Origin of the sequence: Herpetosiphon gulosus (assembly GCF_039545135.1) — a bacterium.
In the GTDB taxonomy this organism is placed as follows: Bacteria; Chloroflexota; Chloroflexia; order Chloroflexales; family Herpetosiphonaceae; genus Herpetosiphon; species Herpetosiphon gulosus.
The window spans coordinates 1-57671 of record NZ_BAABRU010000003.1 but is presented as its reverse complement, the minus strand read 5'-3'; the positions used below and the strand labels follow the sequence as shown (position 1 = coordinate 57671).

Here is a 57671-nt window from a genome sequence, read left to right as displayed (position 1 = left end):
CCTTTGAGCGAGCGCAAGCCACGACCTGTCATGTGATTCAAATTTTTACCAAAAGCCAACGCCAATGGAATGCTAAACCGCTGACTGCTGCCGATTGTGCCAATTTTCAAGCGGCCCATCGTGAGGCTGGCATGCCACCCTTGATTGCCCACGATTCCTATTTGATCAACTTGGGCAGCCCCGACGATGGCTTATGGGAAAAATCAATTGCAGCCTTTCGAGTTGAGCTAGAGCGTTGTCAGCAATTGGGGGTTGGCTCGTTGGTGACCCATCCTGGGGCGCATGTTGGCTCAGGCGAGGCTGCTGGCCTTGATCGAGTTGGGGCGGCCTTGCGGCGTTTGCTGGCCGAAGATATTGGCGGCGAAACCCAGATTTTGCTGGAAATTACGGCTGGACAAGGCACGGCCTTAGGTCATAGTTTTGAGCATTTGGCCCGCTTGATCGAGCTGTGCGATGGTCATCCACGGCTTGGAATTTGCTTTGATACCTGCCATGGTTTAGCCGCTGGCTATGATTTTCGTACTGCTGAAGGCTACCAAACCACCTTCGATCATTTTGATCGCTTAATTGGGATCGATCGGCTGCGTGCGTTTCATCTCAACGATTCGAAAAACGATCTTGGCAGTCGCGTTGATCGTCATACCCATATCGGAGAGGGATTTGTGGGCTTGGCAGGGTTTGAACTGATTATGAACGATCCTCGCTTTCAAACGATTCCGATGGCCTTAGAAACTCCCAAAGAACCCGATGAAAGCGCAGATATTCGCAATTTGGCAACGCTGCGCGGTTTGCGCCGTGCAAGTGTTAGTGCATCACCACAAAGCGAGGTATAAATGGGAAACCAACCAAAAAGCAAACGCAAGTTGTGGGTATCGTTATTGTTGGGCTTGGCCGCTGTGGTGGTGATTGTGCGGCGTAAGCTGCATCCGATCGATTCGGCTCCAATTTTGCCCCCGCCACCACCGCCGCCATCTGATCCGCCACGGATTGTGCTGCCAACCGATATTTTAACCACCGAAGTTGCCACCAGCGCTCCCGAGCTGGAAGCCGAGCCAGTCGCCGCCGAACCAGAAGCAGTGGTCGTTGAAGACGAAGCACCATTGTTGGAGCTTGAAGTTGGTGGGAGTGGCACGGCTGCGCCTGAAACCGAACAATCGGAATCGGAAGCAGAAGCTGTGGTTGAAGACGAAGTACCAGCCGACGATGATGATGACGATGATGAACTGCGCAGCTATTGCGTTTCATGTCGTGCCAAACAGCCGATGATCGATGCCCATGAAGAATTGACTGAAAATGGTCGGCGTGCGCTACGTGGAACCTGTGAAGTCTGTGGCGCTGGGATGTTTCGTTTTCTGCCCAATAAAGATTAATCGCTAAATCAACTATAAGTTCTCACAAATTGCGCTTTAGGGGGTGCAGGGGGATGAAAACCCCCTGCGTTTCCCTCCGGCGGAGGGACGGAAGGGTGGCGATCAATTAAAATCCACGAAATATTGTTGGAATCTAGAAACCTTATTAAATAACTACCAGTATTTTACCAATCACTGGCGGTTTTTGATTTTAGTGATTAATTTCAGGCTCAAATTCAATATAATCAACTAATGTTGTCGAAGGCGGAATTGGCTCGCCTTCCAAATGCATAACGATTGCTTCTTGCAAAAGCTGCTTAACTTCTTCAGGCGTTTCGCCTGTGGCAACACAGCCTAAAACATCAAGAATATAGCTTGAACAATTGTTTGGGCCTTGCTCGATTACAATTGCATAGCGCATCAATCGATCTCCTTATCTGAGATTTGATAAGTATTGATCCATTGATGCTTGGAATGATCGGCCTGAAGTTGGAATTGCTAAAACTACAAACGGCCCAGTTGGGCCGCTTGTAGGAGAGAAGAGTGTGTGTGAGGAGGAAGGATTTGTATGTAGTATCCTGCGCCAAGCTTACCTTCAACCTAACGATTCTTCGCACCCATAGTCCTATTTCAGGCTATACCACATGGGTTAGATCTTACGTACTTGATCCCCTTGGCGGATCGTACCTGGCTGAACTACCCGCGCGTTGATTCCACGCAAATGCAATTCTTTGCCGACGGCTGAATTGACGAACTTAATCGCAGCTTGGCCGTAGCGCTGGGCAAATTTTTTGCAGCCATTATGCGGCTGATCGGTTACTTCGATAATCGCCTCGCCGATGGTCAGGCGTGTGCCTGCTGGCAAGTTTGCATCGCTCAAATCAAGATCAATGAACAATTGATCGCCAGCCCATTGCCAACGCTCTTGATCAGGTGCAAGCAAGCCAATCGAGCGCACATTCATAATGTTTAGCTGCATATCGGGGTGCGAACTACCGTCGTCAGTGCGCGAACTGCCGCGAACTTTCCAATTATCGCCGACCAATCCCTCGACCAAATCAAGCTGACCTTCGCTTAGCACTTCGCGCTGCTCGGTGGCTGGACGACGCACGATTAGCTGCAAGACCCCTTGATCCTTGGGTGCTTGACGAATGTGATCCAACCCTGCCTCAAGGGTCTCCATGGGAACATACTCAAGATCGATCATGGCATCCTACCTCATCGTAAACAAAAAACGAGCCTCCAGGTTGGAGACTCGTTGCGCCAACTGTGGCGCTCTATTATGCCATGGCTTGGGTCACTACGCTAGCGAAATTTGAGTAGGTTGCCCAATTTTATTCCGTGCGCTTGCAGCCGTTTGGCCACATTGCCCAATGTCCAAGCAATTGGAGCGATTGCGGCCAAGGCTAAGCCAATCCACAGGCTAAACGACCATGTTTCAAGCAGTGCTGCTCGCCAAACCAACAAACCACCCAAGGCGGAGAGGCCTGTCCAAGCGCCGAGCAACCAAAGCATACTGGCGCGGCCTTGCAAAGCTCCGCGTAGGCTTGCCACGGCGACCCAACCAAAACCCAGCAAACCAAAAAATCCCAGCCACGCTAACAATGTCCAAATCATACATCCTCCAATGCCAACGAATCGCAATCCGAGGATACTACGCTGAGCGTGCCATGATGTTCCAATTTAATGGTTAAGCACCACAACTTTTCCAGTAATCAGATATTCGATTTGCTCAGCCAAGTTGGTGACCCGATCACCCAAGCGTTCGAGATTATGCGCCAATGTCAGCAGGTGAATCGTGGCAGCAGCCATATCGGGGCTTGTGGTCGAAACCTTGACCGTGGCCTCAAACATCTCACGATACAAATGATCGATTACATCATCGAGTTCGGTTACGCGGTCGGCAAAGCTACGATCGTTTTGGCGTAACGCCTCTAAACCAGCGTGCAAAATTTCGCTAGTGCGCTGGCCCAATTCGCTAATTAGGCGTGGAATTGGCTGGGGCATGGCTGAAACGCTGACAAAATTGGGCGTGGCAGCGATCCGTTCTTGTAGTTTGCAGATTGTCGCAGCATAATCGCCCATGCGCTCTAGCTCTGGCAGCAGGCTGAGCACCACACTCACCAAGCGTAAATCACGGGCCAACGGCTGTTGGGTGGCGATGATCAACAGGGCTTGATCATGCAGGCGTTGAACTTCATGATTGATGGTTTGATCGTTTTGCACGACCTTGCGCACTGCTGCTTGATCGTATAGTTTGATTGATTGAAGTGCCTCGCTTAATGCTGCTTCAACCATGGTTCCAACCCGAAAAACCCCATCGTGCAACTCGGTGAGTTGTTCATCAAATATGTGACGGTGAGACACGCCCATAAAAAACCTCCAACAGAGAATCTGCCAACCTACCAAAAATGCTCTTGATTATGCCCGTTGTTCATTCAGGTCGGCCATATGCCCTGTTGCCATAAAGACAACCCGTTCTCCAATATTGGTAGCGCGGTCGGCGATCCGTTCGAGATTATGCACAACGTAAAGGAGACGGGTGGCTTGTTCAACGGTGCTAGCATCAGCAATCATCACTTCGAGAATTTCGCGCTGCACCCGATCAGTCTGAGCATCGATTTCATCATCGGCTGCACTCAGGGTTTTTGCCAGATCAACATCGATGCGGGTGTAGCATTCCAAGGCGGTGCGCAGCATTAACTGAGCTTTGCTGGTCATCGATGGAACTTCGGCCTGCGGCTTGAGCGCGGGAGTTTGGCCTTGGCGAATCGCAATTTTGGCGATGCCCTCGGCATAGTCGCCAACCCGCTCAAGCTCGCTGGCAATCGTGATAATTGCGCTGACCAAGCGTAAATCACGTGCTACCAACGGCTGTTGCGTGGCAAACAACAAAAGCGCTTTTTCCTCTAAAGCATATTGTGCCCGATCAATTAAATCATCACTGCGAATAACTTCCTGCGCCATTGCCTTATCGTGGTTGGTTAAAGCCTGAATAGATTGGCCAATTGCGGTTTCGACCAACGCGCCCATGCGTAACAAGTCATCATTTAATGACCGAAGCTGCTGTTCGTAATGTTCCCGTGACATACCATCCTCCGATGCGCTAGGAAGGCTACGCCTGCTTGATGTGCTAGCTCGATGCGAGATTTAGCTATCCGTGAATAGCCTGCGATTATACCACGCTTTTGGCTTTTTTTTCGATTGAATTGAGCCAGCATTTAATCGGTATCTAGCAAGCTATAGGCCAGCCGAAAGCCCAATAAATGGGTTGAGCGCTCGGGATGCAAGCGAAAACGGCAGGTATTGCGAGCAAAATGGCTAGGATTACCCCAACAACCACCGCGCATAATTCGCCGTCGATCAGCCTCAGGGGCTGGTTGGCGAGCTTCGCGGCCATCATCAGGGCGATAGGGATACGATTTTTGTAGCGAACTTGTCCATTCCCAAATATTGCCTGCTAGATCGTAAACCCCAAATGGACTAGCCGCTTGAGGATAACTGCCAACCGGAGCTAAACCACCGCGCATGCTTTCTTTGATATTCATCATTGTTGGATCGGCCTGATCGCCCCAAGGATAGATTCTTGTATCGTCGCCACGCGCTGCACGTTCCCACTCGGCCTCGCTAGGCAAGCGCAAAGCCAAATTAACTTCGCTACTGAGCCAATCACAACATGCTACCGCTTCATCCCAGGTTACATCAACCACCGGATAGTTGGCTAATTCGGCAGGTGGTTGCGAACCATGCCAAACAATTGGCGCACGCTGACCAGAATGTTTGATCCACTCGGCATACAGCGCGTTAGTTACAGGAACTTGGGCCATGGCAAAGGCGGCGATTTCCACTGAATGTTGGGGTGCTTCTTCCGCATACGACTCGCGTGTACCGCCAAACTGTCGCGCTAAATCGCTTAATTGCTCGTTAGGTGTACCCATCAGCACAATACCACGCGGAATTGAGCAGAACTTGGGCAAGAGATCACGAATTTGCTTCAATTGAGCTTCCTTCATGCCAAAAAATGCTAGTTTGTGGCTCTAAAGATACCAGATTTTGCATGCTGATCGAAAGGAGCTTGTATGTTGCAACAGATTCGTTGGCAATGGCTGGTGGGTTTGGCAGTTGCTGCCATATTGGGCTGGAATCTTTGGCAATCGACGGCCAGTGCTGGTTCGGAAAGCGAGCAGGCCTTGAGCTTGTGGCCAACGACTAGCCCAACCGCTGAGCCAACACTTGAATCGATAACCCCAACTTTGGCGTTGACCCCAACCCTCGCTGTGGCTGAAGCGACCCCAACCTTGGCAATGCTGGCGGCTTATATCAGTGGGGCAGTTGCCAAGCCTGGGGTGTATGATTTGCCGCTTGGCGCACGAATTGATGATTTGGTGCAGGCGGCTGGGGGCTTGCATTCCGAGGCTGATCCGCAGGCCTTGAATTTGGCGGCCTATTTGCAAGATGCTCAGCATGTGCATGTGCCAGTGGTTGGCGAAACTCCCGCACCAACAATTCAGCTAACTGCTGAACCACAGGCGGTTGCGGTTGCTGTGCCAACTGCCATCGCCAGCCAACCTACGTTGATCAACATTAATACTGCGAGTGCTGCCGAACTGGAAAGCCTGCCCAAAATTGGCCAAGCGATCGCCCAGCGAATTGTGGCCTATCGCGATGAGAATGGCCCGTTTGCCAGCATTGAGGCGATTCAAGAGGTAAAAGGGATTGGAGCAAGCACCTTTGCTGAAATTGAGGCATTAATTACGATTGAATAATTGTTGCTTGCCCCAAGGTTATCGAGGCAAGCAACTGAATGGTGCATATTGGTGCGAGAGCCAATAATGATCTTAGATGATTTTGGGTTTTAGCTGATGGTTGCTGGCTTAAGCTCGATCGATTGGTAGAGTTGGCGCAAACGAATAATGACAATTAACAAACTTGCTGCAACCAAGGTTGGTAAACGTATGCCCAATTCACCATTCAACAGAATCGAATTGCCCACTAAACTGAGCCATGGCAAGGCTAAACAATATTTTGGCAGCCACGTTGGTTGTTGGCGTTGTTGATAGAGTTGGAACAGCAGTAGCACTGGTGTGATATAAAGCATGGCATCGTGACCATACATATGCAAGGAAAATAAGGCTCCCAAGGTTACAGCTAGGCTATAATTCCAGGCTTGTTGTAGCGGATGTTTGGCTGAACGCCAGATCAGCCCAGCAAAACCCAAGGCTGCCAAACCTAAGCCAATTTGTGAAGCTGTATTGATCAATGGTTTGTTTTCTGGGCCAAACCACAAGGCTAAGGTTCCACGCAAGGTATAGGTTTGGCTTGGTTTGATGCCATTTTGATCAAACAGATTGAGCATGGTGTTACCGCTGGCCAAATAATTTGGCCACATTGCCCAGCCCCAAATTAAACTGCTCAGGCCCACAAAGCCAAGGCTGATTAGAGCAAACCAGAATAAGGCTCGCCAATAGCGTTGAATGACCAGCCATAAACCGATAAACAACACAAATTGGAATTTAAAGGTTGCTAAAAAGAGCCAAAAAGCCGCTTTAAACCATTGCTCACGTTGGGTCGAGCGATAAATTTGATAGGTTGCCAACAGCATGAGAATCGAAAATGTGCCGAGATACAATACTGTGGCAATCGTGTGAAACCCAAAAATTGCGCTTACGATCAGCCATTTATTGGCCTTTTCGGTCGTACCAAGGTCATTCCACATTAGCCAAATTACATACGCCAGAATGCCAAGATTAATCGCATACCAAACGAAAAACGAGATCGTAAAGGGAATCCAAGTCAGTGGAACCATAAAAATAGCAGTATGTGGCGGATTGACATAAATTAATAAATCACCAATAACGCTTGGATTAAACTCACGATATGGCGCTTGATAGATTGCTTGGGTTGGCATATCGTACAGCAAATCGGCCTCATTGGCCTTAATAATTTCGCCTGCAATATAAAAACTCGGGTAATCCGAGGATGCTGGATCAAAGCCCAGTAAAAAGCCACTGAGTAATAAGAAAAAGCCGATAATAAAATTGGTCAGAGTAAGCATTGAACGATAATCACGCATGATCGATTCTCCAGGTCTCTAGGGATTGGTAGCTGCTGGCTTGGGGTTGGGTTATGCTGCGCATGAGTTGACAGGTTGCATATATCACAGGTATTACTGACCATTGACTGGCTTGTAACTGGCTTGATAATTGTGTAATTTGGAGTTTGGTTAAACGCTCTTTGATGTAGCCCAAAGTGATGTGCGGATGCCATGGGCGGGTTTCGGCAATGATGCCAATTTGGCTACTGCAAGCAACGACCGCTTGCTGAAGTTGCAGCAAATCGCTGGGCCATTGCTCAAAGCCAGCCCAAACGACTTGCGGCTGATTGGCATTGGGAAAATAGCCCCACGTATTACAACTGAGGATTGGCGCAGTTTGGGTAGCGAGGGCATGGGTTAGCTTGGTTTGCAAGTCGGGTAGCAGTTCAACTGCTACATTGCCCAAAAATTGCAAGGTTAAATGCAGATTTTCGGGCTTGCTCCAACGAATTGGCAAGCCCAATTGCTGTAATTCGGTTTGGATCGCCAAGAGTTGCGCCTGAATTGGCTTGGGCAAGTCGAGCGCTACAAAACACCGCCATTGCTCGCTCATGGGCTATCCTTGGGCTTAGAGGAATTGTACAAAGGTGAGACCGCGAACTGCTTCAATAATTGGGTCGAGCACCAACGGCGGGTACAAACCAATTACTAAGCAAACTCCCAGCAAAGCCACGGCCACAGCGGTTGCACCCAATGGTTCGGTGCGTTGTGGCGGTGGTGGAGGTAGCCCCAAGCCGCGAAAATCGGTTAAATCTTCTTCGGGCATGGCCGCTGGCGCACGACCCAAGAAATGATCACGCAATACCAAGGCAAAAGCATAGGCTCCCAACATCGTGGCAATCAACAAGGCAATTAGATAGCCGCGACCTTCCTCAGCAGCTCCTTGGTAGAGCAAGGTACGGCTGGCAAAGCCATTGAATGGTGGAATGCCAAGCAAGGCCAAAACGCCGCAAATAAACACGCCACTAGCCCATGGCCGCCGTCGCAACCAGCCATCGCCAGCCGCCGCGCGAGTAGGCTCAGGCCGCTCTAGCAGCGCTACAGCTGTCCACAGCACCACGCTCAAAACCAGTTGGTTGAAGGCTTGGAACAGCGCTCCGGTCAAACCAGTCGTCGAAGAAACCACGCCGAACAACATCATGCCACTGTCGGAAATCAACAACATGGCCAAAAAGCGCCGTAATGATGGACGTTCGTGGATGGCCAGCAAACTACCGCCAATCGCTGAGCCAAGAGCGAAAAAGCGTACCAAGCGCAATCGCCCAGGATCAAGCGTCAACAAGCCTGGTGCTAGCAAAAATTGAAAAGCTGAAACCAAGAAGAGCAATGCTGCCAAATTGATCATACCAATCAAAATGCCGACCAGTGGCGGCGAATCTTCAAGCAAATCGGGCAACCAGCTATGAAACGGAATAATTGCCAAACGCAGGCTGATACCGACGATCAACAAAGCCAATAATGGTCGCGCCAACGAGGTGGTGCTCAAACGATCGGGGGTATTTTCGAGGTCGGCCAGCACAAAACATAAAGCCAGCAAAACTCCCGCCAACAACATCAATACCAAGTAGCGCAAACCACTGCCAATCGCCCGACCACGCAGCAAGGTTGAGCTGCCAATTGGCAAATCGACTTGAGCCAAAATAATCGCCAAGCCCGTGGCCAGTAGTAACAGCGTGATCAAAAACGGTGATTGAACATCGATCGTTAGGGCTGCGTTGATCAAACTAAAAATGATCAGGCCAATCACCACGAAATTTTCGCCATGGGCAACCCGCGTTGCCACAATGAAGGTGATTGCAAAGCTGCCTGCGACCGCTAACAAAAACAAGCGGTTGATTTCGCGCACCGTCATGCTCACGCCAACAATGCTCAGTGGCTGGTCAACTGGCACTTGCCAAATCACCCAACCGAGCAAAATTGTTGTGCCAATTGCCAAAATTTGGACTAACCCTTGTTGTTGGCGCAAGGCAAAACAGACCGCCGCCATGACCAATGGCAAGCAAAACATCAGCAAAAAGGTCATTTCAGGCGCTCCGTTTCACTGAGATTCAAGGTTTTGAAGCGGCCATAGAGCAAGCCGCTGAGGTAGGCAATCGCCAAAGCCAAGAGCAGAGTAACCAAACTGAGTGTTCCCAGCGCCAAAATATTAATCCGGTTGGCCAAGGTGGTGTAGAGCAAATCGAGGCCGCTGAGGCAGAGCAACAAGCCTAGCCCAATTTTCAAAATATCGGTTGCGAGCACCAAGCTAATCAAGCCAATGAACACTTGCCAATACCACATAAAATCGATCGCCCGCGCCAAACCCACTTGGTCGGGATACATTTCAACCGCTAATGGCAACACGCGGGGCAAGAAGAAACTGGCCAAGCCAACCAACACGGTTGACCAGATTGGCACAATGTAATCGCCGAATTTACGATTTTCTTGGCTGCTGGCGCGTTGAGCTACCCGTGCCGCCCGCCGTAGTTCAGCCAAGGAAAATTCATCAAGATCTTCAAGCCCATATTCGCGCGAGAAGGTTAGCGCGGTAATGCCGAGAATAATCGCTACACCAATGCCAGTAATCAATTTGATAAACACTAGCGAGCTAAACTGCCGTCCAGCAATCACCAAATCTGGCACGACAAATTGCTGTTGGGCAATAAACAAGCCTTGGGCAATATAATTAACCAAGATCGCAATCAGGCTAAAGCGCCAATCACGCATAATCGCGATGACTGCGCCGCTGGCTACCAGCAATGTAATTAAAATCCAGATGGTGATTGTCATAGGCTGTTTATGCTTGTCACGGCGAGTGACCAAGCTTCCTCTATTGCATTAATAACAGGACAATTGTTAGGGCCGCGATCAGAATTCCAGTTAGATAGTAGCGTCCGCTGAAGAATTGCAAAACCCAGGCGATTCGGCTACTGAGGCTTTGCAAGATGCCATGGCTTTGACGCAAGGCTGGCCGTGGGTTACCCAAAACGGCGATCCCACTAAGCATGCGGCTGCTTGCTGCTGGCAAATGGGCTGTACCGTCATCGCGATCGGGCTGTTCGCCACCATTCCAAGGCATAATTGCCTGACGTTGTGAGCGAAAACATCCAAAGAGTAACAGGATAAAGCCAAGTGCCAAACTGCCGCGCAAGCCCCAACTCATGCTCCCAAGATCATCCATTGGACTAGGCACTGCTTGCAACGTGCGCAAGGTTGGTTGCAACAACCACACCAACATTTCGGGAGCCAAACTGAGGCCAATCAAAGGCAAGCTCAAACCGAGCAATAAACCATCATTGGCTCGACCAGCATCAACTGGGGTAACAGGTCGTTGCGGATCGACCCGCCAAAACAGCGCATTCGAGCCAATAAATGAGAGCAAGAGCAAACCACTGCTAACGAAAAAGACTCCCATGCTCCAACCGCCAGCGCCCGTATAATCCATCAGCCAGCGGCGTGCCCAAAAGCTTGGCAATGCAGGCAAGCCCACGGCGGCGGCGGTCGCAAGCGCATAGGCTAAACCAGCGGCGCGTAATGGTGCGCCTAAGGCTGGTTGTTTGGCGATCAAGTCGCTGCCACTGCGGCGTTCCAACGTGCCCAAGGCCATGGCTCCGAGCATGGTTGCTACCAAGGTTGTGACCGTGATTGTGAGAGTTGCCATCACTACGGCAGTGTTATGCTCGCCGCCGAGTGGCAGATTTGGCTCGTAGCGACCCAAGGCCATGGCCACATTGCCCCATTGCGCGACTGCTTGCCAACCAACCAAGGGGCCAAAGCGGGTTGCGCGTAAGGCATAGGCTGCGCCAACGATGCTGGCCAAAGCGCCAACATAGCTCAAGGCGGCAAACCATGCTTCCGGCCATGTGCCAAGATTCAGCCCGAAGAAACGCAAAAATGTGTAGACCGCCAAAACTGGCACGCCTGCACTGATGATCAAACCATGCAAAGCTGGTGTAGTATCTTCATCGTCGCTCAGCACGCGGCCAAATGGCGGGAAGCCGAGCGCAATGCCAACCCCAACAGCCAGCGGCAACCAGGTGCGCAAATATTGACCAACCCCAATATCGGCCATCACAAACGAGCCATCAAGCACGTCTTCGGGGCGCACCGATTGACTGAGCACCGCGACCAAAATTGCGAAGCCGCTTAATCCGCTCATGCCCAAGGCCGAAGGTGTACGCTGATCATCGCTGCCCACAACTTGGCGAGCCAGGGTGCTGCCCAATAAGGCTAAGCCCCAGCCAAAGGCCAACAACAGCAAATCGCCAGCTAAAATGCCCAGCAAACTGCCAAACACCATAATTGCAATGCCCGACCAGAGCCGACCATAACCAACCAAGCCGCGCCCCAAGGCCAAGGCCAAGTGGGCAAAGCCAATGCTGGCGAGCAATAAAGTGATTGCAGCAAACAGTAAGCTCAAGCCATCAAGGTGCAAGGTTAGCAGCGAGCGCATCAGCGGGTTGGGGCCAACCCCATAGCTGCTTAGCCAAGCGCGTTGCCCAACATCGAGTGGTAAATCGCCTTGGGCGAGCCACCAAACAATTGCCAGCGCCACTAGGGTCAAGCCACTAGCGATTAAGCCCAACAAGCGCGTGCGCAAACGCTGACCAGTTAACCAACTGACCAAAGCGATGATCATCAGCAGCCCAAAGGGCGCAAGGGTGAGGAGTGTTTGTCCGTTCATGCGTTATTCTTCGCTACAGGCAGTGCATGCACTTGCCGAGGCGATAATTAAGGGTGCGTCGTCGATGTTCATTCCGGCCAAGATTGTGCGGGCAATCAAGCGATCAAATTGGCGTGGTGCATCGATCCGCACGCTGGTTAATTTGACCCCGTTGCTTTGGACGGTATAGCGTAGCGTGCCTCGCGCCGATTCGATATTCGAGGTAACGCTGCCTTGGGGTACGCTGTCGGGTGCATTGCCAGCCCAATCGCCGCTGGGCAAATTGGCTAGCACACGAATTGCCAATTTAAGGCTTTCAAAGGCTTCTAGCGAGAAAATCACTAAACGGGCATACACGTCGCCACGCTCTTGGGTTACGCGACTAGGTGGAAACTGCGCATAAGCGCCATAGGCTCGATCAATTCGGGCATCAAAGCCGATGCCTGCGGCTCGTGCCATTGGCCCACGTACCCCAAATTGTTCAGCGGCCTCGCGACTGAGCACGCCAACACCCACGCAGCGCCGCAACACCCCACGATGATCGATAAAGCGATCAACGAAGCGATACATCAAGCGTTCGAGGCGGCGAAATTGTAAGGCCATCGATTCTTGTTCGCTGCTGCTGAGATCTTGGCGCACGCCACCTGGCACAATATAGTTGGGCGGCGAACTGGTGCCGCATAAGTGTTGCATTACTTCAAATAAGCCATGATGCAGTTTTTGCACATGGTCAGCATCGCGTTGCAAGCCCAAAATCGTCAGTACTTCTTTCATTGTGCTGAGATGGACGGTGGCGCGTTCGACTTCGCAGGCGAGCAAACGCAAGGCAGCGGCTCGTTCCGAAGCATTAATTTTAAGTAGTTGTTCGAGTGCCAAGCAAAATCCCAGCGAGTGGGCATGGCTATCAGCGGCACAAATATGGCTCACAAGGTGCAATCCCTGAGGAATGGTGGTGCGCGTCAAACGCTCGCTAATGCCGCGATTGGTGTAGCCATCACGAAATTCAACATCAGCAATCTGTTCGCCCTCAACCCGTAAGACCATGCGCATCGGGGTTTGCCAGTCGGGGTGAAACGGGCCAAGCGGTAAAACGTAGCTCAAACTCAATGCCTCACACAGATCACGAACCATCAACCCTGCCGATTATAGCATAGGCTTCTCGATACTGTGGAATTGTTTGGCAAATGGCGCTCCTGCCGCAACAACAGCGCCATTACGATTAAGCTAAGGGGAAGTTTTTAATCACCAGGAAGATGCCGAGGGCAATTACGAAGAAGGCAAAACTGCGTTGTAGGGTTTGAACTTGGATTTTTTGAGCGAAGCGTGTGCCCAGCAAGTTGCCAATCACGCCGCCGCTAATAATCAGGCCAATCAGCGTCCAATCAAAATGGCTGCCTTGCAAATGGCCCAAAATGCCAGCGCTACTGTTTAATGCAATCACAATCAGCGATGAGCTAATGGCGGTGCGCATTGGCATATGCAGCAACAACACCAAGGCTGGCACAATCAAAAATCCGCCGCCAACGCCCAAGAATCCAGTCAAAAAGCCAACGCCTAGCCCACCCATAACCACTGCTGGCCAAGCGATCGTTTGTTCGTCGGTTTTGGCTTGTACCTTGGGTCGTAACATCATACTGCCGATGATCAGCATTAGGCTACCAAACATCGTCAAAAGCCAAACCTCTGGAATGTATTGTGAAACTCGTGCGCCCAAAAAGGCTGCGCCCAAACCGATGCCGCCAAATACAAAAGCATGGCGCAACATACACGGGCCGCGCCGACAATTTAGCCATGCCCCAAAAGCGGCGTTCAAACCAACAATCACCAATGAACTGGTGGTTGCGTCGTGAGCGCTTAGTCCAAGCACATATACCAAGGCTGGTACGGTCAAAATCGAGCCGCCGCCGCCCAACATTCCTAAGGTGAGGCCGATGCTAGCGCCGACCAACAGCGCTAGCCCAATCAAACTAATACTCATGATCTGGTTGGTATCCTCTTGCTAGCGCTCTTCAGGTAAGCCAGCTTTGCTCCAAGCCAGCATGCCGCCACGGGTGTTGTAGATGTTGATCCAACCGTTGCTCTCAAGCCATTGGGCGGCCATGCTGCTGCGTTGGCCTGAGCGACAAACTACGACAACTGGACGATCATGCGGAATTTGATTGCGATAATTGTTGAGCTGGCTCAAGGGCATCAAATTGCTGCCTTTAATATGGCCCGTGGCATATTCGGCTGGCTCACGTACATCGATCAAAAAGATCGTTTGTTGGTTGGCCCACACTTGTAGCTCTTGAACACTTAATTCGTTGATCATACGTGACGCTCCTTTTGCAATTGATACCAACCATTCCAACCGTCGCTCATCTCAACCATGGCTTGGCTGAAATGTGGTTTGAGCAAACTCATGGCGATTGGCGAACGCCCGCCCGCCTGACAATGCACAATCAAAGGTTGATCATTAGGAATTTCGGCGATGCGCTTGGGTAATTCATTTAATGGAATATTGACCGCTTTTGCTCGGTGACCGTTGGCATATTCCTCGGGCGTGCGCACATCGAGCACAAACGCTTGCTCAAGTTGTTCGCGCAAATTAGCAGCTGACACCCGTTGATAGCTTTGAGCTGGATTGGTTTTGAGCCATTTGGCTAGTACATCGGGCGTGATGTAGCCCTCAATTTGATCGATTCCGATCATGCTTAGCTCAGTTTGGGCGGTTTTGGCCGCTTCGGCAGTGCCAATTAACACAACCTTGCTTGCGACAGGGACAAACCAACCAGCCCAACGATTGAGCATTGCGCCGCTGGTCAGGCTGAGTGCCCCTGGAATGCTGGCTTGGGCAAAATCATTGGCCGAGCGCAAATCGACAACTAAGCGATTGTCGAGCTTAATTTCGGCAAGGCTGAGGGCTGGCAAACGTTGTGGGCGCAACTCAGGCCCATCGCGGTTGATGCGCTTCATCGCAGCGAAATAGGGCGGTGGCGTTGGCTGGCCATCAAGCACGGCGGCCACAAAATCAGCCTCGTCGCGATATTTGAAAGCCCAATTAACTTTCTTTTCGTAGCCCAAGGTACTTTGCGGCACGGCTCCCAGTGCTTTGCCACAAGCGCTGCCCGAACCATGGCCCGGCCAAACTTGCAAGAAATCGGGCAAGGTATAGACCCGCTGCAACGATTTGAATAAATCTTTGGCTCCGGCCTCGCTCGTGCCTTGAATTCCAGCGGCTTTTTCGAGCAAGTCGGGGCGGCCAACATCACCAACAAACAACAAATCGCCGGTGAAAATGCCCATTGGCTCATCACCAGCAGGCGTGTCGGTGAGCATAAAAATCACATGTTCTGGCGTATGGCCTGGGGTGTGCAAGACCTCGATCTTCAAATTGCCAACCATCCAGCTATCGCCATCGTTGATCAATTGCACATTGGGGGTGCTACTAGCAAAAGCATATTGCCAAGCCGCTGTGCCTGCTGCCGAAAGATATAATTTTGCGCCTGTGATCTGAGCCAACTCGCGACTGCCCGAGACAAAATCGGCGTGAATATGGGTTTCGGTGATTGCGCTAATCCGCAAACCAGCCGCTTGCGCTGCATTCAAATAGACTGCACCATCACGATGCGGATCGATGACTAAACCTTCGCCAGTTTTTTGGCAACCAACTAAATAACTTGCTTGGGCTAAACCATCGTGATACAACCGTTGGAAAAACATAGACAACCCTCCATTTTGCTGTTACATATTCTTGATGCGTTTGCTTGTACAATGGTTACATGATTGGTTTGCAGTTAAGGAATTGCGATGCAAAAGCCATGGGAAATTGATGCCACCTACTATCAAGAGGAATCAGAGTTGATTCAGGCCTTGCGGCGGCGTGAGCGCATGGCTTGTACTTGCCTGCTAAAACGCTATGCTTCACGTTTGTATCATGTGGCGCTCCGCATGGTGGGTGATGCCGATGAAGCCGAAGATGTAATTCAAGAGAGCTTTATTGAAGCCTGCCGTAAAATCGAGCAATATCGTGGCGATGGTGCGTTGGGCGCGTGGCTCCAACGGATTGTGGTCAATACCTGTTTTATGCGGTTGCGGCGTAAGCGAGCACAAACCGTGCCAATCGACGAGCAGTTTGATCTGGAGAGTGCCAGCCCACGGCCTGAATTATGGGTTTTGGATCGTGAGTTGAGTGCTGAATTACGCAGCGCGATCGAGCAATTGCCCGAAAGCTTGCGGACGGCCTTGATTGCCCGTGATATTGAGCATTACAGCACCGAGGAAGCTGCCAAATTATTGCAGATAACACCCTCGGCGTTGAAAGTGCGGTTACATCGAGCGCGTGCCGCCTTGCGCGAGATTTTGGCTCAGGGCAGCGAAACGGCTGAGCCAGCGATCGATCATCTGACCGATCAGATGTTGGAAACACTATGCACCGCTGAACCTAGCCCGTCAATAGCCCGCCAGTCATCGAAATAGCGGGCTGGTGATTGGCTGTTGAGGATCGGCAGCGAGAACTATTAGGCCTCGTAGCTTAGAGTAATAACCAAATTCCGCATTTAGGCAATCCAAGGGGTTGCCTTTTGATTTAACGCAGAGGTGCAGAGTATGCATGAAGGGTGGGTCTATCATTCGCTTATCACTTGGGTATGATTGTTGGGCAATGCTTGGGCTACTACAGTGCAGCTAGCCCCAAATAATGCTGCGGAGAGACGTTAATTTGATTGGCATTATTTAGGGTATCTACGAAAATGAGTATTGACAGAGGTTTAAACAAGTGGGACAAAATCATTAAAGCCTGTTGATTTGAGAACATCAACAGGCTTCGGATGAGTTTAGGCGGCGCTATTGGCATCTTGGCGTAGTGGCAAGAGCGGCACAATATCTTCTGGTTCTAACGAAGGGTGAATATACATAATCGCACCACGTGGTGCATGGCGAATCGAGCCACGCGAATTGGCGATCAAAATAATTTCTGCATCGTCGCATTGATCGAGCCAACGAATTAAGCCAGGGGTGCAGATACTTGCATCGACAAAAATCCGCTCGGGAACAAATTGTTGAAAGCATGCATTGATCATGCGTGGCGTTGTCACCATTAATGGCATGGCCAAAACTTCAAAACGGTCGATAAACCGTTGGCGAAGCTCATTACTCTCCGTGATCAAAACGACCATCTGGTGCTCCTAGTTCCTCAGCATGGCTGGGTGAGGTAAAAATGTTTGCCACATAGCCAAAGAGTTCTACGTCGCAAAACATCGTCAACGATGCCCTTCCGAAGAACGTACATGAATATTGGTAAAGAATTAAGTATCAAGTGTTGAATAAATGCATTTGCATTATAGTAGTAGCTTTAGCTGCTTACGCCACCAAAAAGCTAGCATAAAGGTACTATCTTGATTTAGGTCATGGCTTTTGAAAATGAGGGATACGCCCACGCTCAAAAGATCCCCCACATAGGTATTTGGCTCATCCTAGGTTTGATCATACTAAGACTAGAATAGGGTTTTTAGCTGATTTAACCGTTGAATCATTCAGGTGCATATATGAGCTACTCCCTAGGCACATTGGATGCAAGAGGGGAGTTTAAGAGAGTAGCCCGATAGTCCTAGATAGCACTAGTTCTGTAGCTATATGATTATTTGACAATTGCTGGTAGGTAGATAGCTTGACGCTCTTGGTGTTGTAATAGAATGTTGGGATCGCCCAAAAGAATCGAGCTTTGCAGGCTATCTTGGCAACAACCGCCATCGCTGAATAAGTGTAATAAGCCTGCTAGTACTCCCGTACCAATTTGTGTTTGGCGCGGGTTGCTCCACATGCGTTGCCACCAGCCTTCATTGAGTAGATCATGACCATGGGCCACGCCTAACCCTGATGAACCCCAAGTGGCAATTGCTCCACCATGCGGTTGTAACACCAAACGTTCATCGAGGCTCGTCCCACTCCATGCGGGAGTTTGAAAGGCGCTCGTCAAACAGGTCATCTCCAAGATCATCGGCAAGGCTGGGCTATTTTGCAAGCGGTCACTGTCATACAAACTCAACAGGTAGGGCTGGCTATTACTCAAATCGGTAATCGCCCATTGATATTGATGGCTATGCCCAACGTAGGTCACTACCGCCGCGCCTTGATTGAGTTGATCAAAGGTTTTTTGACGGGCTTGGTCGGCGTTGGTAATCCGCCAAGGATCAGTTTGCGGTAGACCGTTGTTCGTTTTACGCCAAGGATCGTAATAGATGCGCTGAATATCCAACTGACTTGGTTGATAACTAAGCATGGCATCGCTGAGCGCCGCAAAATCGCCTGCATAATCGGCCTGACCACTGGCCGTTTTGTAGTTATCGGCAATATATACTTGACGCGAACGCCAACGAACATCGATTATCGCATTTTCGTAGGCGCTGATTTTGTTGATTAAATTGCTAAGTTCGGCGCTGGTTTTGGCTGGCAAGCGCCCAATTTGCAAGTCGGGCATTGGGTCATCTAAGGGATTTGCACCATCAAGCTGGACAAAACAGCTGTCGCAGGCGATTTCACCAAGCCATGGGTCGGTGTAAGCAGGCAATGGTGGAAGCATATTGGGATTGTTACGACCGAGATAATTCAGCGGATCGATCGTGCCATCACCAATCAGCACCAACGATTCTGGTGCTTGCGGCCATGTGCTGGCGAGGTAGCGCATAAAATTACGAATCGCCAACGGGTCAACATTGCCACTACTCCAACGATCATAAATCGCCTGCACATCGACCAATAATGGTTGTAAACCTTGCTGTTGACGACGATTGATCAATGGTTGGACGAGGCTATGCCATTGTTTGGGCGCAAGATAGATTGTTTTGGCGGGTGTGGCCCAATTAATGATGGCGCTAGGTTGGATGCTGGACTGCGGAATGTTGGCAGGGTTGACCAGCAGATAATCACCTGGATTGGCGGCCAGCGTATTATTTTGAAATTGCATGCGCTGCGGATGCCATGGATTGCTCACGTTATAGCTGACTGCTTGGTTGGGTTGGTTGCTAATTTGATAATTGGCTTTACGTAATGCTTGCCATTGAAACGATTGATAGTTGGCATTGAGCTGCACAGGCCGCTGCCAAACCAGCCGATCAAGTGAAATGCCGCTGATTTGTTGGGTGTTGGCGATTGCCAGTTGTAGGTTTTGGCTTGGCGCAAGTTGGGCCGATTTAGTGAAAATACCGCTATTCAAACTAAGATTGATGCGTTGGCCGCTAGTAATTGCCACGCTAGTAGCAGCGCTGGTATAGACGATGCCATTCAAGGTAACTGTGCTTGGGCCAGTCGCCAGTGGCAAGGTGCTGGTGAGCCAAATTTGCTGAGTGATTGGGTTGAGATCTGGCCCTGCTTTTAAATCAGCGCTAAACCAATGGTCGCCATCAGTGCCAGCCTGCAACGAATCGTAGATTTTGGGGGCATACCAAATATTGGTTTGGTAGGCTTGGGTGCTGGTTGGCAAGCCTGTTGGATCGATTGTGCTTTGCTGAATTTTTGGGCTGCTGTGGGCGGCCCCGATTTTGAGCCATAAACTACTGGTAGCATTCCAACGGTCGCCAAGGTTAGGCAAATAAAACCAAATTGCATCGTTGCGATCAAAGCTGCCATCAAGCGTGCCTTGCTCCTCGATTGCTAGTTGTTGATTTTTATACCACAGTTGCAGGCTATAGCGTTCGAGTGTCGCGAGGTTGATGCCTGCTTGCTCTAAACTTGCGCCTGTTAATTGTTGCATGCCTGCTTGGCTGACGGTGACGCGCCAGCCTTGGCCTGGTTGTGGGCTGGGCACGCTTTGGGTTAATTGAAATGGCTGATCGATCAAGCGATTTGGATCATTCAACAATTGAGCATTACTAACATGGACGGTGGCTTGAGTAATGGTTTGTTGGTTGAATGTCGTTTGGGGTTGGAGCACGACGAGGCGTTGGCCACGAAAACGCCCTTCACGCAACACAATCACTGGTGCTGGCAAATTGGCAAGTTTATCGATGCTTTGGTGATCGAGACTGAGCGCTTGGAGCGTTGGCTGAAATTGCCAAGCATCACCCACTAAAATGGCAAATGGCCGCACTGCTTTGGCTGATTGCCATTCGATTTGCAGGCCATTGGGGGTTTCATTAATGGTTGCGCGAGTGTGAATTGCTGGTTGAGCCGAGGCATGCTGTGGTGGATTGAAGGCGAACGAACAAAGAATGCCAAAAAGAGCAAGATAACGCCACATATGCCACAATCCTCAGTATAAAAATCAAGGGCTGACTCGCATGATGCCAGCCAGCCCTTACCGACGCGATTACCGAGTGGTCATTGGTGCGAAGATGCGATAACTATTGGCTTGGGTGCCATTGGTGCTGGCTGGGCCATACTCGTTGGTTGTGCCATCGAGTTCGGTTTCCACCAACCAATAGCTGTAGTTGCTACTAGCATCGACGTTGGTATCGATCCAGCGATAGCTTGCGCCACCGCTACGGCCTTGAGCAGCGATCATGCTGCTGGTGACGCGCACTGCATTGGCGCGATTGCCATCGCTGCTACGATACAGGTGGAAGCCTAAGGTCTTCGATTCGCTGACGGTTGTCCATTGAACAACCACATTTCCTGCTTCACGAATTGCACTGAAATCAGCCAACTCGATCGCGTTGGGTGTGGTTACCCCAGCGTAAATTGTGCCATTGTTAGCGCCTGGAACCAAGACAATGATCTCGCTCAAGCCAGTGTTGGGGTCAACATCGCTATCGCTGGCATCATTGCCCATATCATCGTGGGTAAAGACGAAGCCTGGAGGCAAGTTGTCGAAGCCAACCAGATAGCTGCCTGGAGGCAAGTTAGTGAATTGGTAGCCGCCGTTGGCATCGGTGGTCGTGCTGATGATCGCCGTACCATTGATGTCGTAGAGGGTCACAATCACGCCTGGAACGCCGCTATCGCCTGGTGTATATTGACCATCAGCATCGGTATCGTACCAAACGATACTACCAAGGCTGGCTGGCATAAATACCCCAAAGTCGATGCTCAAGTTGCTGTTGGCGCTGCTATCACCATCGTTGGTTGGTTCGTTATTGGCCAAAACTGTGACGGCTAGGCTCTTGACTCCGCCTGCGAAGGTAATCCCGTTATCATCATCGTTAATATCATTGTCGGGATCGCTGGCTGGCTCGAATGGTGTTGGTTGAGCGCCAAAGTTGCCAGTGCTGCTGACGTAATTTTCGAGCACCGCGCCTGTGGCAAAGTTGCTACTTGGCAGAACCATGATGTAGTCGCCAGGCAGTGCACCAGTAAACAAATAGTTGCCGTTGGCATCGGTGAGGGTATTTGCAACCATTTCGCCAGTGTCTGGTTGATTATTGGCATTGGTATCGCGATAGATATCAACCGCCACATTTTCAATTCCAGCTTCACTGCCATCAACGATGCCATTATTGTTGATGTCATTCCAAACGAGGTCGCCGAAGCTGACTGGTGTGTAAACTCCAGCATCCCAACTCATGTCGTTTTCGCCAGTGGCCAAGTCGATCGCGGGAGTGATTCCCGTATTGGGGTTTACATCGCTATCAACTGTATCGTCGCCGCCAACATTTGGTAGAGTAAATTCCATGCCAACTGGTTGTTGGAATTCGATCGTGTAGCTTGCTGGAATCAAGCTGGTGAAGCTGTAAACTCCAGTTGGATCAGTCGTTTGGGTATCGACCAAGGCGTTGCTATTGTCGTAGATGCGCACGATCACGCCGCTAACGCCTGGCTCAGTACCATCTTGGATGCCGTCGCCATCTTGATCTTCCCAAACCAAGTTGCCAACACTGGCTAATTCATAGATGCCTGCGTCGATGGTTGGGTTGTTCTCAGCCGAAGCCAAGGTAATTAGTGTGCTCAAGCCGTTGACTGGGTTAGCATCGCTATCGATTGTATCGTTTGCACCAACATTAGCTTGGCTGAAGTTGTAGTTGGCAGGCTTGGTGAACTCGACATAATAGCCGATGCCTGGCATCAAGTCAGTGAATTGATAGTTGCCATTGATCGTGGTAGTCGTGTCGATTACCACATTACTGCTATCAAGCAAGTTGACCGTCAAGCCATTCACGCCAGTTTCGCCGCTATCTTGGATGCCGTTGATGTTGGTATCGTACCAAATGGTGTCGCCTAAGCTAGCCAATTGATACAACCCTGCATCAATATTTGGATTAGAATCGCCGCTGGCAAGCGTGACCGTTGCTGCTTGACCAGTGGTTGTGTCAGCGTCACTATCAACTGTTGGGTCGCTGCCTGCGCCTTGTTGGGTGAAGAAGTAGCCGCTAGGAGCGACAAATTCAACCAAGTAGGAGTTTGGCGGCAATTGACCAAAGAAGTAATCGCCCATAGCTCCAGTGAAGGTGCTGCTAATTGCTGCGCCATCAGGTGTGCCATCGGTGTTGTTGTCGATGTACAAGCGCACGCTGACATTGGCAATGCCCTGTTCGCCGCCATCTTGAATCCCATCAACATCAAGATCATGCCAGACATAGTTGCCTAAGCCAGCCAATTGATAAATCCCAGCATCGATCGTGTCGTTATATGTGCCAACATTGATCGTGACCAAGCCACTACAACCAGTGATTTGGTTGGCATCACTGTCGTTTGCAGGGTTGCCACCAAGGTTTGGTTGGGTAAAGACATGGCCTGCTGGCAAGTCGCTGAACTTGACCAAATAGCTGCCTGGTTGTAAATCGCCAAAGCTATAGTTGCCTGTGCCACTGGTGATTTGGCTGCCGATCACTACATCATCGGCGGTACATGGTTGGTTATCGGGGCCAGGCGTGTAGAGGGTTACAGTTACGCCGCCAACGCCATTTTCCGTGCCATCTTGAATGCCGTTGCCATTGGTATCGAACCAGACATAATTGCCCAAGCCGCCCAAGGTAAAGACCCCAAAGTCGAGCGAACGATTGGTATTTGGGTCGGTATCGCCATCGTTGGTTGGCTCGCTGCCAGCATTCAAACTGATCGCGTTGCTGGCGATGACCCCAGTTGTGCCCAGTGTGCCAATCGTCGTGCCATTATCATCATTGTTGATGTCGTTGTCGGGATCGCTGGCTGGTTCGCTGCTGCCACCCGTTGAGCTAGCCCAACCTTGCAAGATATTGCCAGTCGTAAAGTTGCCCGCTGGCAAGACCACAATATAGTTGCCTGGTAAGAGCTGATCGAAATTGTACAAGCCGCCTGCGATTGTCGTGGTTTGGCGGATGAAGCTATCGCCAGCATCGAAGCTGCCGTCGCCATCATCAGCGTACAAGGCCACAGTTACGCCAGCAATGCCTGTTTCGCCACCTGAGACCAAGCCATCGTTGTTGGTATCATCCCAGACCAAATCGCCAAGGCTGAGTAATTGATAGAAACCGAAGTCAACTGTCAAGTTGCTGTTGGCATCGATCGAACCGCCAGTGCCATTGCTATCAGCTTCACTAGTTGGCTCTGCGCCTGCGGCGAGGCTGAAACAGGTGCTTTGGACGCTACCCGTTGTGCCAAGTGCGCCAACAACCGAGCCGTTGTCGTTATCGTCGCTGTTGTCGCTATCGGGATCGAGACCAGGCTCAAAGGCTCCACTTGCGGCGGCTGCACCAGTGCTACTGCTGAAGCCAACCAAGACCCCAGCACCTGTGAAGTTGCTGCTTGGGATGGCCACACAGTAATCACCAGCAAGTAAATTGTTGAACAAGTAGTAGCCGCTAGCATTGGTTTGCACGCTGGTGATCGTTGGCGCATCGGCGGCATCAATTGCGCCGCTGTTATCGCGATCCATATACAGATCGACTGTCACATTGGCAATGCCAGTTTCGCCGTTATTGCGCAAGCCATCGTTATTGGCATCGTTCCAAATCCGGTTGCCAAGGCTCAATGGTTGGAAGACCCCAAAGTCAACCGTTAAGTTGCTGAAACTATCGGGGGTGGTATCGCCACTGCCGTTGGTTTCGCCCGTTGGTTCGCTGTTGTCGGCCAAGGTTAGGCTGGCGGTTTGAATTACGCCCGTCGTCCCCAGCGTGCCGACAATTGTGCCGTTGTCGTCGTTATCAGTATTGTTATCGGGATCGGGAGCAACTTCGTAAGCTCCAGTTGAGCTACCTGCCGTACCAGTGCTGCTGGTATAGCCGACCAACGCGCCTGCGCCAGAGAAGTTGCTGGCATCAAGCTCAATCACATAGTTGCCTGCGCTAAGCACTGCAAAATGATAGTAGCCTGTGGCATTGGTGGTGGTGGTCGCCAGAATCGTGCTTGAACCTTCGCGGTACAAGTTGACGGTTACGCCACTCATGCCAGTTTCGCCAGCATTGAAGATACCGTTGTTGTTGGCATCGTTCCAAACGTAGTTACCAACCGCTAATGGTTGATATGCGCCTGCATCGACTGAATCGTCGTTTTCGCCAACACCCAAGGCGATGATTCCAGCACAGCCTGTAGCGTTTGCATCGCTATCGATTGTGTCGTCGCCACCAACGTTTGGTTGGGTGAAGACATAGCCAGCGGGTAAACCACTGAATGAGATGACATAATTGCCCGGCATCAAGCCTGCAAAGTTGTAAGCACCTGAGGCTGGCGTGGTTTGGCTGCCGATCACCAGATCATCAGTCGTACATGGCAAGTTATCAGCACCTGGGGTTGCTAATGTTACGGTGATATTGCTCAGCCCTTGCTCAGCGTTATCGAAGATGCCGTTATTGTTGGTGTCGTACCAGACCAAGTTCCCAATGCTGCCTAATGGGAAGACCCCTAAATCAAGGCTTAAGTTGGTATTTGGGTCGGTGTCGCCGTCGTTGGTTGGCTCGCTGCCAGCGTTTAATGTAATTGCTTGGCTTGCGATAACGCCAGTTGTGCCGAGTGTACCGATAGTTGTGCCATTATCATCATTGTTGATGTTGTTATCGGGATCGCTAGCAGGCTCGCTGCCGCCACCCGTTGAACTAACATGATTTTCAAGCACGTTGCCCGTGGTGAAATTGCCAGCAGGCAGCACGGCCAAGTATTCACCTGGTAAGAGATTGGCGAAGCTATAGATTCCGCTTGCATCAGTGGTGGTTTGGCGGATGAAGCTATCGCCAGTATCGAAGCTGCCGTCACCATCATCAGCATACAAATCAACGTTTACTCCAGCGATGCTGGTTTCGCCATTGTTGAACAATCCATCGTTGTTGGTATCGCGCCAAATCAAATTACCAAGGCTGGGCAATTGATAGAAGCCAAAATCAACCGTTAAGTTGCTGTTGGCATCGCTTGCGCCGCCGGTGCCATTGCTGTCGGCTTCGCCTGTTGGCTCTGCGCCTGCGGCGAGGCTGAAACATGCGCTTTGAACGCTGCCCGTCGTTCCGAGTGCGCCAACGACTGAGCCATTGTCGTTATCGTCGGCGTTGTCGCTATCGGGATCGAGGCCTGGTTCGAAGGCTCCAGTTGCGGCGGCTGCGCCCGTGCTGCTGCTGAAACCAACCAAGACCCCTGCGCCCGTGAAGTTGCTGCTTGGAATGGCGACACAATAATCACCAGCTAACAAATTGCCGAACAAGTAGTAGCCGCTAGCATTGGTTTGCACGCTGGTGATCGTTGGCGCATCGGCGGCATCAATTGCGCCGCTGCTATTGCGATCCATGTAGAGTTCGACGGTGACGTTGGCAATGCCAGTTTCGCCGTTATTGCGCAAACCATCGTTATTGGCATCGTTCCAAATGCGGTTGCCAAGGCTGAGTGGTTGATACACTCCGAAGTCAACCGTCAAGTTGCTGTTAGCATCCACGGTCGCATCGCCGCTACCATTGGTTTCACCCGTTGGTTCGGCTGCGGCAGCAAGGCTGATTGCGGCGCTCTTGATTACGCCCGTTGTGCCCAGCGTGCCAACAATCGAGCCGTTATCATCGCTATCAACATTGTTATCGGGATCGGGTGCTGCTTCGTAGGCTCCGGTTGGGCTGCCTGCTGTACCAGTGCTGCTGGTATAGCCAACCAACGCGCCTGCACCGGAGAAGTTGCTAGCATCAAGTTCAATTTCATAATCGCCAGCGCCAAGCAGGGCAAAGTGATAGTAGCCTGAGGCGTTGGTAGTGATTGTGCCAAGGATGGTGCTTGAGCCAGCGCGATAGAGCGTGACTGCTACGCCGCTGATGCCAGTTTCGCCACCATCGAACGTACCGTTATTGTTGGCATCGTTCCAGACGTAGTTACCGACCGCCAATGGTTGGAACAAACCAACATCCAAGGTGGTATCGTCGGTTGAACCATTGGCATTGTTGACAATCGTCGCACCAAGCACCCCAGCATTGCCTGGAGTTAATGTTAGTTGGGCAGTGCTGACGATTGCGCCGCTGGCTGAGCCATTATCATCATTATTAATATTGTTGTCGGGATCAGGCGCTGGCTCATAGATGCCAGTTGCACTACCAGACGTGCCAGTGCTCGAAATATAGTTGGCTGGTGGTGTGACCTCGATGTAATAATCGCCAGGCAATAAGCCAGCAAAACTATAGTTACCACCGCCAGTCGTGCTGGTACTTGCAATCAAGTTGTTTGCTGCATTGTAGAGGCCAACATTTACTCCATCGATGCCCGATTCGCCAACGTCCAATAAACCGTTATTATTAACATCTTCCCAAATGCGATTACCAACGCTCAGCTTGAAGAAACCAAAATCAACCGAGAGATTGGTGCCTGTGGCTGGTTCCGCTGGATCGGTGCTACACAAATCGGTTTCATTGGTTGGTTCATTGCCGCCAAGCGTAATCACCTGGCTCAAAACCCCATCGGTTGCGAGGATTGGGCCTTCAATCCCATTATCATCATTATCGATATCATTATTGGCACTACCGGACGTAACCGTACTGCTACGATAACCATCAAGTGCATTACCAAGCGTAAAGTTGCTGGGGTTAATCTGCACGACGTAGCTTTCGGGAGCTAAGCCATCGAAGCGATAGCAGCCAGCAGCACTGGTCGTTTGAGTGCTCAAGGCTGTGCCGCTATCGGGAATCCCGTTAGCATCGCTATCAGCAAAGAGGCTGACGCTGACACCGCTAATGCCTTGTTCGCTACCATCGAATGTGCCGTTATTGTTGGTATCGTACCAAACGCGGTTGCCTAGGCTATAGGTGGTAAAACCGATATCATAGCTATGGTTGTTATCACCAGCAACTCCAGTGTTGAACGTAATAATTGCATCAGCGCCAGTGATCGATGCATCGGAGTCGCGAACATCGCTATTCGTGCCACTATTGGCATTCGCAGCCGTCAAAACCTTGTTAGTCAGCGCTGCTTGAACTGAAGCAACCCGAATTGAATAGCCAGTTTGGTTTGGTTGTAAGCCAGCGATGTTGAAAATGGTGCTTGCTGTGCTCGTGCCAGCCAATGATGAGAAACGATAGTTACCATTGGCATCAGTTGTGGCACTACCTAATACAGTTGTGCCATCAGGCGCATATAAGCGCACAGCTACGTTGGGTAGCGCAGCTTCGTCAGCATCCTGAATCCCATCACTATCGCTATCGTTCCAAATCCGATTACCAATTTCGATTGGAGCAGCATCGCACAAGGCTTCGAGGTCGCCTAAACCACCAGCTTTGGCCAGCGTGTTAGGTTGGGCATTACTATCGTAAATGCGGTAAGCCCGAGTCCGATTACCAGTGCTGTTGTTGAGCCACAAAATTCCGCCATCGAAATATTGGGCTGAATCGAAGATTGGGTCGTAAATCGTTTGGACAATATCAGGCTTGCCTGGAATTTGCAACAAGCCACCGAGCGAGACTTCGGCATGTTCTGGGTAGTTGTCGCGGAAGTAATATTCGCCGCCGCCTGGGCCTTCGTTGGTGCCAGCGCCAGCGGTGCTGATGCTACCACAAGTCCCATTGCTTTCGAGCGTCCAGCCACTGCCATTGCTACAAGCTCGCAAAATATCGCCAGCTGAGTCGCCAATGTAGAGGGTAGTGCTGCCCGCAGTTGTATCGTTTTGGCGATAGCCCATTTGGTCGCTGAAACGGTCACGGAGACCCAAAATCATGTTGCCGTTATCAAATTCGATGTCGGTCAACATTGGTTGTGGTTGGATATACTCGCCGCCAAAGTTGGTATTGGTGACGGTGAAGTTGGTGCGCCATGGGTTCCAGTTGGCGCTAGCACAACCAGGCACAACCGCACAACCACGGGTATGGTTCAATGGGAAGTTCAAAACTTGGGTAAAGCTATCGGTGCTTGGATTAAATTGATAGACATAAGCCCGCAAATTAGCGGCACTAGCGGTTGATTGGGCCGAACAAACCATCCCAATGTAAACGAGGCCTTCGTTGACGGCCACGGCATAAGGCCGATGATCGTTTGCGGCACAATCGGTTGGGTCGGGCACGGCAAAACGGCTGATCGCAGCGGCGCTGGGGGCGGTTGGGTTTAGGCCAATTGGAATTTCATATAATTGACGATCAGCTAAGTTGATCGTCCAAAGGGTGGTTTGATCCTCGGAAATATCCATATCGCCGAGGGCAATTTTGCCAACAGGGTCCCACGCGGCTGAATCGTGGACCAGATCAGTGCCGTTGGGGTGTGGATCGGCCCCGGTAGTGCCAGCCCCAAACACGGCATTCAAATCCAGAAACAAACTGACCGTGCGAGGACTTGGGGTAATGCGGTAAATTGCGCCTGTGCCGCTTGGCCCAAAACCAACGTGGCGTTTCATGACGGCGCTGGCAAACAAGCTGCGTGATGAGCGTTGCCAAGCCAAACCAAAGGTTGGGCCAGTTTCAGCCCCGAAGGCTAAATCGGTTGGGGCTGGGCTGTCAACCCCTGGAGCTGGGCTATTGCCCGTGTTACCAGCGGTGTAGGGGAAACTGACAATCGAGTGAAAGGTTGATGAGGGAGCTTGATCTTGGCGACCCATGCTAAAACAGTTAGTTACCAAGGTTGGGTTATCTTGGCAATAATTGGCTGGGTTGTTAAAGCCCATATTGGCTGAAGCAGTGCTACCGGCAACAAACAACACGGTTGAGCCTGAATTGCTGCCCATCGGGCCAGATTTGACCGTTACGGGAGCATCACTAAACTCAACCCGATATGGGCCAGTATAGATTGGATCACTGTCGGTCAACGAGTAATTACCAGTTGCGTTGGTCGTTGTTGTGCCAACGACGGTGTTGCTGGCATTGTAGAGCGTGATGGTTACGCCGCTAATGCCTGGCTCTAAACTATCGATCACGCCATTGGCGTTGTAGTCTCGATAGGCGCGTCCGCTGATCGTGGCAGCTGCATAGGCAACTGAGCCAGCGCTCGGCAACAAAGTGATTGCGAATGCTACCAATAAGGTGCAACACACAACTAGTGTGCTGAATGAATAACGAGAGGATGCTTGCTTCATAGGTTTAAACCTCGTTGGTTAACACTAAGCGGCGCGTCGTTGAATGCCAAAACCGATCAGAGCGACTAATAAACCCAATAAGCCAATAAACCACAAGGCGGCGGTATCTGCGCTGCTGGTGCGTGGTAATGGCGGTTGGTTGCCTGCTGGTGGCGCTGCTGGCTTGGCAGTTGGCTGCGGCATAGCAGTTGCGCTGGGTATTGGTGTTGCACTTGGTTGTTCAGATGTTGGCGATGGGCTGGGAGTTGGGCTAGGAATGCTTTGCTCAGGGGTTGCTGTGATCCCTGGCACTGAGATAATTGGCGTGGCAGTTGGCTCAAGGGTTGGTTCTTGGGTTGGCACTACACCCGTTGGTTGAGCAATACTGGTTGGTTCGGGAGTATTGGTGGGGGTATGTGTCGGCAACACAACCCTAGTAGGTACAGTGGTTGCCGGTTCAGGCGTATTGGTTGGCAAAGGTGTATTAGTTGGGGTTGGTGGCTCGGTTGGGGTTAATGCCAATGGCCCAACATCCGCAGCATGCGAAGGTTGGGTTGGTAGAGCCACAAGAGCGATCAGCAGAATTACTAGGCTTCGAATGAACAACGTCATACAAGCTACTCCCACATCAAAGGGCTGGCCTGTTCCACTGATCGCGAATCGTGAAATCGGCATGACCCAAGCAACGAGACATTGAATAAGGACAATTCGCTTGTTTGACCGTGGGAGGGGCGATCTTTTGGTAAGCCAATAACCCTAGGTCGAAGCTTACGAAGGATTGAATACTACCTAGGCTAAATGGGCTACTGCCTAGCGGTCAATCGTAGAGGGGAGTGATGCCCAACGGGGGTAGGATTTAACTAAAAACGCCCTAGATTAATGCTTGTTGCTCTGATTTGCATAGTTTTAACAAACCGCTAAGTTGCTAGCGGGCTTTGTTGAAATGTTTGGGAATTACAGTGCATCCTGATTAAGGTTGCTCGTTAAACCTATCAAGATCTTATATGCTTGATTGGGAACAACCATTCTGGAAAACGAGGAGTAGGAGCGGATTGATTTACTTGTTCAAGTCAGCGCTAAATCTTCTCTATATGGTATGAATGGTTGGAGCGAGACAACCAAATTGATGCAAGTTGGTGGATAAATCATTAACACTAGCTAGAGGACTACCATCGCCACTGCCCCGCACCCAAGCAGGATTGCCCAATATTCCATCCGTAGCAACATAAACGAGTGTGCAGTTTGGAAATTTGATCGAGCCATTGGACTATCGCGCTGATTAAGATATCGGCCAAGAAACCACACGATAATCGCGACAATAATTAACGCTCCGGCGAATAGCGGACGAGAATATAGTTTGTAGATTCCAGAACCTATAAGCTTATCAACAGCTAACTGTACAAGTGCTGGCATTGCCAGTATCAGGATTCCAACCAGCCAGCCCCAGCCCCGCCAAATAATCATAATACCTCTCTGTTATCGCCACGGGTAAACAGCTTAAGATCACCATATAATCAGCATAATTATACTTTATATCGAACCCATGTGGAGTTTATAACGCATCAGGGATTTATGGCTAAAACAGTAGGGAATTCTTCGTATAGATGGATGTGTCAGCACCCACCTATACGAAGAATTCCCTACTGTTGCTTCCAAATCTATCTAAATTTGGGAAACCCTTGTTCAGATGTAAGTTATCTAGCTTTGCTTGAAAATTAGCTTATGGCGCGGTATTGATCCAGGTGTTGAAATTGCTCAAAACGGTTGAGGTGATCCGTGTACCAGAGTTGGTGCTAGTGCCGCCGTTGGTGTGCACGCCAATCGAACAGTTGGTGCAACTGCCACTGCTGTTCCAAATTGGTGAGCCACTTTGGCCGCCATAGGTGTCGTTGGCATACGAGAGGCGTAGGCTGGTGTAGCTGCGCACGGTATCGGCGTGGAACCACATCGTGCCTGAAGCTTTATCGCCTGGGTAGCCAGCAATGTTGGTTACTTGGCCAACTAAACCTGTGCTGCTGGGGGCGCGTAAGCCGAACCAGCCAGTTTGGTTGCCAACGCTACAATTGATTTTGAATGCACCATAGTCGTAGTTTGGGCTACCGCTGGTTTGCCATTGTGAAACTGTAAAGAGTTTGGTGGCATTACAGCCGCCATAGGGGTTGGATGTGCCATTGCGGCCTGGGTAGAACTTAACGTTGGTAACCCAAGCGTTGTTGCTCCAAAGACAGTGGCCAGCAGTTGCCACGGTGTTAGCGCTGATCAACCAACCAGTACAAATATAGTTGCCGCCGCCGCTGCTAAAGGTAATTTGGCCAATCCGGCGATAGGGGTCTGAGGTCGTTGCGGTGATTCGTACCCGATTATCAGCACCAATAACCGAATTTAAGCCTTCTTGGTTGCCACTTTGGGTTGCAGGCAAAGCGTTGGGGTCAACTGCCTCGGCCCGATCATCTTCGGCTAAAACACCAGTTCCTGCGTTTCCAGCGATATACGCCCCAAATTGATCATAAACAATGCCATCAGTAATAACGTCTACAGGCTTCCCATCACTGGCCACGATAGTATGTGGGTCAACCGTAACTTCGACTTCTTTCTTGGCCAAGGTCACATCGCCTTGGGCCAAGCTCAAGCCTAAAACGCTCAAAACCACCGCGACCCGTGCGTACCGCCGAACAGATAGATGCATTGCTGATCCTCCTAGTTAGGTTGGGTTGATGAGAAATTGTTGGAAGTGGTGTGCCGTTTGATGTGTGGATGTGCATAAGTATATATTAAAACTTTTTAATTGCAAGTTAAAGATTTTAATATGGTTATATGGCGATAATAGCCTAGATCTTCTCTTCATTTGTGGTTGCTACTCTCCCAATTCTCAATTCTTAATAATCGATTCGCCACCCTTGCGTCCCTCCGCCGGAGGGAAACGCAAGGGGTTTTCATCCCCTAATATTTGTTTTGGAGATTATCATTGTTTTATCTGTACCCAATTTGTTGCTTTATAGACCAGTAATAGATTTTCTACATTCCCGATCCCCGACCCCCAACACCCGATCCCCAAAACTGAGGCTTGATTGACAGCCCCGCAGAGGCGTTGCACAATGGCACTAACCAAAAGCTTTTGTGAAGGAGGTCGCTGTGTTACAGCCGTTTGGCGCACGCAAAGGGCCATTTGTAATTGGGCATCGCGGAGCAGCAGGCTATGCTCCTGAAAATACCATGGCTGCTTTTCAACGTGGCTTGGCTTTACGCGCCGATGCCGTGGAGTTAGATGTTAATTTGAGCAAAGATGGTGAGTTGATGGTGATCCATGATCCAACTCTCAATCGCACTACCAACGGCTCAGGCTTAGTTTGTCACCATACCGCTGCCGAAATTCAGGCGCTTGATGCTGGCTCATGGTTTGATCCATCGTTCAGCGATTGCCGCGTGCCAACTTTGCGCGAGGTTTTGCAATGGGCCAAAGATCGTACCAAGGTGGTGATTGAATTAAAAAATGGCCCGATTTTCTACCCTGATATTGAAGTAGCTTTGGTACGTTTGCTCGATGAATTGAATGTGCGCGATCAAGTCATGGCGATTTCGTTTGATCATGTGGTGTTGGGTCAACTCAAAGCAATTGCTCCTGATGTAGCAACTGGGGTGATTTATGCCTCGCGCGTGCCCGATGCTCCTGCCATGGCCAAATTGGTGAATGCTGATTTAGTGATGCCATACTGGGCGATGCTAACCCGCGAGGAAGTTGAAGCCTGCCATGCTGCCGATTTGTTCGTTAGCCCGTGGGGCGGCCCCGAGCAAGATTATCAACATATTTTGAGCTTGGGGGTTGATGCGGTTGGCGCTGACTATCCCGACCGTCCACGCCAATTTATGGCTGATTAAATGCTTGACAGGCTACCAAATTGCTTGGTAGCCTGTCGTTTTTTAGGCGGCGTGAAGTTGTGGCTCGGCGGCTTGGGGAATTAATGCTGCACTCAGATCACGTCGTAAGGCATCAATATCGCCTAAATCATCATCACACAACATTGTGACGAGATATTCGCCAAGGGTTTCGACAATCAGCGTACCTTCATCGGCATGCAGAATCAAGGCACTGGCCCAACCCAATTCACATGCATAGCCCATTTGACGATAGACATCCAACAAGGCCTTGGATAAGCCGCTGATTCGTTGATGAGTGCTCGATTTGGTAAAACTTAGGGCACAGGTTAGGCCTTCGTGAGTTGCTAAGGCGATGCCGCGCAGCCGATAGTGCGACACATTGACCAATTGATTGAGCACTTGTTGCAGTTGGGCATGGCGCTGGGCAGTCGATGGAGCTAGTTTAATCGCCTGACCAATTAGCCGATACAAGGTACTAATTTGTTGTAGTTCACAGCTCGCTACGGTGGCATAGCTTGATGTGCCCAAGGCTTCGCGCAAGGCTTCACTGCTCAAGGCATTGGGGGCATTGCCACGGGTTGCCGCCACAATCAAGGGCTTGCCCAAGCGAAAAGCCTGTTCTTCAAGCTCGTTGACAAAATAACCGCTATCCACCGAGGGCTGGCAGCCATCGACAAAAGTAATGGTGGCGATGGCGCGTTCCATCAAGCCGCTGCCTAATTCCTCGTATAAATCTTTAGGAACCGCCAGCAAACGAATGCTGGTGGTGGTTGTCAATCGATATTCACCAATATGCACAGCACCAGTGGTTGGGCTGAGAGGTTTTACTGTATAGCTGCTGCTGATGGTTTTCAGACAGTGAATGCTGGCTTCACTATCACCAGTCAAAATAATGGTATGCATGCGATGCCTCCGCCGCAGAATAGGTGCTAGCTGCACGCGAATATTGCTCCACACACTACACTATATTTTGGGCTTTTCTGCATGGCTTTAAACGGTACTTTAGGCGGATTCGGTTATGGGATTTTGGGTTTGCTAATCACGACCTGCGAACTACGGTCGTATAGGCTACTTGGTTATGGCTCAGCTTGCCAGCTATCAGTTTGTGGGTTGTAACGGTAGCTCAAGGTTGTTTCATTTGGGTTGGTAACCGCAGTTAGGGTGTAATCGAATTGGACAATCCGCACTTGCATGGTCGCATCACCAAAGCTAATCCGTCGTCCGCGCTCATCGCCATGATAACCTTGACCACTAAAATCAATCTCTTGGCGCGGCTGGCCAGATGGGTTGCCTTGGTTATCAAGGGCAATTGAGTAGATTTGGGGCTGACGGGCCAAGGCATAATATAAGCGCTTGCCTGTGTTGCCGTTATACACTCCAATGCCAAAGCTATCAACGCCATCAAGCACGATACTGGCTTTATTCCTGGCTAAATCGACCCGGAAAATCCGCCCAAATTGTTGATCTTTGGTCGAGCCAAGCACCGATGAAACATACAAACTATGGGTGTTGCAATCGTAATTGAGCGCCAGAATACCATACGGGTTAGTATTATTAGCAGGTGCAGCCGCTGGCAAATCGAGCAATTCGCTCAATTCGGCAGTGCGTGGATCGATCCGATAGACTTTGTTGGCTGCTGTTGGGGGATTATACAAAATGCTGACCCATGGCACTGCGCCAACGTAAATCGCGCCATCGCGATCCAAAATTGGCGAACTCAAGTAGCCTGCTTTTGACCAAGAAAGGTGTTGATATGGCGCTGGTTGGCTGGCCTCTTGCCCATCGCTGGTCAGATCGTACATCACCATGCCACGCACTCGCCGCGCCTGAGTATCCAAAACGGCATTGACCCCGAAGCCTTGGGCTTGAGCAAAGGGCGGAATCTGCTTGCATGAGGTTACTTCGCCAACTGGAAAATTGCTGGCAGTCGCCGAACTACGATTAATCCACCACAAACCTAAACCTAAAACACTGAGCACCGCCAGCACACTGCCCAAGGCTAATAACGAGCGGCGGTTGCTCGATTTGGTTGATTTAGGGCTGGCTTTGGCCGCTGGTTGGGTGGATTGAGGGCGTTTTTTACGACGACTCATTTATTGGCCTCGCGCTGGCTGAAAGAGCGGCCCCGACCAACATGGATATTCTTCGGGTATGTACACGCCGCGCCGCAACACCGATTCAGCCCAGCAATATTGACTGCCGGGCGTATCATCGTTTTTGAGTTGGGCCACATACCACAAGACAATGTGTTGGTTGTTAATGCTTTCGGGCGGGTTATCGATAAATTGTTCTGGGCCTTGGTTGGCATCAGTATTGCAGCATGGCCCAATTGTTACCATATCGCTTTCGCCTTCGTCGCGCTCAGGATGATCAAGCGTTGCATAGACATACGCTTGGTCGCCCCGTCCGCCATCATCGAATTGGCCACGACCGGTTGCAATTGTGTAACTCTCGCCATTGGTTAAATCGAGGCGATATTCCGCGCCATCAGGGTTGATTTTACGGGTGTCGGCTCCTTGCCATTGCTCAGTTTCCCACGCTTGCCATTGTGTGCCATCCCAGGCGCTGATTGTGCCAGTCTCGGCCAAACTGATGCGCGTAACAGGCCGATAAGTGCCATCATCGCCACAGCCACGGCCAACGCTGGCAATTGCTGGCCGAAACCGCCCATCAAAATAGAAATAAAAAGCCTGTTCATAATAATAATTACATGGCTCAGGCCACAGCTCCGACCAAAATTCCTGCACCAGTTGAAAGCCAACCACCTGATCATTCTCGCGAATCTCGCCGATCATCGGCGGTTCGACCGCAATCACTGCCGCCTGCGAAAAATAGGGGCAACCGACGGCATCGCTATAGCCAAAGCCATCACGTTCGCTATAGTTAACATGCCAATCGACCAATTTGGCGCTTTTGAATAAGCGCTTGCCTTGATAACTCACATCGGAAATCCGCAGCCCATCGGATGAAGTCAGCATATAGTCAAAGGCCCAGCCATCACGCTCTAGGCGGGTGGTGTGGTCGCAATATTTGAGCACGGCCTCGTTTTGCATGCCCTTTTCAGTCACGGCAGGGCCAGTTGCCCCAACATTCGTCCAGCGCACCCCAACCAAGCGGGTGTCGGTCAAATCGACGATTGCCCAGAGTGCGCGTTCGCTTGCAACAAAGGTTGGGGCAACACACAAATGGATTGAGCGTTCGCAGCGGGTCGCATTCAACGATGTTTTGGTATTGGCCATCACCGCTTGATCCGATGTTGGTTTGTAGCCGAGGGCTTGCTCAACTTCGGCGGCGTTGCTGGCAATCTCGCGGGCCACTGCGGTTAGGTGCTCGGGAATATCGGGTTGGCTGTTGGCAAGCCGTTCGACCACAATCACTTTTTGATTGGAAATATCAACGGTGATCGCGAGGGTCAAATTCAATGCAAAATTATAGACCTCGACGCGATAGCAACTGACTTGCAAGCAGGCAGCAGTTGCTTCGATGATATCGCTTTCGCGGACTGGCACAACCCCAAACACCTCGTTACGAAATGGCGTTCCCGTTTGATCAACGAATTGGCCTTGTAATTTTGGTTCGTTGAGCGCCACAATCTGGGCCATGGCTTGTTGCGAATCGAGGCTGCCCAAGGTCAAAACTGGTGGTGTGGCGGTTAAAGCCTGGTTGATTGCTTGTTGATAGGCGGCCAATAAGGGGTACGTTTGAGCTTCGGGCGTAATTTCGGCGGCAAGAATCGCCGGAGTTTCAGCAGCAACGCTGGCGGTAGTTGGATGCTGGGCTGGGCTGGAGCCACAAGCGCTAAGCATCATTAATAACAACAATCGATAGAGAGCGCTCCGTTGCATAGAAACTCCTTCACATCCACCGAGATTACTGAACATAATGAATTTGATCGGGCAGAATAAACGGCAATAATGAAGCAAGAGCGTGATTTAATTATAAAAGATCTTGGCGGTTTTGCTGAGCGAAATTGTGAGTTTAGGAAAACCTATACGATCGCCAAATCATCGATTTTCATGCCCTCAACCCCTCCTTGCAAGGGTAGGTTTTTGATCCTTATGGGGGATCACCATCCTTCCGCCCATTCCTTAAAAGCCTACCCCCGTAAGGGATTAAGGCTCCCTGCACCCCCTAAAAGGCAATCAGCGACACGTATGTATCCACCGATGAACCACGGATACCGTGGTTCGCAGGGAAAACCGATCCTTGTAAGCTGAACCCATCGCCGAGCAAGCGAGGGGAATCCCGCTATCATAAAGTTTAGAACTCCCCTCGCCCGCCGCTGTGGGAGAGGGGTTGGGGGTGAGGGAACGTTAAACTGAGTGTTCCAACTCGCGATAGAAAAAGATTGTGGTGTGGGTTGCCCCATCGGCAGCTTGGGCAAAATTGGGAATTGCTCCCGCCGCCTGATAGCCCAATTTGCGATAGAGCGACTCGGCCTTATCGCCTTGACGCGTATCAAGCACTAAGAGCCAACGGCCTTGGGCTTGGGCTTGCTGCTCAAGCTGGTGCATTAATTGTTGGGCGATGCCACGGCGTTGAAATTGCGAATCCACCAATAATTTTTGCACTTCGGCGCGATGGCTGGCGTTGGCTTTACTAGGCAGATCAAGCTGGACGCTGCCGACGATCTGATCATCTTGCAACGCTACCAATAATATTCGCTGCTCAGTTTGCAGATCGCCGATGATCGCTTGCCAATAGGTGCTGGCTACGGCTTGGCTCAGCGGTGGCAGAAAGCCGATCGACGCACCTTGGGCAACGCTATCGATTAATAAATGGCACAATTGGTCGATTTTAGCTTGCGCTTGATTGAAATTGTAGGCTTGAATGCTGATCATGCTGGGTTCCTGTAACAACAGATTGTAACCAATTATGAATCAATTCGGCAGTTTCGCGATACGAGGCCTCAAACATTAAATCGTGGTTGGCCTTGGGAATGACCCAATATTCGGCATTGTAATGGGCCGCCGAAGGCCGTGAGTGCTGTTCGGGAATACAACGATCGTGCTCGGCGGCGAGCCATAACAACGGCGTTTTGACCTGTTTAGCTGGTCGCCATAAGGGCCAGCGATATTGCAATAACACCAATGCCGATTCGGGCGCAAGCTGGCTATGCAATTGCTTGGGCTTGATGATGGAATCGTCACTGAGAAACCAAAATGCTGCGCGTTTGGGCGTGCGAATGCTGGGCGTTGCCGAGAGTGAAAGCCAGCACAAAAGCGTGCCCCATGGGTCGAGTTTCTGGACATGGGCAAAAACTGGGCGCATGCTATGGCTCAGCCACGGGGCTACCAAGACCATTGCTGGCAAATCGTCGCCACCTTTGGCAAGATGCCACTGGCCTAAAGCGCCACCCATACTATGGCCCATGTAGATTGGCTTGATTGGCAAACGCTCGATTTCAGCCTTGAGCGTGCGATAATAATAGCCCAGCGTATTCCAGCGATTGGCACGTTGCGCTGGCGATTGACCATGGCCTGGCTGGCTGAAGGCGATGCTTTGCCAACCCCATTCGGCGAGCAATGCTTGCCATGGTTGCCAGCACCACGCCCCATGCCACATCCCATGGCCCATTAAAATTGGAGTTTGATAACGCTGTTCTTGAGGCGTATAGATGATGCGTTCGATGCCGTTATCGAGCTGATGTTCAATCGTATATTCAGTCACACAAGCCTCTTTCTCCACAAATTGAGCTACATGCTGGTAATCCCACCATCAATAATGTACTCAGCTCCAGTGATGAAACTAGCCGCTGGTGAGGCCAAAAAGACGATCAGTTCGGCGATTTCGTGAGGCGTGCCCATGCGCTTGAGCGGAATCGAGCGAATCAGCCGTTCTTGAATGCTTGGCTCGAATCCATCCAAAATGGCGGTTTCCGTCCAGCCTGGGCAAACTGCATTGATCCGAATGCCAGCGGGAGCTAGTTCAATCGCGCCAGTTTTGCTCATTTGGATTACGCCTGCTTTGGCCACGCCATAGGGTCCAAGGTTGGGTGAGCCAGCCACTCCAGCAATCGAGGCGACATTGACAATCGCGCCACCTTTGCCACCCGCCAGCATGGCTTGGCTGGCATATTTTTGACCCCAAAATACGCCAGTTAAGTCGATTTCTAACACGCGTTGCCAATTGTGATTCTCGGTTAAGTGTAATGGTGCGGGCTGTCCACCAATGCCAGCATTGTTGATCATAATATCCAAGCCGCCATGATCGAGTGCAAATTGCACTAAGGCCTGAATATCGGCTTCGTGGCTAACATCGCAATGGCGAAAATAGGCTTGGCCTGCATTGCTACGAATTTGCTCAACCGTTGCTAATCCAGCTTGCTGATTAATATCGCCAATGATCATCGTTGCGCCTTGTTTGGCTAACAAATGAGCCGTCGCCGCCCCGATTCCAATTGCTCCGCCGGTAACAATCGCAACTTTCCCGTGCAGCATCCTGTCCTCCTTGACATGCTAGGTGTAATGCTATTATCAAAAATCAGCAGACAAAAGTCAAAGGGATGAGGGATGTGGGATGTGGGATAAGCGATTTGGGATGAAACCATTCGTGCAATTCGTGCAATCTGTGGCTAAAAACCTAACCTTCGTGCTCTTCGTGGATCAAGCTTCAACTTGGAACCAGAATACTACCTGCTTGGAACGACCCTTGGAACTGCTAGTTGCTATATTAAGCCTACACACTCTCATTGCGGCGCTCCTGTGGTTTGGAAGCATCAGGGCAGTTGGCAGGTTGGTAAACGTGGGACTTTACCAACCTGCCAGCACCGCATTTAAAAAAAAGCCAATTAACGCCAAAACCCCGCAGTTGCGGGGTTCTAGCGAGAGAAGAGAGGAGAAGGAGATGACACCGAGTATAGGCCATTGCTCCTAGATTGACATTCCCTATCATGGGTGATTTCGTGGGTGACTTAAGTCATGCTAAAGCGGCGACAAAGGCATCCCACGCTTGGTGGGGGGTGATGGTTGGCGAGTAAAAAGCCGAGCCTGCAATCAGGTTAGTCGCGCCTGCCTGGACGATGCTGGCGATATTGCTGGGTTTAACCCCTCCATCAACCTGAATTACCGCTTCATGGTGACGCTGATCGAGTAAACTTCGCACGGCAGCGATTTTGGTCAAGCTGCGTTCGATAAAGCTCTGACCACCAAAACCAGGGTTGACCGACATAATCAGCACCAAATCGAGATCGTGAATGATATCTTCGAGGCTGCTGACTGGCGTTGCTGGATTGAGCGCCACGCCAGCAGTACAACCAAACTCGTGGATACGCTGAATTGTGCGATGGAGATGCACACTGGCTTCTTGATGCACTGTGATATGGTTGGCTCCAGCCTTGGCATATTCTTCGAGCAGTGCATCGGGATTGCTGACCATCAAATGGACATCCAATGTGCCTTTGAAATAAGGCCGAATTGCCTGAATCACGGGTGGTCCAAAGGTTAGGTTGGGTACAAAATGGCCATCCATCACATCGACCTGAATCCAGCTACAACCGACTTGATCGGCAGCTTGGACATCGGCTCCAAGGTTGGCAAAATTAGCCGATAAAATCGATGGGGTCAGTTCGATAGCGCGTCCAGCATGGTATCCGATTGGCATAAAACTCCTCGTTGTGTTTAACTATGCACCCCTATTAAAGCATAAATCCTGTGATGGTTAGTCAGCAGAACAATTAAAATTCAATCTTTGCTTGGAAGCGAAGGTTCATTGATTTGGCTCTTTCTGCTCAAAGTTGTTGGCGAGTGCGCCATAACTTTGGGCAGCCACATGATCGAGATGGTAGAGCGCCTCGCGAAATACTCCCGCTACATGATCATCATCAATTGTGTAATAAATTTGGGTGCCAACCCGCTGGGTACGCACCAATTTTAAATCGCGCAATTTCGCCAAATGATGCGAGACGGTTGAAGCTGAAACCTCAACATAGCTGCTTAATTCGTTGACGGTGCAGGTACGATGGGTCAGCACATAGATTAATTGAGCACGAGTTGGGTCGCTGAGCGCCTTGAACATTGCTACTACGGCATGCAGAGCAGTGGACGGCAGTTGATTGGTTGTTTGCAATGGATGAATTTCTGGCATGGCGCATTCCTTGTTATTAACTACTTCAACTCTACCATAGTGCCATCCCGCTAGCCATTGACCATGGTATGGATTGACAAGGCTCTTGAAATAGTATATCTTGATGATTGTACAGATATAGAGATATGAAATTAAGGATCGATCTATGAATCAGGCAATAACTCAGCACCATCATCATGATCACGATCATCAGCATGGATCAAGTTGGTGGCGCTCATTAGGTGAGGCCTTGCACTTACCAGGCTTTAACCACGACCATGATCATGATACGGCTAAGGTTGTTGCCTTAACTGGCTCAGCTAGCCACCTAGGGATTCGGACAATTTGGTGGTCGCTGTTGCTATTAGGGCTAACAACGGTTATTCAGGTGGTAATTTACTGGTTGAGTGGCAGTGTGGCGCTGTTGGGTGATACCGTCCACAATTTTGGTGATGCCTTGAATACGTTGCCCCTGTTGGTGGCATTTATGCTAGCACGTCGTGCCGCAACTAGTCGCTATCGCTATGGCTTTGGCCGTGCCGAAGATCTTGCTGGCTTGGCGATTGTGGCTTCAATGGCAATTAGTGCAATCTATATTGGCATTGAAGCATGGCAAAAATTGCTCAATCCAACCCAAATTACCCAATTGCCATGGGTTATAGCGGCGGCTATTATCGGCTTTTTTGGCAATTATGCGGTAGCCTATCTTGAAATTCGAACAGGCAAAAAAATTAATTCAGCGGCGTTGATTGCTGATGGTAAGCATGCCCAAATCGATGCCTTGACCTCGCTGGCAGTGCTAGGCGCGGCAGCTGGGGCTTGGTTAGGCTGGTCATTGCTTGATCCATTAATTGGTTTGCTGATGACAATAATTATTGCTGGTATGACTTGGCAAACCGCCCGCACAATTTGGCAACGCCTGATGGATGCGGTCGATCCGCATTTGATCGCCCATGTTGAAGAAGCAGTTGGTTCGGTTGCTGAAGTTCAGTCAGTCCAACAATTACGAGCACGTTGGTTGGGCCATCAATTATTGGTCGATCTAACGGTACAGGTCGTGGCTGAGCGTTCAATCGCCGAAACCGCAATCCTTCGTCAGCAATTGCACGCGCAGGTTGAGCAGGTGGTGCAGCGGCCAGTGGAGCTGTCGGTGCAATTTATGCCTGCAAAATGATCTTATGCTTAATGTACTTTGGTTAAATCTGACACTTATTTTGATGTGCTAAAACAAAACCCCGCTTCAATCAACAGGAGCGGGGTTGATTAGTTTTAGGGTAAAGCCGTCTACCAGATTATTCTTCTACCTGCGCCCATGCAAGTGGGAGGTAGATTCGATACGATGTTGCTGGTGGAGGCGAAATAGTTGCTATTGGCGTATTGGTTGCTGTCGGCGTACTCGTCGGTGTTGGTGTGTTGGTTGGGGTTGGGGTTGATTCTGGCGTGGCAAAGCTGAATACTGCAATACCCAATGAATCAATCTGGCCGACTTTGGTAAAATCGCCAACTGCATAAAGATGGGTATAATCGACAGCAAGTTTACGAATTGCCCCATTGGGATACTGTCCAAGCCCATTAAAGTTGTTCCCATCAAAACGGGCAATTCGGCCAGTTGTTACTCCATTTACCTGCATAAAATCACCGCCGATATACAATCCAGCGCCTGCTAGGCCTTGCATGGCGGTAATCGGCCCATCAAATTGGGCGATTTCGATCGGCTGCATCGCGTGATCAAAGCGATAAAGGGTTCCATTGGTATTCGCCATATATAACTGATTGTTCCAAGTGGCGAACTGATGATCAATTTTGTTCAAAATCAGCGATGGTAGCGCTTGCCAGTCAGTACCATTCCATTGATAGATATATAAATCATGGTGCCACATCCATGGTGAAACATTAATTTTATAGAGTTGGTTGTGATGCACAAAAAGTTGATCGTCGTATGCTGAGACCAAGCCACTGGCGAGGCGTTGGGTTAGTGTTTGCCCATCAAACTCGACCACTCCAGTGATTGGTAGATTCGATTCCAGTGGCGCAAGATAAGTAAACAGCTGTTGCCCTGATCGATGCCACTTAATTCGCGTGCTTGTGCTGAGAATGCCACTTTGCCAGTTACCGTTATTCCAATGCCAAATATTACTGACTGGTGCAGCACTTGCCAACGCCCGAGGATGGTTCAGCAATACATAGGCCTGCTGATTGATCGTGTGCAATAGTGCTTGACTGATGGTTGGATCGCCGCTGGCGAGCAGATCCCATTGGCTGCCATTCCAGCGCTGGATTGCGCTTGAATCGGTGGCAGTCACAGGCTTGGTTGCAATCATTGGCTGACCAAAATCCCCAGCGATTGACTGAACATTCTGGCTGCCAACAAAGCTACCAAGTGATTGAACTGTTAGGCCATCCCAGGCAACTAGCTGGTTGGGTTGGCCATCGACCAGCAAATCACCAGCCAGATAGAGCGTTTCCCCATCAGAGGTCAGTGCAGTAAGCTTAGAAATCTCAAAGGGTAATTGGGCCTGAACCCATTGATTTTGATTTAAGCGCCAGAGTTGATTTGAGCTTTGCATATAAAACGTATTGTCGAAGCCAACCAAGGTATCAATTGATCCAGGATGGGTTTCACCAATTAGCTGCAATTGACTATTCTGCCAACGATAAAGTTGACTTGGGTAGGGAGTATATCTTGAGCGCGTTACAAGATACGGGGTATTATTAATCGTATAGGCTTGCAATGTCATATTAGGCCAGCCAAAATTGATTGGAACCCATTGATCGTGTTCACGCCGTGCAAGCTGAGCAGGCTGGAAGTCAACAGTCCAGAATGTTCCCGCAGCAATTACTCCTTCAGGAGTGCTGATAAAACTGCTAACGGTATTATTGAACTCAACAGACTGGGCAATCCCAGCCCCATTCCATTGGGCAATCCCATAGGCTTCTCCCCCATTAAAGGAACTAAAATTCCCACCAATATACAGCGTATCACTAGAGACATGCAGGCTATGAACAACTGGTTCTGCTGCAGCTTGCTCCAAGGTGCCAAGTATCCCTAGCCCCAATGGCTGGAAGCCGTTACCATCCCAAAATGCAATATTATTAGCTTCTTGATCTTGGATGGTCGCAAATCGCCCAGCAACATAGAGGGTATTGCTATAGGTCGTGACTGCTCGGATTTTATTAATATCATCAGAATGTAAATTGAAATTGGCCCAATTTACTCCATCCCATTTGGTCATCCCATTGATTTCCAAACCATTAACATAGTGAAAATCCCCTAGCACATACAAGTCACCATTGTGATCGAGGGTTAATGATGAGATTGTTGCTGGTTGCTGCAAGGATTGACCAAGCGCTGCATCCCATACCCCTGCGATCGGCACTTGGTGGGCATCCACCCCTAAGTGGGTAGAAAGCGAAAGCAACCCAATAAGACTTAGGCCTATTAATAACTGTATTGTAGAACGCATGGCTACTGATATCCTCTCAATTAAGCCAACTAGGTAAGTTCTACCATACTAAACTATTGCAAAAATGTGCGCACAGCCTCGTAGTAAGGCATAGTTAATCATGGTTCTTGAATTGTAGTAACTGAAATAAACGATTTGTATTAGTTCACTTCTTGTAAAAGGTTAATTCTTCAAAACCTGTTTGGCCTTCGATTGCGAGCCGCAGAGTTCCCTCTGGCCTGAGGCTAAAGACCCAAGTTTCAGCAGCTTTGCTCAAAGTAATTTGGTTATCTGCCAAAATGAATGCATCTAATTCATCAGTAATTGCACTATCAGCACAACTAGTCTTGAAGCCAACTTTAATTCCGCTAGCGCTTTCACGGATATTGATATTTGTGATGTTGCGTGGCTTGCTATCGTTGTTCCAACAGCCGATTAATAGTGGGGTTGTCGCGCCTCCTGCTGAGGTTGGTTCTGGGGTTGCTGTTGGTTGAGGAATATTTGATTGATTTGAGGTAAGCTTGATTTGTTTTGGTAAGCGATCAGCTTGAATATCGACATTAAACATGGCTGAATCATAGCCAGCTTTTTCAATACTCAATCGTCCAGCTTGCTGATTGTACTCATCGCTAATTGAGATACGTGCAAAACCGTTATTATCGCTAAAAGCTTCGAGTGGCGCGAGGTTTGGCAAGGTTATACTAACTTTGGCTTGACTAATTGGCTTGTTGGTTGTATTGTCGATCACTTCAACTTGATAATTAAATGTATCATTTGGCATGAACTTCAAGATACCAATGATCGCAGCAATAATCACTGCCGCAGCTCCGATCCAAGCCCCTTTGATAATCGCCTTTGGTTCGGTTAAACCAGTTTTAGACTGCGTCATGGTTGTACGTTCACTCATATTTGACGAAGATCCTGTTTGTTGTTGGCTTGGCTGCTGAGTCGCTTGATTTTTGCGTTGATTAATTGCCACCTGAATTGCTGCGATTTCATTCTTGGTTGTATTGCGTTGGTTGACTAAATAGACTGGCTTGGATACTCCGTGTTCTGCCAACTGGACTTCTAAAATTTGTAAATTGTTCTGATTTTGTGACAATAGCTGCTCAAGCGTGTTAAGATCAAGATACTCGTAATTAGTCATAAACCAATCCCCTAACCATAACTACTAGTTTATTTGACGTAATGAACGATAGCCTAATAATTTCGCTGTTATACTTTGCGATGGAGTTGCCCTATCATACACTATTGGTTAGCTTGGCGAAAGGGGGATTTTGTACATATGTGGTCGTAATTGTAAGAAAATCTTGCTGCTGCTTCCTTTCCTAACATTCATCAGCAGTTCACCCTAGGCTTTCTCGCGCGACTCAAGCTTATAGGTTAAGCCTAGATTGAGAAAGGAATCAGCAGCTATGCTCAAGCGCTACCTCAGATGGATGGGAGTTATTGTTGGCTTTTGTGTGTTTATGATGATCATGGGGGGTTGTGAGGAAGAAAATAAATTTAACTATTCTATTACGGTGGTTAATAGTGTAGATAACAAGTTTATTAGTCAGGCTAAAGTTATGATTACTTTACCAAATATAGGAATGGTTGATGCTTTTACTGGTGATGATGGTTTTGCCCCCTTTTTTATTGATGATGACTATAATAATATGTTGGTTCCCATAACTATTGAAAAGGAGGGTTATAATCCTTATAAAGGTACCCTAACTATTCAATCAAATCAAATCTCCAAACAAATTAAACTCAATCCAATTCAAGCTCCGGAGCCACCCCCCACCCCTGAAAACACGCCAATCCCTGCTACTCCTACCGTTGCTGTATCGATTCGTTGTGATGGAAAAGTAGCAAACGACGATTATGCTGGGGCTATCCAAGCCTGCACTGATTATATAAATGCTAACCAAGATGACTATAAGGGCTATTATAATCGGGGAATTCTTTATGCGAATCCAAAGGTGCTCAAATGTGCTGCATCAATTGCCGATTTTGATCAAGCTGTTGCCATCGAGCCAGAATTGGCGGATGTTTATTATCAACGCGGCTTGGCCTATCAAGATTGTGTTAAGGATCTTGATGCCGCCCACGCTGATTTGACCAAGGCGATTGAGTTAAATCCTCCATATCAGCCAAATGTCTATTTCAATCGTGGCGTGGTTGAAATTGGTCGCTCACAGCTTGAGGCTGCCAAGGCGGATTTTGCTGCATGCATTCGTCACCCTAAAGTCACGCCTGAGCAAAAACAGGAATGTAATAATTGGCTGATGCAAATTAATTTTGAGAGTTGTACAACTCCTGCGACAATGACAATTGTTGGTGGTGCTCAACCAGTTTCAGCGAATGCTAAGCCATTGTTTGATCAAGGTGTCACAGCAATGGGTACTAAAGATTGGAAGGCTGCGATTAATCGCTTTACCCAAGCAATTGATGATACTAATGGTTTTGATGATGCTTTTGCCATGCGTGGGCGTTCGTATCTCAAACTCTATCATGAGACCAAAATTGAAGAGTATTTAAATTTATCGGTTGTTGATTTACAACATTCTGTAGCGCTTAATCCAAACAATTTTGCAGGCCACTATAACCTATCAGCCGCCTATACCTATCTCTATGATCTCAAAGACCAACCTGATCATATTATTAACTGTGCAGTTGAACATTCGATTAAATCAAATGAGCTAAAACCTGAGGATGCATCAGCTTGGAAGAACACTGGAATGCATTTGCTTGATCAAGCAATTAATGTATGTTCAGCGATTAATGCCTTGAATCAAGCGCTGAAAGTGAATCCTAAATACGATGCAAATTACTTTTATTTAGGCCGTGGTTATGCAATGCTGAATGATAAGCCTCAAGCATTAAAGTATTTTGAATTATTAGCCAATAGTAAAAATAGTGATTCAGAAGTTATCGAGCTGCAAAAGAAATTACCAGATGAATTAGCAATTGTAAATGCGATTGATCCAACCGCAGTTGTAAAAACGTGCCCGTAACAGCATTTTAATTCAAATACTGCCAACCAAAAAGCAACCAGCTATGCTATTGAATAACTGGTTGCTTTTGTCGTTTACAACGGCTGGGCAATTTCCCAGAGGTGACCAGCCGGGTCGGCAAAGCTGGCGGTGCGTACACTCCAAGCCCGATCGATCGGCCCATTCAGGAATTCTACCCCACGGCTGCTTAGTTCAGCATAAATTTGGTCGGTATTGGCAACCGTGATCGTATATAAGGCCCGTGAATCGACGTTGGGCACGGCCATGGGTGCTAGTAATTCAACAGCTGCACTCTCGGTGAGCAGGTTGATTAATGTTGCGCCAAATTGAAAGACCATCGATTGTTCATCGCTAAACACCTTGGGTAAGCCAAATACTTGTTGGTAAAACTGGCATGTTGGTTGCATCAGGTTATCGGGCACAAATAGCGTGATCGCGCTGATTGCGCCGTCTGTCCATTGATCTGACTGATTCATTCGCTCCTCCGTGAAGATAGTACCTGAATTATAGAACATATTTTCTATTTTGTGACATGGTGATTTTCAAAAATGGAAGCTGTCAGCGTTGTGAATTAAACATAGTCCCTCACTCTGTTGCTACTTTGGTAGGCAAAGGCGTGAGGGACTATGTTTAGGGATTGAAACGAAACGATATTACTAATTCACAGTAAAGTTTACATTTGAAAGATCAAAAAATACGTTGTTGGCGCAGCGTACTTTAATCCGTGCTTGAGTGGTTGCGGTGTTGGGAATGGTAACTGCTTGGCTGCCATCGTTGGGGGTTGAGCTAACCAAGCTGCTGAAGCTGCTGCCACCGTTGCTCGAGAAGAGAATCTCGACATTGGCGCAGCTAACTGGGGCGGCGGTGGTGCTGGCAACGTTCCAAGTGATGGTACGGCTGCTGTTACGAGTCCAGGTTACGGCGGTATTAGGCGCTGTTACGGCGAATGGCCCAGCCGCGCTGCTGACCGTCACATTGGCCGTATCAATTGCATAGCTGCCGCCGCCAGCCCGATTATCGCGAACAATCAGTCGGAACACCATGGTGCGGTTGGTGGTTGGCAACGATTCGCCAATCGTCGCAGTGTTATTCAAAATATCGCTCAATTTGGGGAACGAGCGCTTGGGATTGGTGCTTGGGTTGAAGCTACGGAAAATTGGGCGTGAGCCGTTGTCGGTGTTGGGTGGCGCGGCTGTGCCCAAGTTATATTGCTCCCAGTTGTAGGTCAAACTATCGCCGTTGGCATCGCTGCCAGTGCCAGTTAATTCAAATGGCGTGCTGCGTGGAATCATGTAATCGGCCCCTGCGTTGGCCACTGGAGCGGTGTTGCCCGTGTTGGTTGCCGTGCCACAGCTTGACCCACCACCAGTGGTGATGAAGGTGGTAATTTCGTTCAAGCTCTTGGAATGGAAATAAGGATCGCTGTTGGATTGCAAGTTTTCAGCGCCACAAATCCCAGCATAGGCCATAATTGTTGATCCACTGCCTGGCTCGTAGGCAGCGCTGCTGGCGCGATTGCCACCGCCACAACTGCCAGTTGTGCCATTGAATGTATGATTTGCCCCAAATTGATGCCCAATTTCGTGGGCCACATAATCAATATCAAATGGATCGCCAACCGGAGCCGACGAGCCAGTTACGCCTTGGGCTTTGTAGTTGGTCGAGCAGACTGAGCCTAACGAGGCTACCCCGCCGCCGCCAGTGCTGAACACATGACCAATATCATAATTGGTGTTGCCAATTACATTACGAATATTGGTCTGATTTTGGCTGAGCATCGTTACCCCATTGTTGTTGGTGTAGGGGTCGGTGCTGGCGTTGGCATAAATGATATTGCTGTTGTTGGCAACCAACACCATGCGTACAGCAACTTCACGTTCGTAGACTGCGTTAACCCGATTCACGCTGGTGGTGATTGCGGCCAAGCCTTTGGCAACGGTTCCACCATGATAGGCGGTGTACTCGCCAGTTGCGGCCATGGCCAAACGATAGGTGCGCAATTTATCGCCAACTGCTTTGGGTGCTGCCAAGCCATCATCGGTCAATGGTAAATCGATGACATAATCTTCAACTTGACGATCGGCCAATTTTTGGCTGCTGGGCACAAAATTTTTGCTATCGTAAACGATGTAGTGTTGGGTATCGCCCGCGCTGTAGGGATCGATGAAAATCCGGCCTTGATCGCCTAAAATCAAGCCATGAAAGCCTGCGGGTGTCAGATCCAAGCGTCCGCTCAGATTGGGAGTATCCACCCCAAGGATTAAGTAGGTGCGAATTTCGGGGAATTTTGCCGCTAGTTCTGGCTCCATAATCGGTGATTCGACCACTCGAAATTGCTCGAACTTGCCATCGGGCATGGGCAATTGCAGGCTATACAACGAGTTTGCGACCGACTGATCTTGCTCTAGTGGCGCTTTGGCCAAATATTGGCTCAATCCAGCGACATCTAATGCAACGGTGCGATAGATCGTTGGCACAATCTGGCGAGCACCTTTTTGAGCAATCCGACTTTCCTTGATATCTTGCCAAAAACCATCGGACGAAGCGGCGGTAGGAGTGACGAGAGTGGCGGCGGCAAAGCTACTCAGCAATGCGACCACCAAGGCTGCAACGATCACCAGCGATGAACGTTTTCCGGGCATGCCAAACCTCCTAGGGGTAGAAGTGGATACCCAGCTATTATACATTAAAATATTTAATTAATTTTGAGGTTTGTTAATTTCTAGCTTGAGTTTAGGCTCCACGTCGGTAGTGGGCTAGCGATTGATCGAGCCAAGTTTGAATTGTGCTGGTGGTGGTTGATCCAACAAGTTCTAAACAAACCCGCTGTGGTGGTCGAGATAAATATAACGGATAAACTGAATCGATATAATGCCGATGCCAAACGATGAAAGCGGCTGTGAGCATACCCGCAACCTGAATTTCAAGGCTATGACCAGCGTGCCATAACCTTCCTTCCATCCCATCTGGCTCAAGCTTCCATTCTAAAGCCCATTCAGGTTGCGGGTTAAAGCTGATTGCTGGCCAAGCCTGAATTAACGCATGGCGATAATCAAATAGATTGATCTGGAGTTGATCAGCATGGTTGGTTGAACCAATTGGATCATCAATGCTGGCTTGTGGGTTGTAGGCGCTAATCAAAAAATAAGCTGGCATAGTTAATCCTGCACAAAACTTGACCATGGCTGCAAACTTGAGCGCCACGCAGCCATACTATTCTCCCAAAACACGGCCCGACAATTTCCACAGCGATAGATCTCAATCCGATCGGCTAATTGGCCTGAGCCATCGAAGGTGTGGGCAGTGTTGTAGAGCATGTGCTCGGCGCATGCGGGGCAACGTTGGGTTTGGTTGCTAATTGGCCGTGGTTTATGCCAACCGTTGGTGGCCATGGTTACGTTGTAGGTTCCTTGAAGATGCTGCGAATCTGGCTCTGGTGGCGTAATTGCGGGCGTTAGCGGGCGGAGCAATTCAATTAATGATTGATTATCAACTGCATAAGCACAGTGTAATGCCGTCCAGCCTTGTAAGCGCCCTGCCGTAAGTTGGGCCGTCGGATCAGCTTTGGCTTGTAATAATAGTTCAACCAGATCAAGCCGATTAGCTAAGGTGGCATAGTGCAAAGCACTGTAGCCATAGGGCGTTACAATGGTTAAATCTGCACCCCAATTCAGCAATTGTTGCACACTTGCCAGCTGTTGTTGCTCAACCGCCCAGTGCAAGGCAGTGCGCCCAAAATGGTCAGTCTGATTGATATTTGCGCCGTTGGCATACAGCTTTTGAGCGCTAGCCAAATCGCTATAGACGAGAAGCTGGCTTAGCCCTAACAACCCAGCATGATTGAGGGCATGGATATTGGCTCCGCGAGCCAGCCAAACCTGCCATGTAGCGTCATTTTCTGTACAAACACGCTCAGCAAACTCTTGATCGATCAAGGCTTGATAGGCTAGAGTCGCAGGCTCAAGTTGGCTCAACATGGCCTCAGCAATTAAATCCAGCAATATTAAATTGCTAACCAATGGCCGTGCTGAACGTTGTTGGCGCAGCAGCATTGGATAATTGAGGCTTAGATTTGCTCCAACCAAGCGCGTCAAATCGGCTCCGGCCTCAATTAACGGCAGTGCGAATTGGGGATAATGGCATAGTGCTAGCTGTAAAACGGTTGGGTAATTGCGATATGGGCTATCAACATTAACGCCTCGCGCCAGAAAATCGCGAACATACTGCTCGTGTTGAGCGGTAATCGCTGCGCCTAAAACATCGGGAGCATGCAGATCAGCCCCAGCCTCGATTAATTGTTGGGCAAAGGCGAAGCGCTTGATGTTGATCATGAATGGCAATAGTTTTGGGGGAATTTGAGGTTTAAGGCTGAGCACCCAGCTAAACAATTCGCCAGCCGCCTGATCAATAACCTCGGCGTGGGCGACAACCTCAAGGGCAGTTTGCTCCATCGACCATTTGCCATAGCCTAGCAGATTTATGTCAGCACCATAGGCCAATAAACATTCAGCCAAATCACGGCGTTTGTGAGCAAGTACATAGGCTAAAGGTCTCCAAGCTTCGCGCACCTGAGTTTCGTTGCCAATGTGCTTAATTGCATAACTTGGCTGGTTGGGATCGGCTCCCATGTGCAGAAAAATTTCGATTAGTGCTAAATCGGTGCTTTTGTTCAAACAAATACTACTGATTGCTAAATGAAATGGCATTAAGCCTTGCCCATTGATCGCGCTGATTTTGGCTCCGTTGGTCAAGAGTTGTCGTGCCATTGTAGGGTTATTGAACTGAACAGCGGCATGCAAGGCGCTCGAATGGGGTTTTATAATTTCACAATTAATGGGTGAGCCACACTGCAATAAGCGATCAACTACATCAGCAGCATTATGCCACGCAGCCAAACACACGCAAGTATAGCCATCGCTAGTATAGGCGCTGGTCGATGCACCGTGATCAAGCAACAGATTGGCGATTGCCATATGACCTTTAATTAATCCAGCATGCAACGGAGTACGAATTCTGAATGGCGGGCCTTCGATTGCTGTGCTATTGGCTAATAACCATTCAACTGCTGCTTGATGCCCATTCCAAGCAGCTAAGGTTAGTGCCGAAATGCCATTATTCGTCGTTTGATCGATATCAATTGCTTGTTCTAACAACCAGATAAGTAGTTGCAAATTGCCACTGCTGGCAGCATATAACCATGGCGTGAAGTTTGAATCGGCTTGAGCATGCAGATCAGCGCCGTTTTGCCAGAGCAATTGAGCCAGCTCGAAATGGCCGTTGAGACAAGCCAAATGCAATGGAGTTTGTTGTTTATAGCTTTGGGCATGGCAGTTGGCTCCATGGCTCAGCAAAAGCTCGGCTATCGCATAGCGATTGTAGATCGCCGCCCGATGCAAGCTGATATAGCGGTTATCTTGCAGTGGTTGGTTGGGGTTGGCTCCCGCGCTGAGTAATGCGGCGACCAATGTTTCGGCTGGTTGGCTGGCAAGTTGATAGAGGGCGAAATCAAGCGACTTTTGCTTCCAGGCTGGACCTGTTTGCAAATGCTCAAGTATTTGTTCGTAGGCTTGGTGTTTGAGCAGTTTTTTTAATGAATTGAGATTCATTGGCAATGCCTCGCGTGATCTACGTACCTAAGTATAGGCGATCAATATGTGGCATGACAAGCGATCATAATCGTTTAATTGAGTGATATGCTGGCCCGTTAAGCCTGCTAGACAGGCTCAATCCTGCTTGCTACACTGGAGCTACAACTCTTTCTTTTCAGGAGGTGTATTGATGGAGAGTATCTGGAAGACGAGTGTTTGGCAGCAATTTGGTGCAGCAATTGCCATGCTAGAAGATCCAATTGTCCGTTGCCCCGACCAGCTCTGGACGAGTGTTTTGTGGGAAGACCCTGATGATCCGCGCTATGGGCATTTCTGGTTTGTGGCCTATCATACCTTGTTCTGGCTGGATCTCTTTTTGACTGGTTCAAGCGAGGGATTTAAGCCGCCAGCGCCATTTGTTCGTGGTAGTTTGCCAGAAAACCCCTATACCAAAGATCAAGTGCTTACCTATCTGCAAGATTGTCGGCAGCGCTGCAAGGCGACGATTATGGGCTTGACTGATGCAAAGGCCCAAGAGCGCTGTGTTTTTGAGTGGATGCAACCAAGCTTTCTGGAACTTCAACTTTATAGCATGCGCCATGTTCAAGAGCATGCCGCCCAATTGAGTTTGGTGCTAGGCCAGCAAGGTATTGCAGGCGCTGATTGGATTGCTCAAGCGATTGAGAAAGCTGAGTAAACCCTAAATTATTGTAGTCATCAGTAGGAGCACAGCTCTAGCCAATCAAATTAGGGCTGTGCTTTTAATTAAATGATTGTCCACCCGTAACTTCCAATCATAGCATTACGTATCGCCAGCAATAGTGATAGAAAGGTGGAGTTATGCGATTTCGAAAACTATTGATTGGCTTGCTCATTGGGGGTTTAATGGCGGCATGTGGCAATCAAGCCAGCCTGTCACCAACTGATTCGCCCACACCTACTGATCGGCCAGCGCCGACTGAACGCAGCGTTCAAGTAACCGTTACAAATCTTGATGCTGAAGAACTTGAATCATTGTTTGAATTTGCCTCGGCCAAAGAACCAATTGTCAAAGGCGAAATACTGGCGATGGCCAGTACAAACATTTCCTTCTCGTTTGAGGTACTAGAATTTGTGCGAGGCGAGCAGGCCTTGGCAACGATTGCAACGCTTGATCCAGCGTATGCAGGCCCACCGAATGGATATGAGCTTGGACTGGTTCGGGCAGTAATCAATCATGGAAATGTTCATGCAGAGCCAGTGGTGCTTGATGGTACGCTCATATCGCTGCTCGTTCTGACCAATGGAGAATATCAGGCGCTAAAGGATCAGCAGGGTTTGCCGTGTTGTATCGAACCTCGCTTTGATACTCCGGTTGCAAAAGCTGATCGAGTGGAAATCTATTTTCCGATCTTGGTTGCGGCTGATGACCCCAATCCCTTGCTAGTGATCAATCGTGATGGGTCGGACAATGCTGATGCTAGCCATTTTGCCTTGCAATAAGCCATCCTTAGCTCAGCGATTCATTCCAAATCTCCGTTTCAGGATTTTATGGCTTAGAGCTATGCCAAAAACAAACGATACACAGCTCTTTTGGCTATGTTCAATTGGAGAATGCTCCAATCAAAAGCAGTAACCGATGCAGAGAATCGAGATGTTAATAGCATGTTAATAGTCATAACCAGAGTGTTCTGGTATACTGACGTCAAACCTTCTCCTCTCTCTTCTCTCCCACAAGTGACCCTCAGCGGGTCGTTTGTGGTTTTAGGGCTATGAACGTGAATCATATCATGGTGTTCAACCTATGCCTGCATCACCTCATCGGCGGCACGCAATCCACTGAGGTAGGCTCCATGGACGGTTGAGGGATAATCGCGTGATGTTGCTTCCCCTGCAAAGAACAGTCGCCCACCAACAGGTTGGGTAAGATCGTCACGCAGGGCATCGGTTGCCCCAATGCCCAAAAAGGAGTATGAGCCAAGAGCATACGGGTCAGCGCCCCAGCGGGTGATCTGCCACGCCTCTGGATCTGGAATCGTAGGCCCATAGATCGTGCGCAACACCTGCATCCCATCCGCAATAATCTCCGCATCGCTGCGTGATTCGAGCATACGAGCATACGAACCAGCATTAAAGCCTAGCAAGATCGGGCTATTGGTGTAGTGATAGATATTGAGGAATTCAGCCCAACGGCCTTTTTGTTCGTCAATATAGTTAATGATCTCTGGTTCCTGTGGCCAGAACGCCGTTGGAAAGCGCAGCCATGTTTTGTTGAGCAGCCCCGATCCGAGCAAGGTGATCGCATCAGTTTTCGAAGCATCAAGCGGTGGGATGAACTGAATACGGCCTTGTTTGAGTACACCGAGCGGAACGGTGATAATGACGTGCTCCGCTGCAAAGGTCGCGGTATCGGTCGTAATCGTGATTGATTCAGCAGTGTAATTGATGGCGTTGACGGATTGCCCAGTGTGGATTGTAAGGCCTGCCGTGAGGCGATCAAGGATTTGATCATACCCATCAAGAAAAATGACATCACCCCCAACAACTTCCCCATCATTATCCCAATACTGGGCTGATAATTCCTCGACATCGGCAGCATACTCATGTTCAATCGTGCTATTGATGCTGAAATTCAAGTGTGGTTGATCGAGTGATTCAGCTTGTTCAGCGAGAACCTGCTGCATTGCCGCCGCGAGTGACATATCATCGGTGTCTTCGACTAACTCAGCCACGGCATCCATCAGCGTGACCAACTGCTCCTCAAGCTGTTCCACAGCGGCATCGTCGAGTTCTTCGCCATCCATGGTGTAGGCCAGACTGTTCTCATAATCGGTGGGTGTTCGCTCAATGCCTGCGGTATCTGCCAGATCGGTGAGGGGATTGTGTGTAACGCCATGAATCCACGAAGCCCCTAAATCCACGGGCATATCGTCCCACATACGGCTTGTCCAAATGCGCCCACCAATCCGATCGCGTCCTTCGATGATCTGGACGCGATAGCCGTTCGCTTGGAGTTTGGCGGCAGCAGCTAATCCCGCGATGCCTGCACCAATCACGATGACCTGCGGAGTGCTGTCACTTGGTACTGGGCTATTCGATGTGGTAGTGGGCTTGATGGTTGGTTCATTCGGATCATTGGATGCGCAGGCAGGTAGCCATGGGCTAAGGCCAACGAGTGCCGCAAGTTTCAGGATATCGCGCCGTGTGTAAGGCATACATCCTCCAAATAAAGGTGATTATATGACTTCGCACAACCATTCTGGCTAGGAGTTGGTTAGTTAGTATAGATCCGATGAATCATGAGATGTATATCTATTGGTATAGATATTTACTCTACTCCTCAAATGTGTGTAAGTTTGTTCGTGATCAGGTCGTTTGTGGTTTTAGGCGCAACAGCATTGACAACATAGCTTGATAAGCAATTAGGGTAGCGTAGATCGTGAGAGGAACCAATCGTGGGCATTAAAAATTACCGAATCGATGGTGTTTCCTGTGCTGGTAAAACGACGGTTTGCACGGAGCTCCAACGTCGTGGCTATCATGCCATCCATGGTGATCGCGAGTTGGCCTATACCGGCGATTTGCAAACGGGTGAGCCGGTGGATACAAGCAACAACGAACCTGGGGCGTGGATTTGGGATGTAGCAAAGGTGCGTGCATTAGTAGCTGATCGAACCCATCCGGTTACTTTCTTTTGTGGTGGTTCTCGGAATTCTGACCGCTTGATTGACCTGTTTGATGCGGTATTTGTCCTCGAGCTGGATTTAGATACCCTTAATCAACGGCTTGCGGCTCGACCTGCCCATGAATGGGGTGGAACAGCCGAAGAGGGCGAAGCCTTTGCATGCTTCCAGCATGCGACAAACGATGGTTTCACCACACATGCAATCCGTATTAATGCAACTGCTCCGCTGGCAATCGTGGTTGATACAATTCTTGCCTATACCACCAAATAATTAATCAACGGTTCTGTAAAGCGCGTGTTTCACGATAAATTGGGTAGTTCTTAGCAATAGCCGAGGAAGGAACAACGATGACTCTTCAACGGATGGACAATGTGTTGATCGTGGTTAACGATCTTACGGCTGCAAAGGGGGTCTTCATTGAACTTGGGATGGAACTTGAGGGCGAGATGCCACTGGCTGGACTGTGGGTTGATCAGGTCGTTGGGCTTGAGAATGTACAATGCGACAGGGACTGTCAAGTAGATTGTGTATTTCGCCCCATTACCCCGGAAAGCGTCCGTCAAAGCGAATGGCCAATTGGTTGCGAATCCGTGCCCAGTTTGGCAGCGTGACCCATTTTGCAGTGATATCGCGA

45 protein-coding genes (1 of these 45 running past the window's edge) are annotated in these 57671 nt (G+C 49.7%); 10 read left to right on the top strand and 35 right to left on the bottom strand.

Annotated elements, in window-relative coordinates:
* Together ABEB26_RS04205 and ABEB26_RS04200 are read left to right on the top strand one after the other, a co-directional pair.
* Positions 1-833: the 3' portion of a deoxyribonuclease IV gene (locus ABEB26_RS04205; protein ID WP_345720706.1), read on the top strand. The gene continues 49 nt to the left of window position 1, outside the view; only the last 833 of its 882 coding nucleotides appear in the window; its start codon lies off the left edge, out of view; it ends in the stop codon at positions 831-833.
* Positions 834-1370 (top strand): DUF5679 domain-containing protein, encoded by a 537-nt coding sequence (locus ABEB26_RS04200; RefSeq protein ID WP_345720705.1) that lies wholly within the window; start codon positions 834-836, stop codon positions 1368-1370.
* Positions 1371-1560: 190 nt separating this feature from the next.
* Here the strand turns inward: ABEB26_RS04200 and ABEB26_RS04195 are convergent, their stop codons facing one another.
* The 6 genes from ABEB26_RS04195 to ABEB26_RS04170 all read right to left on the bottom strand — a co-directional run bounded on the left by ABEB26_RS04195 (position 1561) and on the right by ABEB26_RS04170 (position 5347).
* A complete protein-coding gene (locus ABEB26_RS04195; RefSeq protein WP_345720703.1) occupies positions 1561-1770 on the bottom strand; it encodes a type II toxin-antitoxin system HicB family antitoxin in 210 nt (69 codons plus the stop codon).
* Positions 1771-1998: 228 nt separating this feature from the next.
* Positions 1999-2556, bottom strand: coding sequence for an MOSC domain-containing protein (locus tag ABEB26_RS04190; RefSeq protein WP_345720702.1), 558 nt, complete (start codon positions 2554-2556; stop codon positions 1999-2001).
* Positions 2557-2654: 98 nt separating this feature from the next.
* A complete protein-coding gene (locus ABEB26_RS04185; RefSeq protein ID WP_345720701.1) occupies positions 2655-2966 on the bottom strand; it encodes a hypothetical protein in 312 nt (103 codons plus the stop codon).
* A 66-nt stretch (positions 2967-3032) separates the two neighbouring features.
* A complete protein-coding gene (gene phoU, locus ABEB26_RS04180; protein WP_012189181.1) occupies positions 3033-3722 on the bottom strand; it encodes a phosphate signaling complex protein PhoU in 690 nt (229 codons plus the stop codon).
* Between the two features lie 48 nt (positions 3723-3770).
* Positions 3771-4439 carry a phosphate signaling complex protein PhoU gene (gene phoU, locus ABEB26_RS04175; RefSeq protein WP_345720699.1) on the bottom strand — a complete coding sequence of 223 codons (669 nt, stop codon included), beginning with the start codon at positions 4437-4439 and terminating at the stop codon, positions 3771-3773.
* 131 nt (positions 4440-4570) lie between these two features.
* A complete protein-coding gene (locus ABEB26_RS04170) occupies positions 4571-5347 on the bottom strand; it encodes a formylglycine-generating enzyme family protein (RefSeq protein ID WP_345720698.1) in 777 nt (258 codons plus the stop codon).
* 81 nt (positions 5348-5428) lie between these two features.
* Here ABEB26_RS04170 and ABEB26_RS04165 point away from each other — a divergent pair, with 81 nt between their 5' ends.
* Positions 5429-6115, top strand: coding sequence for a ComEA family DNA-binding protein (locus ABEB26_RS04165; RefSeq protein WP_345720697.1), 687 nt, complete (start codon positions 5429-5431; stop codon positions 6113-6115).
* An 89-nt stretch (positions 6116-6204) separates the two neighbouring features.
* Here the strand turns inward: ABEB26_RS04165 and ABEB26_RS04160 are convergent, their stop codons facing one another.
* The 9 genes from ABEB26_RS04160 to ABEB26_RS04120 all read right to left on the bottom strand — a co-directional run bounded on the left by ABEB26_RS04160 (position 6205) and on the right by ABEB26_RS04120 (position 15787).
* Complete coding sequence (locus tag ABEB26_RS04160; protein ID WP_345720696.1) at positions 6205-7422, bottom strand: glycosyltransferase family 87 protein; 1218 nt, start codon at positions 7420-7422, stop codon at positions 6205-6207.
* A complete protein-coding gene (gene thpR, locus ABEB26_RS04155; RefSeq protein ID WP_345720695.1) occupies positions 7415-7996 on the bottom strand; it encodes an RNA 2',3'-cyclic phosphodiesterase in 582 nt (193 codons plus the stop codon). Before thpR ends, ABEB26_RS04160 begins: the two co-directional genes overlap by 8 nt.
* 15 nt (positions 7997-8011) lie before the next feature.
* Positions 8012-9466 (bottom strand): proton-conducting transporter transmembrane domain-containing protein, encoded by a 1455-nt coding sequence (locus ABEB26_RS04150; protein ID WP_345720694.1) that lies wholly within the window; start codon positions 9464-9466, stop codon positions 8012-8014.
* Positions 9463-10212: a hypothetical protein gene (locus tag ABEB26_RS04145; protein ID WP_345720693.1), complete on the bottom strand. Its 750-nt coding sequence runs from the start codon at positions 10210-10212 to the stop codon at positions 9463-9465. The genes ABEB26_RS04150 and ABEB26_RS04145 overlap by 4 nt, the downstream gene beginning before the upstream one ends.
* 40 nt (positions 10213-10252) lie before the next feature.
* Entirely contained in the window at positions 10253-12106 is a 1854-nt protein-coding gene (locus ABEB26_RS04140; protein WP_345720692.1) for a hypothetical protein, read from the bottom strand.
* A gap of 3 nt (positions 12107-12109) precedes the next feature.
* Positions 12110-13186 carry a hydrogenase large subunit gene (locus ABEB26_RS04135; RefSeq protein WP_345720691.1) on the bottom strand — a complete coding sequence of 359 codons (1077 nt, stop codon included), beginning with the start codon at positions 13184-13186 and terminating at the stop codon, positions 12110-12112.
* 118 nt (positions 13187-13304) lie between these two features.
* The gene (locus ABEB26_RS04130) at positions 13305-14063 is read right to left on the bottom strand and encodes a sulfite exporter TauE/SafE family protein (RefSeq protein ID WP_345720690.1); all 759 of its coding nucleotides are present in this window, start codon (positions 14061-14063) and stop codon (positions 13305-13307) included.
* A 21-nt stretch (positions 14064-14084) separates the two neighbouring features.
* Positions 14085-14396 carry a rhodanese-like domain-containing protein gene (locus tag ABEB26_RS04125; RefSeq protein WP_345720689.1) on the bottom strand — a complete coding sequence of 104 codons (312 nt, stop codon included), beginning with the start codon at positions 14394-14396 and terminating at the stop codon, positions 14085-14087.
* On the bottom strand, positions 14393-15787 hold the full coding sequence (locus ABEB26_RS04120; RefSeq protein WP_345720688.1) for an MBL fold metallo-hydrolase: 1395 nt from the start codon (positions 15785-15787) through the stop codon (positions 14393-14395). Before ABEB26_RS04120 ends, ABEB26_RS04125 begins: the two co-directional genes overlap by 4 nt.
* An 87-nt stretch (positions 15788-15874) precedes the next feature.
* On the opposite strand from ABEB26_RS04120, the gene ABEB26_RS04115 reads away from it, so the two are divergent.
* Positions 15875-16543 carry an RNA polymerase sigma factor gene (locus ABEB26_RS04115; protein ID WP_345720687.1) on the top strand — a complete coding sequence of 223 codons (669 nt, stop codon included), beginning with the start codon at positions 15875-15877 and terminating at the stop codon, positions 16541-16543.
* Between the two features lie 356 nt (positions 16544-16899).
* On the opposite strand, the gene ABEB26_RS04110 is transcribed toward ABEB26_RS04115, so the two are convergent.
* The 5 genes from ABEB26_RS04110 to ABEB26_RS04090 form a co-directional block, all read right to left on the bottom strand.
* On the bottom strand, positions 16900-17241 hold the full coding sequence (locus ABEB26_RS04110; protein ID WP_012189196.1) for a hypothetical protein: 342 nt from the start codon (positions 17239-17241) through the stop codon (positions 16900-16902).
* A gap of 461 nt (positions 17242-17702) precedes the next feature.
* Positions 17703-20300: a C25 family cysteine peptidase gene (locus ABEB26_RS04105; protein ID WP_345720685.1), complete on the bottom strand. Its 2598-nt coding sequence runs from the start codon at positions 20298-20300 to the stop codon at positions 17703-17705.
* A 69-nt stretch (positions 20301-20369) separates the two neighbouring features.
* Positions 20370-29423, bottom strand: a complete 9054-nt coding sequence (locus ABEB26_RS04100) for an SdrD B-like domain-containing protein (protein ID WP_345720684.1) — start codon at positions 29421-29423, stop codon at positions 20370-20372.
* Positions 29424-29447: 24 nt separating this feature from the next.
* Positions 29448-30014, bottom strand: coding sequence for a hypothetical protein (locus ABEB26_RS04095; protein WP_345720683.1), 567 nt, complete (start codon positions 30012-30014; stop codon positions 29448-29450).
* Between the two features lie 1108 nt (positions 30015-31122).
* Positions 31123-32088 (bottom strand): trypsin-like serine peptidase, encoded by a 966-nt coding sequence (locus ABEB26_RS04090; RefSeq protein WP_345720682.1) that lies wholly within the window; start codon positions 32086-32088, stop codon positions 31123-31125.
* 446 nt (positions 32089-32534) lie between these two features.
* On the opposite strand from ABEB26_RS04090, the gene ABEB26_RS04085 reads away from it, so the two are divergent.
* A complete protein-coding gene (locus ABEB26_RS04085) occupies positions 32535-33278 on the top strand; it encodes a glycerophosphodiester phosphodiesterase (protein WP_012189201.1) in 744 nt (247 codons plus the stop codon).
* A 42-nt stretch (positions 33279-33320) separates the two neighbouring features.
* Here the strand turns inward: ABEB26_RS04085 and ABEB26_RS04080 are convergent, their stop codons facing one another.
* The 8 genes from ABEB26_RS04080 to ABEB26_RS04045 form a co-directional block, all read right to left on the bottom strand.
* Positions 33321-34181: a hypothetical protein gene (locus tag ABEB26_RS04080; protein ID WP_345720681.1), complete on the bottom strand. Its 861-nt coding sequence runs from the start codon at positions 34179-34181 to the stop codon at positions 33321-33323.
* Positions 34182-34354: 173 nt separating this feature from the next.
* Entirely contained in the window at positions 34355-35371 is a 1017-nt protein-coding gene (locus ABEB26_RS04075) for an SMP-30/gluconolactonase/LRE family protein (RefSeq protein ID WP_345720680.1), read from the bottom strand.
* Complete coding sequence (locus tag ABEB26_RS04070) at positions 35372-37123, bottom strand: hypothetical protein (RefSeq protein ID WP_345720679.1); 1752 nt, start codon at positions 37121-37123, stop codon at positions 35372-35374.
* A 468-nt stretch (positions 37124-37591) separates the two neighbouring features.
* Positions 37592-38119, bottom strand: coding sequence for a GNAT family N-acetyltransferase (locus tag ABEB26_RS04065; RefSeq protein ID WP_345720678.1), 528 nt, complete (start codon positions 38117-38119; stop codon positions 37592-37594).
* Complete coding sequence (locus ABEB26_RS04060; protein ID WP_345720676.1) at positions 38076-38948, bottom strand: alpha/beta hydrolase; 873 nt, start codon at positions 38946-38948, stop codon at positions 38076-38078. The genes ABEB26_RS04065 and ABEB26_RS04060 overlap by 44 nt, the downstream gene beginning before the upstream one ends.
* Before the next feature lie 26 nt (positions 38949-38974).
* Positions 38975-39718: an SDR family NAD(P)-dependent oxidoreductase gene (locus tag ABEB26_RS04055; protein ID WP_345720675.1), complete on the bottom strand. Its 744-nt coding sequence runs from the start codon at positions 39716-39718 to the stop codon at positions 38975-38977.
* Positions 39719-40196: 478 nt separating this feature from the next.
* Positions 40197-40880 carry a ribulose-phosphate 3-epimerase gene (rpe, locus tag ABEB26_RS04050; RefSeq protein WP_345720674.1) on the bottom strand — a complete coding sequence of 228 codons (684 nt, stop codon included), beginning with the start codon at positions 40878-40880 and terminating at the stop codon, positions 40197-40199.
* Between the two features lie 105 nt (positions 40881-40985).
* Positions 40986-41363: an ArsR/SmtB family transcription factor gene (locus ABEB26_RS04045; protein WP_345720673.1), complete on the bottom strand. Its 378-nt coding sequence runs from the start codon at positions 41361-41363 to the stop codon at positions 40986-40988.
* Between the two features lie 145 nt (positions 41364-41508).
* Here ABEB26_RS04045 and ABEB26_RS04040 point away from each other — a divergent pair, with 145 nt between their 5' ends.
* A complete protein-coding gene (locus ABEB26_RS04040; protein ID WP_345720672.1) occupies positions 41509-42516 on the top strand; it encodes a cation diffusion facilitator family transporter in 1008 nt (335 codons plus the stop codon).
* A gap of 118 nt (positions 42517-42634) precedes the next feature.
* Here the strand turns inward: ABEB26_RS04040 and ABEB26_RS04035 are convergent, their stop codons facing one another.
* Together ABEB26_RS04035 and ABEB26_RS04030 are read right to left on the bottom strand one after the other, a co-directional pair.
* Positions 42635-44806, bottom strand: a complete 2172-nt coding sequence (locus ABEB26_RS04035; protein ID WP_345720671.1) for a hypothetical protein — start codon at positions 44804-44806, stop codon at positions 42635-42637.
* A gap of 145 nt (positions 44807-44951) precedes the next feature.
* Complete coding sequence (locus ABEB26_RS04030; protein ID WP_345720670.1) at positions 44952-45932, bottom strand: hypothetical protein; 981 nt, start codon at positions 45930-45932, stop codon at positions 44952-44954.
* Between the two features lie 268 nt (positions 45933-46200).
* Here ABEB26_RS04030 and ABEB26_RS04025 point away from each other — a divergent pair, with 268 nt between their 5' ends.
* On the top strand, positions 46201-47784 hold the full coding sequence (locus ABEB26_RS04025; protein ID WP_345720669.1) for a tetratricopeptide repeat protein: 1584 nt from the start codon (positions 46201-46203) through the stop codon (positions 47782-47784).
* 74 nt (positions 47785-47858) lie between these two features.
* Here the strand turns inward: ABEB26_RS04025 and ABEB26_RS04020 are convergent, their stop codons facing one another.
* From ABEB26_RS04020 to ABEB26_RS04005, 4 genes are all read right to left on the bottom strand, one after another.
* Positions 47859-48260, bottom strand: coding sequence for a VOC family protein (locus ABEB26_RS04020; RefSeq protein ID WP_345720668.1), 402 nt, complete (start codon positions 48258-48260; stop codon positions 47859-47861).
* A gap of 180 nt (positions 48261-48440) precedes the next feature.
* Positions 48441-50426, bottom strand: a complete 1986-nt coding sequence (locus tag ABEB26_RS04015) for a reprolysin-like metallopeptidase (protein ID WP_345720667.1) — start codon at positions 50424-50426, stop codon at positions 48441-48443.
* A 91-nt stretch (positions 50427-50517) separates the two neighbouring features.
* The gene (locus ABEB26_RS04010) at positions 50518-50940 is read right to left on the bottom strand and encodes a hypothetical protein (protein ID WP_345720666.1); all 423 of its coding nucleotides are present in this window, start codon (positions 50938-50940) and stop codon (positions 50518-50520) included.
* Positions 50941-50942: 2 nt separating this feature from the next.
* The gene (locus ABEB26_RS04005) at positions 50943-53390 is read right to left on the bottom strand and encodes an ankyrin repeat domain-containing protein (protein ID WP_345720665.1); all 2448 of its coding nucleotides are present in this window, start codon (positions 53388-53390) and stop codon (positions 50943-50945) included.
* 172 nt (positions 53391-53562) lie between these two features.
* Between ABEB26_RS04005 and ABEB26_RS04000 the strand changes: the two genes are divergently transcribed.
* Positions 53563-54069 (top strand): DinB family protein, encoded by a 507-nt coding sequence (locus ABEB26_RS04000; RefSeq protein ID WP_345720664.1) that lies wholly within the window; start codon positions 53563-53565, stop codon positions 54067-54069.
* 143 nt (positions 54070-54212) lie between these two features.
* Positions 54213-54854, top strand: a complete 642-nt coding sequence (locus ABEB26_RS03995) for a hypothetical protein (RefSeq protein ID WP_345720663.1) — start codon at positions 54213-54215, stop codon at positions 54852-54854.
* A 299-nt stretch (positions 54855-55153) separates the two neighbouring features.
* Here ABEB26_RS03995 and ABEB26_RS03990 read toward each other — a convergent pair whose 3' ends face one another.
* A complete protein-coding gene (locus tag ABEB26_RS03990; protein WP_345720662.1) occupies positions 55154-56566 on the bottom strand; it encodes a flavin monoamine oxidase family protein in 1413 nt (470 codons plus the stop codon).
* A 240-nt stretch (positions 56567-56806) separates the two neighbouring features.
* Between ABEB26_RS03990 and ABEB26_RS03985 the strand changes: the two genes are divergently transcribed.
* A complete protein-coding gene (locus ABEB26_RS03985; RefSeq protein WP_345720661.1) occupies positions 56807-57307 on the top strand; it encodes an AAA family ATPase in 501 nt (166 codons plus the stop codon).
* Positions 57308-57671: the final 364 nt, after the last annotated feature.

Coding starts and splice junctions, on each gene's coding strand:
- ABEB26_RS04040 (WP_345720672.1), top strand. CDS start 41,509: ATGAATCAGGCAATAACTCAGCACCATCATCATGATCACGATCATCAG.
- phoU (WP_012189181.1), bottom strand. CDS start 3,722: ATGGGCGTGTCTCACCGTCACATATTTGATGAACAACTCACCGAGTTG.
- ABEB26_RS04095 (WP_345720683.1), bottom strand. CDS start 30,014: ATGACGTTGTTCATTCGAAGCCTAGTAATTCTGCTGATCGCTCTTGTG.
- ABEB26_RS04115 (WP_345720687.1), top strand. CDS start 15,875: ATGCAAAAGCCATGGGAAATTGATGCCACCTACTATCAAGAGGAATCA.
- ABEB26_RS04005 (WP_345720665.1), bottom strand. CDS start 53,390: ATGAATCTCAATTCATTAAAAAAACTGCTCAAACACCAAGCCTACGAA.
- ABEB26_RS04000 (WP_345720664.1), top strand. CDS start 53,563: ATGGAGAGTATCTGGAAGACGAGTGTTTGGCAGCAATTTGGTGCAGCA.
- ABEB26_RS04105 (WP_345720685.1), bottom strand. CDS start 20,300: ATGTGGCGTTATCTTGCTCTTTTTGGCATTCTTTGTTCGTTCGCCTTC.
- ABEB26_RS04045 (WP_345720673.1), bottom strand. CDS start 41,363: ATGCCAGAAATTCATCCATTGCAAACAACCAATCAACTGCCGTCCACT.
- ABEB26_RS04070 (WP_345720679.1), bottom strand. CDS start 37,123: ATGCAACGGAGCGCTCTCTATCGATTGTTGTTATTAATGATGCTTAGC.
- ABEB26_RS04025 (WP_345720669.1), top strand. CDS start 46,201: ATGCTCAAGCGCTACCTCAGATGGATGGGAGTTATTGTTGGCTTTTGT.
- phoU (WP_345720699.1), bottom strand. CDS start 4,439: ATGTCACGGGAACATTACGAACAGCAGCTTCGGTCATTAAATGATGAC.
- ABEB26_RS04080 (WP_345720681.1), bottom strand. CDS start 34,181: ATGCATACCATTATTTTGACTGGTGATAGTGAAGCCAGCATTCACTGT.
- ABEB26_RS04150 (WP_345720694.1), bottom strand. CDS start 9,466: ATGACCTTTTTGCTGATGTTTTGCTTGCCATTGGTCATGGCGGCGGTC.
- ABEB26_RS04065 (WP_345720678.1), bottom strand. CDS start 38,119: ATGATCAGCATTCAAGCCTACAATTTCAATCAAGCGCAAGCTAAAATC.
- ABEB26_RS04010 (WP_345720666.1), bottom strand. CDS start 50,940: ATGCCAGCTTATTTTTTGATTAGCGCCTACAACCCACAAGCCAGCATT.
- ABEB26_RS04020 (WP_345720668.1), bottom strand. CDS start 48,260: ATGAATCAGTCAGATCAATGGACAGACGGCGCAATCAGCGCGATCACG.
- ABEB26_RS04035 (WP_345720671.1), bottom strand. CDS start 44,806: ATGCGTTCTACAATACAGTTATTAATAGGCCTAAGTCTTATTGGGTTG.
- ABEB26_RS04145 (WP_345720693.1), bottom strand. CDS start 10,212: ATGACAATCACCATCTGGATTTTAATTACATTGCTGGTAGCCAGCGGC.
- ABEB26_RS04100 (WP_345720684.1), bottom strand. CDS start 29,423: ATGAAGCAAGCATCCTCTCGTTATTCATTCAGCACACTAGTTGTGTGT.
- thpR (WP_345720695.1), bottom strand. CDS start 7,996: ATGAGCGAGCAATGGCGGTGTTTTGTAGCGCTCGACTTGCCCAAGCCA.
- ABEB26_RS04130 (WP_345720690.1), bottom strand. CDS start 14,063: ATGAGTATTAGTTTGATTGGGCTAGCGCTGTTGGTCGGCGCTAGCATC.
- ABEB26_RS04110 (WP_012189196.1), bottom strand. CDS start 17,241: ATGGTCGTTTTGATCACGGAGAGTAATGAGCTTCGCCAACGGTTTATC.
- ABEB26_RS04140 (WP_345720692.1), bottom strand. CDS start 12,106: ATGAACGGACAAACACTCCTCACCCTTGCGCCCTTTGGGCTGCTGATG.
- ABEB26_RS04120 (WP_345720688.1), bottom strand. CDS start 15,787: ATGTTTTTCCAACGGTTGTATCACGATGGTTTAGCCCAAGCAAGTTAT.
- ABEB26_RS04190 (WP_345720702.1), bottom strand. CDS start 2,556: ATGATCGATCTTGAGTATGTTCCCATGGAGACCCTTGAGGCAGGGTTG.
- ABEB26_RS04160 (WP_345720696.1), bottom strand. CDS start 7,422: ATGCGTGATTATCGTTCAATGCTTACTCTGACCAATTTTATTATCGGC.
- ABEB26_RS04125 (WP_345720689.1), bottom strand. CDS start 14,396: ATGATCAACGAATTAAGTGTTCAAGAGCTACAAGTGTGGGCCAACCAA.
- ABEB26_RS03990 (WP_345720662.1), bottom strand. CDS start 56,566: ATGCCTTACACACGGCGCGATATCCTGAAACTTGCGGCACTCGTTGGC.
- ABEB26_RS04075 (WP_345720680.1), bottom strand. CDS start 35,371: ATGAGTCGTCGTAAAAAACGCCCTCAATCCACCCAACCAGCGGCCAAA.
- ABEB26_RS04055 (WP_345720675.1), bottom strand. CDS start 39,718: ATGCTGCACGGGAAAGTTGCGATTGTTACCGGCGGAGCAATTGGAATC.
- ABEB26_RS04015 (WP_345720667.1), bottom strand. CDS start 50,426: ATGCCCGGAAAACGTTCATCGCTGGTGATCGTTGCAGCCTTGGTGGTC.
- ABEB26_RS04030 (WP_345720670.1), bottom strand. CDS start 45,932: ATGACTAATTACGAGTATCTTGATCTTAACACGCTTGAGCAGCTATTG.
- ABEB26_RS04165 (WP_345720697.1), top strand. CDS start 5,429: ATGTTGCAACAGATTCGTTGGCAATGGCTGGTGGGTTTGGCAGTTGCT.
- ABEB26_RS04185 (WP_345720701.1), bottom strand. CDS start 2,966: ATGATTTGGACATTGTTAGCGTGGCTGGGATTTTTTGGTTTGCTGGGT.
- ABEB26_RS04195 (WP_345720703.1), bottom strand. CDS start 1,770: ATGCGCTATGCAATTGTAATCGAGCAAGGCCCAAACAATTGTTCAAGC.
- ABEB26_RS04200 (WP_345720705.1), top strand. CDS start 834: ATGGGAAACCAACCAAAAAGCAAACGCAAGTTGTGGGTATCGTTATTG.
- ABEB26_RS04090 (WP_345720682.1), bottom strand. CDS start 32,088: ATGCATCTATCTGTTCGGCGGTACGCACGGGTCGCGGTGGTTTTGAGC.
- rpe (WP_345720674.1), bottom strand. CDS start 40,880: ATGCCAATCGGATACCATGCTGGACGCGCTATCGAACTGACCCCATCG.
- ABEB26_RS03995 (WP_345720663.1), top strand. CDS start 54,213: ATGCGATTTCGAAAACTATTGATTGGCTTGCTCATTGGGGGTTTAATG.